Below are 55,158 nucleotides of genomic sequence, written 5' to 3' on the forward strand. Positions count from 1 at the left end.
AACGCGGCCTTGACCACTCATGTTCTGAGACAAGACAAAGCCGCCCGAACCTCGAGGCGGCTTTTTTTGTCTTAAGAGCGCCTTCCAGGTCCGGATCAGAGGATAATGGAGAGGTGTTGCATGGTAACGATTATCGAAGACGATGGCTCCGAGGTTTATGAGACCCGCGGTGGCATCACGGTCAGCCGCAAACGCCGGCCGGCGCCTTATGCCGATGCGATTTCCAGCTATGTCGACAAGCTGGACGAGCGGCGCGGGGCAGTGTTTTCCTCCAATTACGAATATCCGGGCCGTTATACCCGCTGGGATACGGCCATTGTCGATCCGCCGCTCGGGCTCTCCTCCTTCGGCCGCAAGGTGTGGATCGAAGCCTATAACGGGCGCGGCGAAGTTCTCCTCGATTTCATTGCCGAACGGCTGGCGACCGAAAGCGAACTGACGCTGGGTGAGCGTTCCCTTCGCCGGCTGGATCTGACCGTAAACCCGCCGACGCGCGCCTTCACCGAGGAAGAGCGCTCGAAAATGCCGACGGTGTTTACCGTCTTGCGCGCCGTGGTCGATCTTTTCCATTCGGATGCGGATTCGGCCATCGGCCTGTTCGGTGCCTTCGGTTACGATCTTGCCTTCCAGTTCGACAGTATCGACCTGAAGCTTGCCCGCCCGGACGACCAGCGAGACATGGTGCTGTTCCTGCCCGACGAAATCCTTGTTGTGGACCATCATGCCGCCAAGGCCTGGATCGACCGCTACGATTTTTCGCGCGGGGAGGTGACGACCGTCGGCAAGGATCAGGAGATCGCGCCCGATCCCTTCCGCACCACCGATAAAATTCCGCCAAAGGGCGATCACCGTCCCGGCGAATATGCCGAACTGGTGGTGAAGGCCAAGGAAAGCTTTCGCCGCGGCGACCTTTTTGAAGTCGTGCCCGGCCAAAAATTCATGGAGCGCTGCGACAGCAAACCCTCGCAGATTTCCAATCGCCTGAAGGCCATCAATCCGTCGCCCTATTCCTTTTTCATCAATCTTGGCCATCAGGAATATCTGGTTGGCGCCTCGCCGGAAATGTTCGTGCGTGTGTCTGGCCGGCGCATCGAGACCTGCCCGATATCAGGCACCATCCGTCGCGGCGAGGATGCGATCTCCGATTCGGAGCAGATCCTGAAGCTCCTGAATTCCAAGAAGGACGAGAGCGAGCTGACGATGTGCTCGGACGTCGACCGCAATGACAAGAGCCGTGTGTGCGAGCCGGGTTCGGTAAAGGTCATCGGCCGGCGCCAGATCGAGATGTATTCGCGCCTCATCCACACGGTCGACCATATCGAGGGCCGGCTGCGTCCGGATATGGATGCGTTTGACGCGTTCCTCAGCCACGCCTGGGCCGTCACCGTCACCGGTGCGCCAAAACTCTGGGCGATGCGTTTTGTCGAAAGCCACGAAAAAAGCCCGCGCGCCTGGTATGGCGGGGCCATCGGCATGGTCGGTTTCGATGGCAACATGAACACGGGGCTGACGCTGCGCACCATCCGTATCAAGGATGGCATTGCCGAAGTGCGCGCCGGCGCGACGCTTCTGAACGACAGCGACCCGCAGGAAGAAGAAGCCGAAACCGAACTGAAGGCATCCGCCATGATTTCCGCCATCCGCGATGCGCGTGCCGGCAATACGGCCAAGGTCGGACGTGATGTCCAGAAGGTCGGGCAGGGGGTGAAGATCCTTCTGGTCGATCATGAGGACAGTTTTGTCCACACGCTCGCCAACTATTTCCGCCAGACGGGAGCGGAAGTGTCCACCGTGCGCTCGCCGGTGGCAGCCGAAATCTATGACCGCATCAAGCCGGATCTGGTGGTTCTGTCGCCCGGACCGGGAAGCCCGAAGGATTTTGACTGCAAGGCCACCATCAAGGCCGCGCGGGCGAAAAACCTGCCGATCTTCGGTGTGTGCCTTGGCCTTCAGGCGCTCGCCGAAGCCTATGGCGGCGAGTTGCGCCAGCTTGCCGTGCCCATGCACGGAAAACCCTCGCGCATCCGCGTGCTGGAAGCCGGGACCGTGTTTGCGGGGCTTGGCCGTGAGGTCACCGTCGGCCGTTACCACTCGATCTTTGCCGATCCCAAAACGCTGCCGCAGGATTTTATCATCACCGCCGAAAGCGAGGATGGCACAATCATGGGCATCGAACACGCGAAAGAACCGGTGGCGGCGGTGCAGTTTCACCCGGAATCGATCATGACGCTCGGCGGTGACGCCGGCATGCGGATGATCGAGAACGTGGTGGAAAAACTCGCCAAGCGGGTGAAGGAAAAGGCGGCCTGAGTGCCGGTGGCGCGATGTAAAAGCGCGCCACTTTCTCCTAAGCTTTAACTCGGCAATCCGATCAGCTTTTCGAACGCTTCCCAGGTGTCGTCCATGGCGTAGACGCCGGTGAAGGGAATGTTCACGTGGCCGTAAAGCGGCGTCAGCTGCCATTCGGCCGTCTCTTCATCGACGCCGGCTACCTGCTGCAGATACATCACGGAGGCAAGGCCGGTGCGGTCGGCACCGCTCTTGCAGTGAACGAGGAGAGGGCCTTGCGCTGCCCTGAGCGCCGCCACCAGTGCATAACTCTCCTCAGGCGTCAGGCGCTTGCTGGCCGACATCGGAAAATCGACATGCGTCACGCCATGGGCCTCAGCCACGGCCAGTTCATCGTCGTACCAGCGGGTGCCGGGTTTTGCACCGCGCAGGTTGATGATGGTCTTGATGTGATATTTCTCGATATCGGTGGCAAGGGTCGTCGCCGAAAGCTGGGCGGACCGATAATAGCGCCCCGGCAGGACTTCGTGGAAATTGCCGCTCCATTGCAGGCAAAGGAGATAAACCCCAAGCTCTGCACAAAGCCCGAGCAGGGTAAGCCCCGACCGCGTCAACACCCGTTTCATGTTCATCGAATGCCCCCTGATGGCCGTGAGGCCGCGCCCTGCCGTCTTCAAGCAGAACGGCGGACGGATGGCAAATTTAAGGCTGGTTTTGGTGATCCGCCAGCGCGTCTGGCGAGGCAGAAGGGCAGTCCGGGCAAAAGGTGCTTTGACATTCGCTGCAATCTTCGTCATAGACGCCACGAATTCGAAACCGCCGGGCGCTATGTTGCGCTCCGGCGGTTTCGCCGTTTCAGGGCACTTGCAACTCATTCGCAGACGCATGGAAAGACGATGACCGACACGAAGAACGCACTGGTTCAGCGCCTGGCGCTGTGGGGGATCCCGCTCGCTATCGGCGTCATGGGCCTGAAGATGCTGGCCTGGTGGGTCACCGGGTCGGTGGCGCTTTTGTCGGACGGGCTGGAAAGCTCGGTCAATGTCACTGCGGCCTTCATCGCCTATTTCGTCATCCGCTACGCGCAACGCCCGGCCGATGATGATCACCAGTTTGGCCACCACAAGGCAGAATATATTTCAGCGGTCATCGAGGGCGTGCTGATTATCGTTGCCGCCCTTCTGATCGTCAAAGAGGCCTGGGGCGGGCTGGTCGAGCCGCGTCTTCCGGATGCCCCGGTGCTGGGGCTTGCCATCAACGGATTGGCCGGCGTCATCAACGCGGCCTGGGCAACGCTTCTCATCCGCATCGGCACCAGCCACCGATCGCCGGCATTGAAGGCGGATGGCCATCACATCATGTCGGATGTGGTCACTTCCATCGGCGTTCTGATCGGTCTGGTTCTGGCCATCCTCACGGGCTATGCGATCCTTGATCCGCTGCTTGCCATCATCGTCGGCATCAACATTCTCTACCAGGGCGGCAAGGTCATTTCCCATTCGGTCGGCGGGCTGATGGACCGGGCTGTGGAGCCGGAAGAGGAAGCGGCGATCAAGGCGGCCATCACCGCCCATTCGGCCGGCGTGCTCGACGTGCATGACCTGCGCACCCGCCGCGCCGGCGCGGTCGCCTTCATCGATTTCCATCTGGTGGTGCCGGCTGCGATGACGGTCATCGAGGCGCATGCAATCTGCGACCGCTTGGAAGATGCGATCAAAGAGGCTATTCCCGGCGCCTCTCTCGCCATCCACGTGGAGCCCGAAGGCGAGCGGGCACATGGTTTGAAAGTTCAGGTAGAAGGTCACGAACAATGAGCATGACGGATGTCAGCGGGCTGTCGCAGCTCGGCCAGAAGGTGGATGCACCGCAAAGCCCGGAACAGGCTGTTCTGGAAAAAGTGCCCAACAGCAATGCCGGCACCGATTATGTCGTGCGCTTTACGGCGCCGGAATTTACCTCGCTCTGCCCGATGACCGGCCAGCCGGATTTCGCCCATATCGTCATCGATTACATTCCGAATGGCTTTCTGGTCGAATCGAAATCGCTAAAACTGTTCCTGCAGTCCTTCCGCAACCACGGTGCCTTCCATGAGGATTGCTCGGTCTATATCGCGCGCCGCATCGTGGAGCTTCTCGATCCGAAATGGCTGCGCATCGGCGCCTACTGGTATCCGCGCGGCGGCATCCCGATCGATGTGTTCTGGCAGACCGGCGACCTGCCGCAAGGTGTGTGGCTCCCCGATCAGGGCGTCCCCACCTATCGCGGACGTGGGTGAGCTGCGACGGCGAAGCCGGCAAATCGCTCCAGTGGAGCGATTTGAGCAGCGAACGCCCTTAAGCTAAAGCGAAGGGCCGGGGCGACAGCCAGCTGCGACGGGTGTCTAAAAGTTGCCCCCCACCCTGGCTTGCCGGGGGGGAGCCACGCATCTCCGCCCTTCCTTCTCCCCACAGGCGGGGCGAAGGGTCAGAAGGACGCAGCCGGATGAGGGGCTTTTGCTTGGCGCTGTCCGTAGCATCAAAAAATTACGCGAAATCGCTGTCGTCGCTTGTGTCGAAGTCGCTGTCGTCGTTACTCCAACTGCTATCGGCCTGCTGGATGTTGTCGTCGGCGGTAGTGTCCGGCACGTCGCTGGCGTCGATGGGGGCTGACGGGGCATCGCCATAATAGTTGTTGATGACGGTTTCCTCGACCGGGGCGCCGGCCAGACCTTCGGCGGCGGGATTGCCAAGGCCAAGGCCCGACATGTGGTTGCTGAAAATGCCGCTCAGCGAATTGGCAAGCAGCATGCCGCCGGCAACGCCAGCCGCCGTGCCAAGTGCGCCGGTCAAAAACCCGCCTCCCATGCCCGTCCGCGCGCCGGATGACCAGGGGCCGGCCGGCTGCTGCGGTTGATAACCCTGCTGCGGTGCATATCCCTGTTGCGGCTGATTAGCGGGTGCCTGTGCATAACCGCCCTGCTGGCCAAACGGCGTAGGCTGCTGGGCAGGGCCTGCCGACGGGGCGCTGCCCCAGGGGCCGGCAGCCGGCGCTGGACGTGCGGCTTGCTGCGGCGCGCGGCCGGAGCCGAAGATCGAATCGAGAAACCCACCACGGCCCTGTGGCGGCTCCTGCGCAGGTGCAGCTTCAAGCTGGCGAATGCGTACCTCAAGCTCGGTAATATGCGCGGAGGCCGCTTCAAGCCCCTTTTCCTGCACGATGACGGCCTGCGCCAGGTAATAGGGCGCGGCGGGCTCTGCTCTCAGCGCATCAGCAATGAGGCGTTCCGCTTCGGGGTCGCGCGGCGTGGCGGTGGCAGTGCGGATGCGGTCGAACAATGCGCTCAGCAGTTGGCGTTCTTCCGGTGACATGGTCGTCTCCTCGTGTGGCGGGCCAAGCGGCAGCCCATGAGGAGGAAATGGGGCTGGATTCGGGCTTTTTCAGCAGCGGCGATTGTTAAATCGCCGTAAGTTTCGGGGGACTTGTGCTCCCCCGAACGCAGGGAATTGAACGGGCTCTCAGCCAAACACCAGCGACAGGCCGGCAAGGGCGGTGAGGCCGCCGGCAATCCGTGTCAGCACCGGCGCTGCCCGCCCGGCTGCAAGGCCGATGGCAATGCCGGCCGCATGCAGGAAAGCGGTGGAAATGACAAAACCGACGCCGAATTTCCACGCGCCGGCAGCCCCCAGTTCCGCCCCGTGGGCATGGCCGTGGAACAGTGCAAACACGGCAACGATGGCCGCCGACATGGCCACCGGAAGACGCACGGCCATGGCAACAAGCAGGCCAAGCCCGATGACCGAGGCCAAGATGCCCGGCTCGACAAAGGGAAGCTGGACGCCTGCGAGCGCCAGCGCAAAACCGGCCGCCATGGTGGCAACGAAGGTTGCGGGCACGATGGCGAGGGCTGCCTTGCGGCCCGGCAGGGAAGCAATCTGCGCTGCCCACAGACCAACCGCCACCATGGCCAGCACATGGTCTGCGCCAAACAGCGGATGCGACAGCCCGGCGGCAATAGATCCATGCGCCAGCGGATCGAGATGGGCGAAGGCAGGTGCGGCGGCGGCAAAAGCACCTGCGGTCACCGTGAGACGTTTAAACATGACAAGTTCCCCTTGAACGGATTTTGGCAGCGACGACGGTGGGAGCCCGCCGCGATGCCATCGCGACAAGATTAGGCAGTGCCTAAAAATCTGTCCATCCGCAAAATGACGAAGACCGGATTCACCTTACGATGCGCTCCTGGCGTTTGGCGCATTGTTTTGTGACGACGAACGCATTATGTCCGGGGTTAGGAAATCCACACTGGAGACTGCTCGATGCTTGATGAGAACGACGACGACAAGACGAAGGAATTGGCGCTCGGCAAGGAAACGGAGGCGAACCTTTTCAAGTCGCGTTCGATCTTCATCTATGGCGGCATTACCCAGGAACTGGCGCAGAAGGTGTGCACGCAGCTTGTGGCGCTGGCCGCCGCCAGCGACGAGGACATCCGCATCTATGTGAACTCCCCCGGCGGCCACGTCGAATCGGGTGATTCCATCCATGACATGATCAAGTTCATCAAGCCGAAGGTCTGGATCATCGGCACCGGCTGGGTCGCCTCCGCCGGCGCGCTGATCTATGTGTCGGTTCCGAGAGAACGCCGCATCTGCCTGCCCAACACCCGCTTCCTGCTGCACCAACCCTCTGGCGGCACCCGCGGCATGGCGTCCGACATCGAGATCCAGGCGCGCGAAATCATCAAGATGAACCATCGCCTGATCAAGATCTTCTCCAAGGCCACGGGCCAGACGGAAGAAAAGATCGCCAAGGACATCGACCGTGATTACTGGCTGTCTGCCGAAGACGCCGTAAGCTACGGCCTGGTGTCGAAGATCGTCGAAAGCCAGTCGGAAATCGGCTGAGGTTTTCTCGCCGTTGTCTGAAAAACAAAACCCGCCGGTGTGATGCCGGCGGGTTTTGTCGTTCCGGTGCAAGGCCGTGCGGCCCTTGAAGGCTCAGCGCACGATGGGTTCGCCGTGATAGCGACGTCGTGAGGGTTTGGAGATCCCAAAGCCCACTTCCATCATCAGCCGCGGTTTTGTCTTGGCCAGTGTGCCCATGTGAAAGCCGAAGGGATCTTCGACAAAGCCGAAGCCGGCCGGGCCGGTCAGCGTTGTGGCACTGTCTTGACCATAAAAGGACAGCACCTCTTCGGAGGGATGCCCGACCAGGAGGGTCAACTGGTGTTTCAGCCGGCGCCTGCGGTGGCTTGTGCGCACGAAGACATGCGGGCCTGCCTCATCGTCCACATCGGACAGGTAGAAGAAGAATTTCAGCATGCGCCAGTCATCGAGATCGAAATGAAACTTGAAGGAGGCCTTGTTGAGATCCGCCTCCGAGGCCGCCTTGGTGGGAAAACTCCACCAGGTGCGGGTGGTGATCAATTTTGCCTCGCCGCCGAGATAATGGCGCGCAATGGCAATCAGCAGCGGATCCTGCTGCACGGCAAGGGCGGCCGGGCATTGCAGGATACGCTCGAAATGGTGGCCGCTCAGCAGCGAACGGCCAAACCGTGCCTCCGCCTTGTCATGCTCCGGTGCCAGAAACTCAAGCTTTCGGTCGAAATTGCCAAAGCAGGGCGTGGTCGTGGCGAATTGGGCGATCTCGTTGGTCATTTCCGCCGGAAGCGTCAGCCCGGTAAAGATGCCATCGCGCCTGAGTGCCTCGGCTGCCATGCGCGGCGAAATATCGCCGAACATCGATGGCTGGGGGGCGGTATCGGCCACTTTTCTTGCCGTCAGCCAGTGGGCACGCCGGGCCGGCATGGTGCGGGCCAGAAGAAACATCGCAAGCCAGGCGGGATTTTCCCGGAGATCGGCAAGGTAGGTCGGAACGCGCGCCGCCATGCGCCGCCAAACGCCGCCGCTGCGGGCAATGGTTTCAAGATCCTTCGGTTGTTTGCGAGAGGTCGGTGAAGGTCCAAGAGTTGGTGTCTGATCCATCTGCAATCCTCGATCTGGCATGGATGCTCCATGCGCGCCTTGATCCGCAGCCCCGAGGAAAAACTAGGCCATTTCGGCCTTTGCTGCAATGCAGCGTAAAAGCTGCATCGCTTGGTAATGGGTTGTAATGTGAAACGTATTCAAGGACTTGCGCATGTATCGTCGGCGGCAATCGAGGACTATGACCGGCAAACGCGCCGCAGGTCTGCCCAGGACAGGTCCAGCCGAGGCCACTCACCTCTTTCCAATCTGCCCTCCAGATGGCAGAAAACAGCCCGATGCGCGACGCTGTGTACGCCCGGGCTTGCCCACAGAAAAGCGCGTCCTTTTCAGAAATTTGCCGCCGTTTCCCGCCCTTTTTGTCTTGTGGCCGGCGGCATTTCGCGAAACAACCGCATCCATGAGCATCCCGACAGTCCATCCCTTCGCCTTTGATCCCACCTACGGCCTTTCGCTGGAAGAGCTTCTTGCTTTGAAGGCTCCGCAAGCGCCTGCCGGTTTTGATGCCTTCTGGCAGGCCCGGTATGCGCGCGCGCTGGCCGTGCAGGCAGCGCCAAGGCGTCGTCCAAGCCCGCTGTCCCATCCGGACTTTCGTGTGGAAGAACTGTTCTACACCTCGACGGATGGCGTGCGGATCGGCGGCTGGATTTTGACGCCGGCGCGTGAAAAAGTCCGCCGTGGTATCGTCGTCGGCCATGGTTATGGCGGGCGCGAGGCGCCGGATTTCGATTTTCCGGTGCGGGATGCGGTACTGGTCTTTCCCTGCTTTCGTGGTCTGTCGAAAAGCCCGCATCCGCCGATCTCGCCGCAATCGCACTGGCATGTGCTGCACGATATCGACAAGCCGGAAAAATACGTGATCGGCGGCTGCGTCGAGGATTTGTGGATTGCCGTCTCGGCGCTGCTCGCGCTGCATCCGGATCTTGCCGGCCGCCTCGGTTATAGCGGCATCAGTTTTGGCGGCGGCCTTGGTGCGCTTGCCATGCCGTTCGATTCGCGCATCGACCGCGGCTTTCTGGAAGTGCCGACCTTTGGCAACAGGCCGCTTTGGCTGACGCTGCCGACGACGGGCAGCGCGGCGGCCGTGCAGATCTATCGCAAGCGGCATCCGCAGGTGGATGCCACGCTGCGGCTTTTCGATGCCGCAACCGCTGCCACCCGCATCACCGCGCCGGTGCTGGTGGCGGTGGCACGGTTTGATCCGGCCGTTGCCCCGCCGTGCCAGTTCTCCGTCGCCAATGCCCTTCCGCCATCAAAATTTAACGAAACTTTCATTCTCGACGCGGGCCACTTCGATTATCCTGATTCTGCAGCGCAACATGCTCTGCTGTCACAGAAGATCCGGCGGTTTTTCGAGGTTCCATGAACAGGGAATATGTGCGCTGGTACAGTCCAAGGCTCCACCGGGATATGGAGCTTCTCGTTTTCGGCCATGCCGGCGCAAAGGTTCTGATGTTTCCGACCCGCGAGGGTCGGTTTTTCGAATATGAGCAACTGGGCGTGGTCGAAAGCCTGGGGGACAAGGTGAGGGCAGGGCAGTTGCAGCTGTTCTGCATCGAGGGGCTGGCGAGTGAAAGCTTCTACGACCCGCGCCGCCATCCAGCCGAGCGCATTCGCCGCCACGCAGCCTTTGAAGATTATGTGCTGAACGAGGTCATGCCGCTGATGGCGGCGAAAAACCCGCATGATTGCACGATTGCGCACGGCTGCAGTCTTGGCGCCTATCAGGCCACAAGCCTTGCGCTGCGCCACCCGCATCTGTTTCGCAAGCTGGTGGCCTTTTCCGGTCGTTATGACCTGACGCTGAAGGTCGACTGCTTTGGCGATCTCATGGACGGCTATTACGACGAAGACGTGTATTTCCACACGCCGACCCATTTCCTGCCCGGCCTTGGCAGCGACTGGCGCCTGGAGCGGCTGCGCCAGATGGAGATCGTGCTCACCATCGGCGACGCCGACCCCTTCCTCGACAACAATTTTCACCTGAGCCGCCTGCTTGCCGAAAAAGGCATCGACCACCGCCTCCACCTCTGGACCGGCCGCGCCCACCGCGCCGGCGCCTGGCGCCGGATGGCGCCGATTTATATTTGAGGGGAGTGACTTTGCCTTCGGCGCAAGGGTTACGGGTCTGCCTGTTCTTCCGTCATGCTCGGCCTTGTGCCGAGCATCTGCCGTGGCTTGATAACGTGTGACGTCGCTGGCAATCGTGGCGACAGCAGACCCTTGGGACAAGCCCGAGGGTGACGGCTTGTATTGATCCCAAACAAAAACCCGCCGGATCTCTCCAGCGGGTTCATGATTTTCATCGGGCCAAAATTTGGCTTAAAACTCCACAGCCCGATCGCCGTCTTCGTCCTGGATGCGCGTCGGCAGGCCGATCTTGTTCAACAGGTTGATGAACGGCTTCGGTGGCAGTTCTTCGACGTTGGCCATCTTCTTCACGTCCCATTCGCCTGTTGCGACCAGCATGGCGGCAGCAACCGGGGGAACGCCGGCGGTGTAGGAAATACCCTGCGAGCCCACTTCGTTATAGGCTTCCTTGTGGTCGGCGACGTTATAGATGAAGACGGTCTTTTCCTTGCCGTCCTTAAAACCCTTCACGTAATCGCCGATGCAGGTCTTGCCTTCGTATTCGGGGGCAAGCGAAGAGGGGTCGGGCAGGCAGGCTTTGACGACCTTCAGCGGCACGACTTCGGAGCCATCGGCAAGCTTGACCGGCTGTTCGGAGAGAAGGCCGATCGATTTGAGCACGGTGAACACGTTGATGTAGTGATCGCCAAAGCCCATCCAGAAGCGCACGTCGGCGCCGTCCATGTTTTTCGCCAGCGAATGCACCTCATCATGGCCGCAGAGATAGGCGCGGCGCGTGCCGACGACCGGCAGGTCATAGTCCTTGCCGATCTCGAACATCTTGTTGACCTTCCATTCGCCACCCTGCCAGGAATAGACGACGCCGGTGAACTCGCGGAAATTGATTTCCGGGTCAAAATTCGTGGCGAAATATTTGCCATGGCTGCCGGCATTGATGTCGACGATATCGACGTCGGTGACCTTGTCGAGATATTCATCCTTGGCAAGGCGCGCATAGGCGTTGACGACGCCCGGATCGAAACCGGCGCCGAGGATGGCGGTAATGCCCTTTTCCGCGCATTCTTCGGCGCGCTTCCACTCGTAGTTTCCGTACCACGGTGGTGTTTCGCAGATCTTGTTCGGCTCTTCATGGATGGCCGTATCGATATAGGCGACGCCCGTATCCATGCAGGCGCGCAGCACCGACATGTTCAAAAAGGCGGTGCCGACATTGATGACGATTTCCACGCCGAGCTTTTCGATCAGTGCCTTGGTAGCCTCGATGTCGAGCGCGTCGAGCGCGTGTGCTTCCAGCACGCCCGCCTGCTTCATCGCCTTCTTTTCGTGAACCGAAGCGATGATGGCGTCGCATTTGGATTTGGTGCGCGAGGCGATGTGGATATCGCTCAGCACGTCGTTATTCTGCGCGCATTTATGCGCAACGACCTGGGCGACGCCACCGGCGCCGATGATGAGAACGTTCTTTTTCATGATGAGGACTAACTCCTTCGTGTCCAATCGTCAGAAGCCTTAGGAAAGGCTGTGTTCGTAGTCCGTGTAGTCAAACTCACGGACCGTCCTGATGCTGCCATCCAGTTCGCGGATGGCGATTGACGGCATTTGCACGCCGTTAAACCAGTTCTTCTTGACCATGGTATAACCGGCGGCGTCCTGGATCGAAATCCGGTCGCCAACCTTCAGGTCATGGTCGAAATTGAATTCGCCAAAGATATCTCCGGCGAGGCACGACTTGCCGCAGATCATGATGCGGTGCGGGCCGTCATTGGGGCTCATCTTGGCGCTTTCGCGGTAGATGAGGAGGTCGAGCATATGAGCCTCGACGGATGAATCGACGATGGCCAGCTTCTTGCCGTTATAGAGCGTGTCGAGCACGGAGACTTCGAGCGTCGTCGATTTGGTGATCGAGGCCTCGCCCGGCTCCAGATAGACCTGCACGCCATATTCGCCCGAAAAGCGCTTCAGCCGCTCGGCAAATTTTGCGAGCGGATATTCCTCGCCGGTGAAGTGAATGCCTCCGCCGAGGCTCACCCATTCGGCCTTCTTCAGAAGCGGGGAAAATTTTTCCTCGATCTCACCCAGCATGCGGTCAAACAGATCGAAATCGCCATTTTCGCAATTGTTGTGGATCATGAAGCCCGAGACGAGATCCATCACCGGCTCGACCTGCTTCAGGTCCCATTCGCCAAGCCGTGAGAAGGGGCGGGCGGGATCGGCAAGATCGAAGGTGGAGGAAGAAACGCCGGGATTGAGGCGCAGGCCGCGCGTGATGCCCGCCGCCTTGTCCGCATACCGCGTCAACTGGCCTATCGAGTTGAAGATGATCTTGTCGGCATGCGAAATCACGTCGTCGATCTCGTAATCGGCATAGGCGACGGAATAGGCGTGCGTTTCCTTGCCAAAACGCTCATGGCCAAGGCGCACTTCGTTGAGCGAGGAGGACGTCGTGCCATCCATGTGTTCGCGCATGAAATCGAACACGCCCCAGGTGGCAAAGCACTTGAGCGCAAGCAGCGCCTTGGCGCCGGACAGTTCGCGCAGGGTCGCGATCTTCTCCATGTTGCGCAGAAGCTTCGACTTGTCGATCAGATAATAAGGCGTCTGGATCACGGCCTGTTCCTCACGCGTTCATAAAACCAAGGTCCGCGAGGTAGGCAAAACCGTTGTCATAGGCAAGCGGCAAGGGGAAAACTCCGCCACAATTTACCGTTTTTCCGCAGCAGGAAGGTAAGACTGGCGGCAATTCGGTCCCGTCGAGCGCATGGCGGGTGGTCCGCGGAGGTTTTGCCGGGGCAGGGCAAGAACCGATTTGCCGGCGTTTCGGCTTGCCAAGCCAGCGTCATTCTGGTTCTCAAACGGCAGGCATTTTCGCCTCCTATCCGGGTTTCCAGCATGCTGAAAGATTTTTCCGTCCAGGCTCTGATCATGGGGCTTCTGGTCGCATTTGTCGGTTTCATCAGTTCCTTTGCCGTCATCATGCAGGGGCTGACGGCCATGGGGGCCACGCCGCCGGAAGTGGCGTCTGCCCTTCTGGCGCTGTCGCTGCTGATGGGCTTGCTCGGCATCATCCTGCCAATCTGGAAACGCATGCCGATCAGCATTGCCTGGTCGACGCCGGGGGCTGCCCTTCTGACCGGCATCGGCGTCATCGAGGGCGGGTTTCCGGCAGCCGTCGGCGCCTTTGTCATGGCAGCGGGCCTCATCGTGCTCTCAGGGCTGTTTTCGCCGCTCGGCAAGGCCGTGCGGATGATCCCGGCGCCGCTTGCCAATGCCATGCTTGCCGGAATTCTCGTCAATCTCTGTCTTGCCCCGGTCAAGGCCATCGCCTTTAACCCGCTGCTCGGCCTGCCGATCGTGGCGGCCTGGATGATCGTGGTGATCTGGAAACGTCTCTGGGCGGTGCCGGCGGCGCTTGCGGCCTTCGTCGGCGTGCTGGTTTTTGGCGTGGACCTTCCGCCGGATGTGTTTGCACGGCTCGGCGGCGCCATTCATCCGGACCTGATCTTGGTGGCACCGGTGTTTGGCCTGCATGCCTTCATCTCCGTCGCTGTGCCGCTGTTCATCGTCACCATGGCCTCGCAGAACATTCCGGGCATCGCCATCCTGAAGGTCAATGGCTATGAGCCTGCGCCGAGCCATCTGTTTGTCTCCACCGGCCTGTTTTCGGCCGTGGCAGCGCTGTTCGGTGCGGTGCCGGTCAACCTTGCTGCCATCACGGCGGCCATGTGCGCTGGCGAAGAATCGCATGCCGATCCGAAGCGGCGTTACTGGTCGGCGCTGATCGGCGGTGTCGGTTATATCCTTCTCGGGCTTCTGGCGTCTGCCATCATCGCCTTCGTTGCGCTGTCGCCGCCAATCCTGTTGCAGGCAGTGGCCGGCCTTGCCCTCATCGGCGCCTTTTCCAATTCCGCCCAGGCCGCCTTTCGCGATGCCGAAACCCGCGAGGCCGCCGCCATCACCTTCCTCGTCACCGCCTCCGGCCTTGCCTTCGCCGGCGTCTCCGGCGCTTTCTGGGGGCTGATCGCCGGGGCTGTGATGCTGGGGTTGAAGCGGGTAGCGACCAAGGGGTAACGCGCTCGATTTCTTCGCCAGGTTGTGATCTCATGGCCAGATGGAGTTCGAATTCGATCCGGCAAAGAGTGCAGCAAACAAGGCCAAGCACGGAATCGATTTCGTGGAGGCGCAATCTTTGTGGTATGATGATTTTCGTGTTGATGCCGATGCAAGCCGTGATCTTGAGTTGCGGCGGATCACCGTTGGCCGCATCGGCGAGAAACTTTGGACCGGTGTCTACACGATGCGCGGGGATGCCGTCCGGATCATATCGGTGAGGCGCGCCAGATTGGCGGAAAGGCTTCGTTATGCAGAAAATAACCGCTGAGGAATTTGACCGGAAGTTCGACGATGGCGAGGATGTCAGTGCCTATGTCGACTGGAGCAAGGCGACGCGCCCCAATCTGGAGCCGGTGGAGATGACGGTTGCCGTGAAGCGCGGAACACTGCTGCGGCTGGAGAGGCGTGCCAAAGAGCTTGGGCTTTCGCGCGACGCTCTTGTGGAAAGCTGGCTGACGGAAAAGCTGGAAGACCAGCGGAAAGATGCCGCCGAATAACCCGCTTGCACTCCCCTAATTCCCGCGCTATCAAGTTCCCATGACGAACAACGGCACATCCATTGCTGCGACTGAAATGACGGCCCGCGCTGCGGCCGGCTTTGTCGCGTCGGTGCCAAACTCGCTTCTTCTCCTCGGCCTTATCCGCGGTTGCCGGGTCCGTTGAGGAGCGCCCGGCGGCCGTAAGCGCCCGTCGGCTCAAAGCTCCTCGCAGAAATTCCCCGATTTGTAGACCAAAAGCCTCTGAGGAGGCCTTGATCCATCGTCACGGCGCTGTAACAGCCTTGAGGCACAAGCGCCGACGCTGGACGCGAAGGAGAAGAACCATGGACGCCAAGAATTCCGCCGCCACTGTCACCGCTTCCGGCATCAAGGGCATGCCCGACGCATCGCGCAAATACCGCGCCTATCCGCAGATCCAGATCCCCGATCGTACCTGGCCGTCGAAGGTCATCGACAAGGCGCCGATCTGGTGTTCGGTGGATCTGCGCGACGGCAACCAGTCGCTGGTCAACCCGATGGGCCATGATCGCAAGGCCCGCATGTTCAAGCTGCTCCTGGACATGGGCTTCAAGGAAATCGAGATCGGCTTTCCGTCGGCGTCGCAGACCGATTTCGACTTTGCCCGCTGGTGCGTGGAAGAAGGCGGCGTGCCTGAGGACGTGTCTTTGCAGGTGTTGGTGCAGTGCCGCCCCGAACTGATCACCCGCACGTTCGAGGCGCTGGACGGCGCCCATAAGCCGATCATCCATTTCTACAACTCCACCTCCGAATTGCAGCGCCGCGTGGTGTTTGCGAAAGACGTGCCCGGCATCAAGCAGATCGCGGTGGATGCGGCCAAGATGATCATGGACATGGCTGAAAAGGCCGGCGGCGGTTATCGCTTTGAATATTCGCCGGAGAGCTTCACCGGCACGGAACTCGAGGTTGCGCTGGAAATCTGCAATGCCGTGACGGCCGAAATCCGCCCGACGGCCGAAAACAAGCTGATCCTCAACCTGCCCTCCACCGTCGAAATGGCAACGCCGAACGTCTATGCCGACCAGATCGAGTGGATGTGCCGCAACCTCGACAACCGCGAAAACATCATCGTATCGCTGCATCCGCACAACGACCGCGGCACCGGCATCGCCGCGACCGAACTCGGCCTGATGGCCGGCGCTGACCGTGTCGAAGGCACGCTGTTTGGCAATGGCGAGCGCACCGGCAATGTCGATGTCGTCACGCTGGCGCTCAACATGTTCACGCAAGGGGTCGATCCGGAACTGGATTGCTCGGATATCGAGCGCATCAAGGCCGTCTACGAATATTCCAACGAGATGGTCATTCCCGAGCGCCATCCTTACGTTGGCGAACTGGTCTACACCGCCTTTTCCGGCTCGCATCAGGATGCCATCAACAAGGGCATGAAGTCGATCAAGACGGCCAATTCGCCGGTCTGGGAAGTGCCTTACCTGCCGATTGATCCGCAGGATGTGGGCCGCACCTATGAGGCGATCATCCGCATCAACTCGCAGTCCGGCAAGGGTGGCATCGCTTATATCCTGTCCCAGGATTACGGCATCAACCTGCCGCGCAACCTGCAGGTGGAGTTCCGCGAGGAAATCCAGCGCATCACCGACGAAGAGGGTGTGGAGCTGCCGTCAAAGCGCATCCACGAACGTTTCCTCCAGCATTATGTCGAGCAGCCGGCTGCCCGCATCAAGTTCGTTGACCACCAGACATACCCGGCCGGCATGGAGCACAAGGGCGTGCGGGTCGTCTCCGCCGAGATCACTGACAATGGTGAGATAAAGCGTATCGAGGGCAAGGGGACAGGCCCGATCGATGGCTTCATCAATGCGCTCTCCACTTATCTCGGCGTCGACCTGTCCGTTGCCGATTATTCCGAGCATTCGCTGCAGCACGGCTCGAATGCATCCGCCATCGCCTATGTCGAGGTGGAGCATGCCGGCGGAAAGCTGTTCGGTGTCGGCATCAACACCAATATCGTTGCAGCCTCGCTGGAGGCCATCGTGTCTGCGGCAAATCGGGTGATTGCCAGCCGGTAATCGCGGTCATCATTTCCGATAACAGAACGCCCGGTGCGCAAGCCCGGGCGTTTTTGCGTGGCGCGGGCAGGCGGCATCCTTCGAAAAGCGCCTTCAGCAAGCCTGTGCCAAGGCCTCCGCCAGCACCTGGTCGATGCGCGGGTCCTGCATCTGCGCCACATTAAAGCGCATCCTATCGCCTGCCGCCTGGCTGAGGCTGAACACATTGCCCGGGGCCAGAACGACGCCTGACGCCAGCGCCTTTTGCGCAAGGCTTGCAGAGTCTGCGCCATCCGGCAAACGGCACCAGAGGTAAAAACCGCCGCGTGGGGTCAGAACAGGTTCGATACCGAGCCGCGCCAGACGTTCGCTCACATCGCGCCGCGCATGGGAAAGCTTTCGGCGCAATTCCTCCATGTGCTTGCGGTAGCTGCCGCCGGATAGAACATGAGCGACGATCTCTGCCGAAACCGGGCTTGGTCCACCGAAATTGGTGGCAACCTGAAGATCGGCCAGCCCCTCGATCCAGTCGGGCCGGGCAAAGATATAACCGCAGCGGATGGAGGCCGAGAGCGTCTTTGAAAAGCTGCCGATGCGGATGACCTGTTTCAAGCCATCCAGCGCTGCAAGCGTGGCACCGGCCTCCGGCTGGAAATCGCCAAAGATATCGTCTTCGATGACAGTGATGCCATGCTGGCCGGCAAGGTTCAGCAGGCGGTGGGCTGTCTGTGGGGAAACGGTCGCGCCTGTCGGGTTGTGAAGCCCGGAATTGGTGATGTAGAGGCGCGGCTTTTCCGCAGAAAGCACCGCCTCGAAGGCCGCAAGATCCGGCCCGTCGGCAAGGTAAGGCACGCTCGCCACTTTGACCTGATGCACCTGCAACAGGGCGCGGAAATTGAAATAACAGGGATCGTCGATCAGCACCGTATCGCCGGGGCGCAGCAGGAAACGGCAGACCAGATCTAGCGCCTGCGTGCCGGTTGCCGTGAGCAGAACCTGATCAAGGCCGGCGGCAATGCCCTGGTCGGCCAGCCGCGACAACAGCAGGCGGCGCAGCGTGGCGGAGCCGCGCGTCTCGCCATAGTCGAACAGCAGGGCAGGATCGGCGCGGGCAAGATGGCGCATGGCGCGGGAAATGGCCTCCTGCGGCATCCAATGGGCGGGAAGCCAGCCGCAGCCGGGCTTTGCCACGTCGCCCGCTGCATCGAGCGATTGCCGCGACACCCAGAACGGATCGATGGCGCGTGCCTGCGGCGTTGCGGTGCGGGAAAGCGCAAGCGGCAGCGTGGTGTTTTCCGCCACGAAAAACCCTGCGCCACGCCGAGCCCGGATCAGGCCTTCGGCCACCAGCCGGTCATAGGCTTCCACCACCGTGGTTGCCGACACCTTCATCGTCTCCGCAAGCGCGCGCACCGAAGGCAGGCGGTCGCCGGGCAGAAGCGCCCGGCTGCCGATCCGCGAGCGGATGGACGTCATGACGTCCTTTGTGCGTGTGCCGGCGGGGTTTCGGGTCATTGATGTCTCGCCTGTATTTCCATTGTCATCAGTACAGTTTGGATAAATTGTATGCCTCTGTTGCTGTCTCTGGCAAGTGCAGTGGCGTAAAGCGGCTCTGGCATATGGTAGCCGTGGAAACGGGAAACGACCTGCTTTGCAAAGTCAGACAAGCGAGGGACAATGAAAGCGTCAGTGGATGGATGGATGTGCGGCCTTGCCGGGGTGGTGATCTTCAGCGGATCGCTTCCGGCAACGCGCGTTGCGGTGGCGGATATGTCTCCTTTGTTTCTCACCTCGGCGCGCGCCGTCATTGCCGCTGTTTTGGCAGCACTCCTCTTGAAGGGCCTGCGCGAGGCACGCCCAGCGCGCGCCGATCTTCTTTCGCTTGCCGTGATTGCCGCCGGCGTTGTGGTGGGGTTTCCGCTCCTGACGGCGCTTGCGCTGAAAACCATCACGTCTGCCCACTCGATCGTCTTCATCGGTCTTCTGCCGCTGGCAACCGCGCTATTTGGCGTGCTGCGCGGGGGTGAGCGGCCAAAACCGCTGTTCTGGCTGTTTTCAGGGCTCGGAAGTGCCGCCGTTGCCGGCTTTGCGCTGGTGTCAGGCGGGGCCGGCACACTTGCCGGCGACCTGCTGATGCTGGCGGCCATCCTCGTTTGCGGGCTTGGTTATGCGGAAGGCGCGCGGCTCTCGCGGCGGCTCGGCGGCTGGCAGGTCATTTCCTGGGCGCTGGTGCTTGCACTGCCGCTGATGCTGGCAATCACGCTGACGAGCCTTCCGGCGGACTGGTCTGCCGTGAGCGCCAGTGCCTGGGCCGGACTTGCCTATGTTTCGGTGTTCAGCATGCTGATCGGTTTTGTCTTCTGGTATCGCGGACTGGCACTTGGCGGCATTGCCGCTGTCGGTCAGCTGCAGCTTCTGCAGCCATTCTTCGGCCTGCTTCTCGCCGGCCTGCTGCTGCATGAGCCGGTGAGCCCGATGATGCTGGTCGTGACACTCGGTGTCGTGCTCTGCGTGGCCGGCGCCCGGCGTTTTGCCCGGTAGATTCTGGGCACGTCGAGTGCGTGAGCGTCTCAGATGATCCCGGCGATCTTCGCCGCAAGCGTGTCGAGTTCGGCGTCGGAGGAGGGGCCGGTCACGACGTAGCTTGCCTGCAGGCCCTGCCAGGTGACGAGGCCGATGTCGTCGCGGATGGTCTGGTGAAGCGGTGGGGCATCTGGCTGCTGGCTCTGCGGCGCAATCAGCTTGGTAAAGGACACCGCAATGACCTCGCCCTCGCGGTTGCGATAGACCAATTGCCCAACCGGACGGCCGCCGGCTGAAAACAGGCGGGCACCGACGAATTCCAGATTATCCGAGGCAAGGTTCGGGATACGGAAGGAGACGCCGGTCGTTGCCATCAGCCAATCAACGATATGAGCCGATTCGCTTGCCGGCACTTCCACCAGATGCCGGGTCTGGCGGGAATAGAGCCGGTAATAGGAGGCGACATCGTCCAGCCATGCGCGCACGGGATCGCCGGCCATGTCGCCATAGGTCACCATATGCGGGCGCCCGGCCACCATGTATCCGGCAGCGGTGCCAAAGCCGAACATCAGCATCGAGGCGGCGCAGACGAGGCTGAAGGAGGGGCGCAGGTGCCAGCGGGGGCGGCGCGCCTGCGGCAGGCGCACGGCACGTCGCGGCGGTGTTGCAGTCTTGATGGAGCGCACCAGATCAAGCGACACCGGTTCCTTCAGCATGGTTTTGAATGCAAGGCGGGCTTCGTCATCGGCTTTGCGCAGCATGTCGTTCAGCGCGCGGGCCTGCGGATCGGCGGCCAATAGCGCCTCCAGTTCAATCCGTTCGGGCTCGCTGATCTCGTTGTCGAGAAGGGCGGAAATGCGCATGTCGAGTGGGGCGTTGCGAAGGCTTTCCATCCATCAGGCCCTGCGTTCGCTGGCATGGGATTTCTGTGCCGCCAGCTCCCGGCGGGATAACAGCATGCGCACGGCGACCGCATCCGGCGTGATACCCATGACGGCGGCCGTCTCTGCGTAACTCAAACCTTCTACCGCGCAGAGCAGGTAAACAGGCGCGCTGGTGTGCGGCAGGCTGTCGAGCACGGGATGGCTGGAAAAACCCACTTCGGGAAGACCTTCGGCCTGCGGCTTGTCGCCATTGCCGGGCCCTTGCGCAAAGGCGCCGTTGTTCCACAGCACGCGCATCAGTGTGAATACCCAGAGATCCAGCCGCTGGTCGCCGCGCCAGAGATGCGATTTGGCCACCGCCTCTTCACAGGCCTTCACCACCAGCTGGTCGATGCCGGAGGCATCCCCGGTCAGCGCCATGGCAAAGCGACGGATCTGCGGGAGAAAGCCCACCAGGTCGCGTCTGATATCCGTCTTTGGGTTTTTATCGCTCATGAGAACCGCTGGCTTGAATGCTGGATGGTAAGATCTTTCATTAGGCGACTGGAACAAATCAGATCGGGCTTTCCCCAGGCTGTCTCAGAATTGTGCCTCAATTGCGGGAGACTGCGAAAGGTCCGGCGGATTTCCGTAGAAAATATGGCGCTTTTCCAGCGCAATGGCATCGGCGGCCTGGTTAAGGCCATAGCGATCGCAGGAAAGATTCCACGCACCGGGCTCGCCGGAGAGCGAAAACAGGTTATAGGCGGCCGGCGGTTTGTGGCCGCCCGGCCCCTGCGATGCCGACGCGATGCCGACCACAGGCACAGAACCATGATGCGTTTTCAGCTGGTAGACCGTGTTGAGATGGGTGTGGCCATGCAACACCAGTTCTGCCCCGCCAACGGACAGCGCTGCGGCAAACCGGCGGATGCCGATCATGCGCTTGTGCGAGGGAGCGGCCCCCCGCACCGGCGGGTGATGGATCATCACGACGCGAAACAGGCCTTCATCCTTGGCGCGGTTCAGAAGGTTTGCCGTCTCGCGGGCCTGACGCGCACTGAAAAAGCCGCCGGCCGAAAACGGCAGCGTGGCATTGGAGGTGGAGCAGCCGATGATGGCGATGGGGCCGCGCTGGCGATAGGTCGGAAACACATGCTCCTCGTCCGGCCAGTCTTCCGGCGCGCCATCACCGGCAATGAACGGATACCATTCACGCACCGAACGATCATGGGCGCCGGGCACATAGGCATCGTGATTGCCGGGCACCACGGTGGTTTCCAGCGGCTCGCCGATACTGCGCAGCCATTCGCCGGCCAGCCGGATTTCGATGGATGTCGCAAGATTGACCAGATCGCCGGTGATCATCAGGTGATCGGGCTGCTTCAGGCGCATATCGGACAGCAGCAGATCCAGTGTGTTGACCAGAAGGTGCTTGCGACGATTGCGGTGCCAGTTCACAAAGCCGGTGATGCGTTTCGATGCCAGTTCACGCAGCGTCAGACGCGGAAGCGGTCCCAGATGAATGTCGGAGATATGCGCAAACTTGAACATGGGTCGAGACATAGAGCCAAGGACCCCTGCGGGCAAGGCATGTCGGCAGGAAGGTGGCAATGAGCGGTAAAGGCATTCCGGAAATTTCAAATTTCGGCACCAGGATGATGGTGTTCATGATGCACAAGGTGTTTGCCGTGACGCGCGGCATGACGCTTGGCGTCAGAGCCGCCTGTTTCGATGAAGAGGGCCGCGTTTTTCTGGTGCGCCATTCCTATGTGCCCGGCTGGTATATGCCGGGTGGCGGCGTGGAGCGGGGCGAAACGGTGCCGGCAGCACTTGCCAAGGAATTGCGCGAGGAAGGCAACCTGGAAATTCTGGGGGCGCCGGAGCTTTTCCACGTCTACCAGAACCGTGGCGCAAGCCGGCGCGACCATGTGGTGTTCTACCGGGTCAATGTGCGCCAGACGGCGCCGCGCCCGGCGGACCGGGAAATTGTCGAATGCGGTTTCTTCGCGCTCGACGCGCTCCCGGACAAGGTGACGACGGCGACGCTTGCGCGGCTTCGTGAACTCAGCGGCGAGGCGCAGAAGGCGGACATCTGGTAGGATGCCGCCTCCCATTCGGGTGATCAGCCTGCAACGCCGAGCGTTTCGCGCCCGTGCGGTGCATCCAGATCAAGCTCCGGGCCAACGGGCACGATGCCGGTCGGGTTGATCGTCGCGTGGCTGCGGTAATAGTGGTTCTTGATGTGCGAGAAATTCACCGTCTCGCGCACGCCCTTGTGCTGGTAGAGGTCGCGCAGGTAAGCCGACAGGTTCGGGTAATCGGCAATGCGGCGGATGTTGCACTTGAAGTGGCCGGCATAGACGGCATCGAAGCGCACGAGCGTGGTGAAGAGCCTGACATCGGCCTCCGTCAGCCGATTGCCGACGAGATACCGTTGCGTTGACAGCCGTGTTTCCAGCTCGTCCAGCGTGGCAAACAGCGCCGTTACCGCGCCTTCGTAAGCCTCCTGCGTGGTGGCAAAACCGGCCTTGTAGACGCCGTTGTTGACGGTGTCGTAGACGACGGCATTGAGCGCATCGATCTCTTGGCGAAGCTCTTGCGGATAAAAATCGTCCGTGGAGCCGGTGAGGCCGTCGAAGGCTGAGTTCATCATGCGGATGATGTCGGCGGATTCGTTGGAGACCACCGTCTGCTGCGCTTTGTCGAAGAGCACCGGCACCGTGACGCGACCGCTGTAATGCGGATCGGCCTTCAGATAGACCTGATACAGCGCGTCCGAGCCGAAGAGGTGGTCTGGCGTTGCCGCCGCATCGTCGTCAGGGTTGAATTCCCAGCCCTTGGACAGCATCAGCGGATGGACAACGGAGACGGATATCAGATCCTCCAGCTTTTTCAGCCGGCGAAAGATCAGCGTGCGGTGCGCCCAGGGACAGGCGAGCGACACATAGAGGTGATAACGCCCGGCTTCAGCCTTGAAACCGGCCTTGCCGGTCGGTCCTGCCGCGCCATCGGCGGTCACGAAATTGCGGAATTGCGATTCGGAGCGCTTGAACTGGCCTCCTGTGGATTTGGTATCGTACCAGACGTCCTTCCAGACGCCGTCCACGAGCATGCCCATGATGTTTCCTTCCAGATCTTTTGACCGGGCTTCCCGGTTTTGTTGCATTCTGGCAGCCAATGCCCGCAAATGCGAGGCCGCAGAGGGTGACAGTGTGTTTCACCGGCAGATTTTCCATGGACGATCGAAAAAAATGCTGATAATGCCCTTTGCCGAACGAGGAAAAAATCATCTCATGATCCAGGTCCGGACACTTCGACGACGCTGAAAAGCCTGCATTGCGCCCAAGGGTGCTGCCGCTCTTCCTTTGTCCTGTCCGTTATCCGGTTTTAGCTGATCATGAACAAGCATGACCTCGTCTACCTCACTGAAGACGCCTCCCACGATGCCATCATCGACCTGATCAATGCCGAAGCCTTTGGCCCCGGCCGGTTTACCAAGGCTGCCGCCCGCATCCGCGAGCAGGGGCCGCATGACCGGTCGCTGTCCTTCATCTGCGCCGACGATGGCGAAACCATCGGTTCCGTGCGCATGACGGCGGTGAAGGCCGGAGACGTGGATGCCCATCTGCTCGGGCCGCTGGCCGTGCGCCCCTCGCACAAGAACCGGGGCATCGGGCGCGAACTGGTGCGCATCGCCATCGAGGCGGCACGGCGTAAGGGTTCGCAGGCGGTGATCCTCGTCGGTGATCCCCCTTATTACATGCCGCTGGGGTTCGAAAAAGTGTCCTACGGCGCGCTGACCTTTCCCGGCCCGGTCGATCCCGGCCGGGTTCTGGTGGTGCCGATGGGCGATGACGTGCATAAGCGCCTGAAGGGCATCATCGCCTGGCACGACTGGCAGCCGATGGCGCTTGCGGCCGCTGCCGAATAGGCGTCAGGGCTTCTTCCATTCCATCAGATGCGCATAGGGCACGCGGTTATAAGAATCGCGTGCCTCCTGCGGCCCGCCGATGGCCGGCGGTTCCTCATAGGATACCAGGTGCAGCCCGGCTGCGAGCAGCAGCGTCATGTAGCGGGCCATTGGCCGGTGATAATTCAGGATGCGGATGCCGCGCCATTCCTGCCAGTCGGCATGGTCTTCCAGGTATCGATCCACCTTCACATGCAGCTTGCGACCATTGCCATCGCGCATCCAGGCGGCCCCGCCGCAGGCGGTGATGAACGGGTTGAGATTGGCAATCAACACGCGGCCTCCCGGCATCGTGACGCGGGCGATCTCCGCGATTGCCCTCTCGATTTCGGCAATATCGATCAGGGTGAGATAACTGACGACCAGATCGAAACTGTCATCCTCGAAGGGCAGGGCCTCAGCCATCGCCTGCCGATAATCGCCATCGGGATCGCGCATCCGCGCGGTTTTGAGCAGCGGCAGCGTCGGATCGATGCCGGTCACGTCTGGAATGCCCTGCTTTTCCTTGAGCCGCCGGCAAAACCGGCCTTCGCCGCAGCCGACATCCAGCGCGCGCTGAAAACGTCGGCCCGCAAGCAGCGCGTCGATGGCGGGATCGAGCACGAATTGGCGGCTGAAATCACCGTCACCGCCCTGCGATGTCGTCCAGGCGGCGGCGGATTGAGACCAGCCATTGTCAGTCTGCGGCATCGACAGTCTCCGAAGGCTTAAAAGCGCTTGCATAGCCAGGTGATCATATGGCCACCGTCAAGATGCTCCAACATACCGAGCGGGTGATATCCGGCTTTTTCATACACCGTGCGGGCATCCGGGTTCATGGTGTCGAGATAGGCGCCAATGCAGCCGCGTGTCTGCGCCTCGGTTTCCGCCATCGCAAGCAGGCGTTGCGAGAGCCCCTGTCCGCGAAGATCTTCGGGAATGAACAGCATCTGCACGTAAAGCCAGCCGCGGGCCGTATAACCGGTGAGCCCACCTTCGATGGCGCCTGACGTATTGCGCAGCAGAATAGCAAGATCGCGTCGGTCGCTCTTGCCGAAACGTGCGATATTGTAGGCGACGAGCGGGTCTCGCACTGCCTTTTCGTCATCCGACGAAAGGCTGTCCGTCACCTCGAGAACAGTCAGCATGTAAGGTCCTTTTTGTCTCCGCCGGGATGCCGAGGGCGGCTGTAACCGAAAACAGCCAGCCTGTCGTCGTCCCTTAGCGTCCCTCGCGCCACCACATGGCAGACACCGCCAGAAGCAGGGCGGCAAGGCCGGCAAAGCCGGCAAACAGCGGCGTCGTATCGATACCGCGCAGCACGGTTTCATCGGTGAGCCGGATCACCATCCGGTCCGGATCGTTGATGCGCACGGCACCGCGCACCGGCAGGATGCCGGGCAGCGTGACGCCCGATCCGTTCTCCACCCGCGCCACCAGCCCGCGTGTGGCCTGCGCATAGGGCGCAAGCGTATCGGTGGTGGAGACCATCGCCTTGAACTCAGGCGCATCGACGCTGCCGATATGCACGAGCGTCGAGAACGCACCATTGCTCACCTCGAACAGGCCGATCTCGTTCATCCGTTGTTCGATCCGGTAAAGGCCGGGGCCGGCGGCGGTGAAGGGCACGGTTTCGGTGCGGCCCGACGGATATTTGATCGTGGCAGGGCCCGGATCGTCGCCGATGGTCTGGCGTGTCGCCTCCAGCGTGCGGCCGATGGCGCGCGATGTCAGCGCCTCTTCCTCCAGTTCCGGTTCCTTCATCAGCCAGTGGGCAATGCGCCGATAGAGCGCCACATGCGGCCCGCCGCCTTCAAACCCCCGCGCCCAGAGCCAGCCCTGATCGGAGAGCAGCATGGCAACGCGGCCTTCGCCCTCGCGGTTCAGCACAAGCAGCGGGCGGTTTCCATCGCCCTGCATGACCGTCTCGCCTTGCGGCTGCGTCACGTCGATGGAGCGGAACCAGCGACCCCAGGCCGGCGGCTCGGTACTTGCGCCATCGAGGCCACGGGTCACGGGATGTTTTTTGCCAAGCTCCGACAGGCGCGGGAAAAACGGCGCGCTGTGGATCTCGCCCGTCGGTGCTGCCGGAAGGACGGTAGAAAGCGGCGTCGAGGCGATGGAATCCGGCCCGGCATGTTCGGGGCCGGCGGCAATCAGCAGAGCGCCGCCCTTTTCCACATATTGCGCGATGTAATCGTAATAGAGGATCGGCAACACGTTGCGGTGCTGGTAGCGATCAAAGATGATCAGGTCGAAATCGTTGATCTTTTCGACAAACAGCTCGCGCGTCGGAAAGGCGATCAGCGACAGCTCGTTGATCGGCGTGCCATCCTGCTTTTCCGGCGGGCGCAGAATCGTGAAGTGGACGAGATCGACCGAGGCGTCGGATTTCAAAAGATTGCGCCAGGCCCGTTCGCCCGCATGCGGCTCACCGGAAACGAGAAGCACGCGCAGGTTCTGGCGAATGCCGTCGATCACATGGACGGCGCGGTTGTTGGCGGTGGTGACTTCGCCGGGAAGTTCGGCGACGGAAAATTCCATCACATTGTTGCCGCCGCGCGGCACGGTGAAGCGGAAGGGGATGGGCGTACCGGGCGTCGCCTGAAGCGTGGCGATCACCTCGCCGTTCATGCGCACCGTCACCGGGGCGACACCGCCTTGCGTGCGCCCGTCATCGAAGACGCGCAGCGTCATGTCCTGCTCTTCACCGACGATGCCGAAACGCGGTGCCCTGACCACCTCGACACGCCGGTCGAATTCATCGGCGCGGCCGGTGATCAGGCCGTGGACCGGCGCATTGAAGCCGAGATCGGTATTGGCGCCCGGCAGGTCATGGATCTGCCCGTCGGTTAAGAAAACGGCTGCCCCGATGCGGGCCGGCGGCACGTCGGAAATGGCGGAGGACAGAGCGGTAAACAGGCGCGTCGAAGGCGTGTCGGAGGTCTCGTCGTCTTTTACCTCGACGATACGCGTCTCGATCTGCGGAAAGCGTGAAAAACGGTCGCGCAACTGGGCCAGCGCCTCGTCGGTCTGCGTGCGGCGCTCGGCCGTGTCCTGGCTCTGCGAGCGGTCAACGACGATCGGAACCACGGTCGATAGCGGTTGGCGGTCTTCCTGCGTCAGTGTCGGGTTGGAGAGCGCCAGCAGAAGGGCGGCAAGCGCAAGGCCACGCAGCAGCGATCCGCGAAGACCACGCCACAACGAGAGAACAACGAGGATCGCGGCAAACAAACCAAGGGCTGCAAGCACCGCCGTCGGCAGGAAGGGGGCGAACTCAATATTCATGGGCGCGCGCTCCTATTGGCCAAGCCGTTCGAGGAGTGCCGGCACATGCACCTGGTCGGCCTTGTAGTTGCCTGTCAGCATATACATCATGATGTTCACGCCGGCGCGGTAGGCATATTCGCGCTGCATATCGTCAGGCGGCACGGTCGGCAGAACCGGCGCGCCATTGCCATCGATCGCCCAGGCGCCGGCAAAATCATTGCCGGTGATCAGGAGCGGCGTCACGCCATCGCCGGACGAGGACAACTGGCTGCCGGAATTTCGCGCATCCTGACGCGCTTCCACCCAGAGCGGACTTCCGGCATAACGACCGGGAAAATTTGTCAGGAGATAGAAGGCGCGCGTCAGCACATGGTCTTCCGGCGTCGGTTCGAGCGGCGGAATGTCGATATTGGCCAGGATCTCCTGCAACCGCTGGCCATTGGCACTGGTGCCACCGCTATCGAGCGAGGTGAACTGGTCGCGTGTATCGAACAGCACCGTGCCGCCATTGCGCATATAGGCGTCGATGCGAGAGATGGCGGCAGCGGTCGGCATCGGCGCAGAGGCGGAAATCGGCCAGTAGATGATCGGGTAGAAGGATAGCTCGTCCTTGGTGATGTCGAGCCCGACAGGCGCGCCGGGTTCCAGCGTCGTGCGGTAGGTGAGGAATTGGCTGAGGCCCTCAAGCCCCTGTTCGGAGATCCTGTCGACATCGCTTTCGCCTGTGATGACATAGGCAAGATGCGTTGTGTCCAGCCGCTCCAGCGCCTGTGCGTCGCCGGGTTTGGCATCCTGTGCCCGGCTTTCGGTTGGCAGGGTGGCAAACGGCAGGAGCGCCAGAAGCAGAAGGGCAGCCGTGCTGCGCCCGGCGCGCGCGACTCTCTGCGAAAAGCCACCGTTCATCACCAGCACGATCACGCCATCGAGAAGGAGAAGCAGGAGGGCGAGCGTGAAGAGGGCGGGGCGCAGAGACACCGCCTCGCGCCCGATCAGGCTGTCGCGGGTGACCGTCAATCCCTCGGCGGCGGAGACATTCACCGGATCGAGGCGTGCGCCGGGGGGAAGAAGGTTGACGGCGGTAAAGCCGTCTTCCGAGCCGTAAAGTCCCGGCGGATGGTCAAGGCTTGCGACCGGCGTCTGACCCGGTGTCGGCGTGATCGGTTTTGCAGCGCCGGTTTCGGCGGTCATGATGCCATCGGCGGTGAGAAGGCGGTACGGCGGCAGCGCCACGGCATCGGCGCCCGCCTGCGTTGCCGTTTGTGCGCCCCCGGCACGGGCCGTCTGCACGAGGCGGCGCAGCATTTCAACGAAATTGCCTGACAGCGGCAGGTTCGACCAAGTCGCTTCGGCGCTCACGTGAAAGAGCACGATGCGGCCGGCTTCCACCTGTCGTGTCGTCACAAGCGGCGTGCCATCGGCAAGGCTTGCCCAGGTGCGTTCGGCCAGATCCGGTGTCGGCTCGGCCAGAACCTGACGGTTCACCCGTACATCGTCCGCGCGCGGCATGCCGGCAAACGGGCCGAAACTGGGGAAATCCGCCAGCGGCTGCGGTTCTGCCCAGGAGAGCGCGCCGCCGAGTGCCCGTTCGCCACGGCGCAGCATGACAGGCACCAAGGGATCGTCGGTAGGGGCGGCCGCAAGACGGGGCCCTGCAAAGCGGATCAGAACGCCACCGCGCGCGATCCACCGTTGCAGCGGCTCATAGGTATCGGCCGGCAGACGGCCGATATCGGCCATGATGATGGCAGAGGGGTTTCCGGCGAGGATCTCCGGCAGCGAGACGGAAAGATCGGCGCTGCGCGGCTCGATGATATCGGCATAAGGCTGAAGCGCCCGGCTGATGTAATAAAGCGGCAGCAGCAGCGGCTGCATGTCATTGCCGCTGTCGCCGGACAGAAGCGCCACGCGCCGGCGTTTGAAGCCATCATCCAGCAGATGCGTCGCCCCGGCATTTGCTTTGCCTTCGATGGCGATGCGGGCAAAATCATTGCGCAGTTCGAAGGGAGCGGACAATTCGGTGCTTGCAGTTGTAGAACCTGCCGCAAAATCGATATTTGCCGTGGCAAGCGAGCGCCCCTGCGGATCGAGCGCATTGACGGTGTAGCGTGCGGGGGCGTCGCGGCTGAGGCGGGCGGCGGTGATGGCCATGGCGTTTGCGGTGTTGGTCGCACCCGTCAGGGCCACCGCGCCTTCGCCATTGCCCTCGATCAGCCTGATGTCAGCGGGCGAAAGGCTTGCCAGATCAGCCATCATGTCTCCATCATCAGGTGCAGACACACCATCCGACAGAAATGCGACGGTACCGGGGCGTGAGCCGTTGAAGGCTTCCACCACCGCTTCAGCCGCTGCCGCCCGCTGCGGCACCTGTGGCTTCGGCTGCGCCGCGCCGAGTTTTTCGCGTGCGGCGGCCGCACTTCCAGGCACGGCGTCATGCGTCGCATCGGCGGTAAAGACGATGGAAACGGGAATATCCGCCGTGTCGGCATCGCCGATCAGCATGTCGGCGGTTTCCACGCGCCGCTCCCAGTCTTCCGCCGTCGACCAGCTGTTATCGACGAAGAGCACCAGCGGGCCTGCGCTGGAGAGCGTGCCGTTGCGCGGATTGAGCACGGGATTGGCAATGGCAAGAATGATGGCGGCCGCCATCAGCATGCGCAGAAGCGTCAGCCACCACGGGCTTTTCGAGGGTGTTTCCTGCCGCTTCAGAACCGTTGCGAGAATGGCAAGCGGCGGAAAAACTTCTGCCTTCGGGCGTGGGGGCGTCAGCCGCAGCAGCCACCAGATGGCGGGAAGCACGATGAGTGCGGTGAGGATGACAGGCGTTGCAAAGGCAAAGGCTCCCATCAGCGGGCTCCACCCACGCGCGGCGGATTGCCGGAGAGATAACCATGCACGGCCACCAGAGCCTCCGATGCGAGATGATCGGTGCGGTGGAAGGAAAAGCTCCAGCCGAGCCGGCGCAGCGACTGGCCAAGGTTTTCCCGCCGCGCCAGATAAGCGCGCTGGTAATCCTCACGCAGCGTTTCCGCCCGGCCCGAGGTCAGCTTCTCGCCGGTTTCCGGATCGGTGAATTCGGTGCGGCCGCTATAGGGAAAGGTCTCTTCCGCGGGATCGGCGATCTCCACCACATGGCCGCGCAGGTTGCGGCGCGACAAGGGTGTGATGCGTTCCATGATGCGGTCGGCATCGTCGAGAAAATCACCGATCAGCACGATGTCGCTCGCACCGCGGATCATGCCCGTATCGGGCAGGCCTTCGGCAAGCGGGGCATGCATGATGGCGGTCGCCAGCCGTTCTGCGGCATTGCGGGCCGAAATCGGCCCCATCACGCCGGGGCAACCGATGCGCTCGCCGGAGCGGGCAAGAATTTCGGCCAGCGCCAGCATCAGCACCAGCGCGCGGCTTTCCTTCGAGACCGAACCGAGCGTCGATTTGTACATCATCGACGGTGACATGTCGGCCCAGAGCCAGACGGTGTGGGCGGCCTCCCATTCGAGATCGCGCACATAGGTATGGTCGTCGCGGGCGGAGCGGCGCCAGTCGATGCGGGCGAGACTTTCGCCTTCGCTATAGGGGCGGAACTGCCAGAAATTTTCGCCGATGCCGCGTTTGCGCCGGCCATGCCAGCCGGCAATCACCGTGTTGGCGATGCGGCGGGCCTCGACCATGCAATCCGGCACGAGGGCGGCGCGCTGTCTTGCGCGTGCCAGCACGTCATTGCCGGGGGTCTGCGGAACGATCTGGCCAATGGATGCCACGCCTGGTCCTTGCTTCTGTTTCGCCTTGGCGGCAGCGGCCGGTTAGCCGCGTGCCTGCTTGACCAGCCCGTCGATCACGTCGCGAACCGACATGCCTTCGGCGCGGGCGGAAAATGTCAGCGCCATGCGGTGCTGGAGAATGGGTTCGGCCAGCGCATGGATATCATCGATGGACGGTGCCAGCCGTCCCTCGTAAAGCGCGCGGGCGCGGGCACACAGCATCAGCGCCTGGCCGGCACGCGGGCCGGGGCCCCAGGCGACATGGCGGTCGGTCATGGTATTGCCCTGACCGGGACGCGCCGAGCGCACGAGCGACAGGATTGCATCCACCACCGTATCGCTGACCGGCATCTGGCGGATGAGTGACTGGATTTCCATCAGGCGCGGCGCATCGATGACGGCGCGGGCCTTGGCTTCCGAGGTGCCTGTCGTGTCGAGCAGGATCTGCCGTTCGGCGGCCAGTTCCGGGTAAAGCACATCCACCTGAAGCAGGAACCGGTCGAGCTGGGCTTCCGGCAGCGGATAGGTGCCTTCCTGTTCCAGCGGGTTCTGGGTGGCGAGCACATGGAAGGGGGCGGGCAGGTCATAACGCTGGCCGGCCACGGTGATGTGGTATTCCTGCATGGACTGCAGCAGCGCCGATTGCGTGCGCGGGCTTGCGCGGTTGATCTCATCGGCCATCAGCAGCTGCCCGAAGACGGGGCCCTTGACGAAGCGGAAGGAGCGACGGCCGTTTTCGTCCTGGTCCATCACTTCGGTGCCGAGAATATCCGAGGGCATCAGGTCCGGCGTGAACTGGATGCGGTTGGCATCGAGGCCCAGCACCGTGCCGAGCGTCGTCACCAGCTTGGTCTTTGCAAGGCCCGGCACGCCGACCAGCAGCGCATGGCCGCCGGAGAGCACGGCGACAAGTGTGTTTTCCACCACCTGTTCCTGACCAAAAATGACCTTGGAGACTTCTGCGCGCACAGCGGCAATATCGGACAATGCCCTTTCGGCGGCAGCGACCATTGCCTTCTCATCGAGGGGAGTGTCGGTGGAAGTCATCACGCCCATGTCGGTCTCCATCAGGCTTTGGCCCGGCGTCCTGCCGGCTTTGTCGAATCGCGTCTGGTTTAGCGAGCGGTCCGTTCCATCCAACTTATTCGCGTGGCGGCGGCTGACAAGAACGTTATGAATGACTATCTCGTGACACGACCCTTAAACCGGAACCATGACTGAAATTATGGCAGGTGAAACGATTAATACCGCAGAGGATGCGGACGGGCTGGCCGCGATGATTGCGCGCGCCGCAGACGAGGTGGGAAGCCGCAGCGACGGCTCCGTGCGCGGCCTGCCGCCGGTGGAGCGCTGGAACCCGCCGTTCTGTGGGGATCTCGACATGGAAATCCGCGCCGATGGCACCTGGTTCTACATGGGAACGCCCATCGGCCGGCCGGCGCTGGTGCGGCTGTTTTCCACCGTTTTGCGCAAGGACGACGACGGCCGCACCTATCTCGTCACGCCTGTGGAAAAGGTTGGCATCCGCGTCGAAGATGCGCATTTCATTGCCGTGGAAATGACGGCGACCGAGCGGGACGGCGAACCGCTGCTGACCTTTCGCACGCAAGTTGGCGATGTGGTGGAGGCGGGGGCAGAGCATCCGCTGGGCTTTGTCATCGAAGGCGAAAAACGCCAGTTGAAGCCTTATCTGCTGGTGCGCGGGCGGCTGGAAGCGCTTTTATCGCGCGCCGTCATGTATGAGCTGGTGGCGCGGGGGGAGGTGATCGACGTCGAGGGCGTACCGATGTTTGCCCTGCGCTCCGGCGGAAAAACCTTTCCCGTGATGCCCGCCGACGAACTGGACCAGCTGTCGCAATGAGCCAGACCCTGATCAATCCGGCCTTTTATTCGGCGGCTGAATTTCGAAGGCGCGCGCAAAACCAAAGCGGTAGCCCCATCGCAGACGCCGCGCGCGAGCATGGCGACCACCTGCTCAACCCTGATATCGTCACGCATCTGGAAGGCATCACGCTGAAGGATGCCGCCGTGCTGGTGCCTGTCGTGAATGATGCCGATGGCGCGAAGGTGATCCTGACGAAACGCACGGCGACGCTGCGCAAACATTCCGGCCAGATCGCCTTTCCAGGCGGTGCGGTCGATCCGGAAGATGGCAGCGTCGAGGTGGCAGCGCTTCGCGAGGCGGAAGAGGAGATCGGCCTGTCGCGTTCCTTCGTGGAGCCCGTCGGCCGCCTGCCGGATTATTTTGCGGCGACCGGTTTTCGCATCACGCCGGTGCTGTCGGTGGTGGAGCGCGGCTTTCAACTGACGCCCAACCCGACAGAAGTGGACCGCGTGTTCGAGGTGCCGCTTTCCTTCCTCATGGACCCGGCCAACCACAATCGCGGCAGCCGCGAATGGAACGGCACGCTTCGCCACTTCTATGAAATGCCCTATGGCGAGTGGAATATCTGGGGCATTACCGCGGGCATTCTGCGCACGCTGTACGAAAGGTTATACGCATGACGAACCTTACCGGAGCAAACCCGGGTGCTGCGTCCCTCAAGGGCGCGCCGTGGCTGACCGATCCCGTCGTGCAGCGGGTGTTTTCCCTGTTGAATGCCGATGGCGGCGAAGGCCGGGTGGTCGGTGGTGCCGTGCGCAACGCCTTGATGGGCGCGCCGATCAGCGATCTCGATTTCGCCACCACGCTTCTGCCGCAGGCGGTGATGGAGCGTGCCAAGACAGACGGCATCAAGGCGGTGCCGACAGGCCTTGCGCATGGCACGGTGACGCTCGTCATCGAGGGCCGGCCCTTCGAGGTGACGACGCTGCGCCGCGACATCGAAACCGATGGCCGCCACGCCGAAGTTTCCTTCGGCACCGACTGGCAGGCCGACGCCGAGCGGCGCGATTTCACCATCAATGCGCTCTATGTGACGGCAGACGGCACTGTCATCGACCTCATCGACGGCCTGAAGGATATTCCGACGCGCACGCTGCGTTTCATCGGCGATGCCGAAACCCGCATTGCCGAGGATTACCTGCGCGTGCTGCGCTTCTTCCGCTTCTTTGCGTATTACGGGTCCGGCCGGCCGGATGCGGATGGCCTGCGCGCGTCTGCCAAGGCCAAGGATCGTTTGGGTGGGCTTTCGGCGGAGCGTATCTGGGCGGAGATGAAAAAGCTGTTGTCGGCGCCCGATCCGTCGCGTGCGCTGTTGTGGATGCGTACCACCGGCGTACTCGCGGCCGTGCTTCCGGAAAGCGAAAAATGGGGCATCGATGCCATCCACGGTCTGGTCACAGCCGAGCAGTCGCTCGGCTGGACGCCGGATGCCCTGCTGCGCCTTGCCGCCATCGTGCCACCCGATCCCGAGCGGCTGGAGGTTTTGGCCAAGCGTTGGAGACTGTCGAATGCCGAGGCCGAACGACTGGTTCAGTGGGGCCGCTCGCCGGTGCCGGCCGGCGATCTCGCGGAAACCGCGCTCGACCGTCTTCTGTACCGCTACGGCAAGGCAGGGCTTCTGATGCGGCTTAAACTGTCGCTTGCCAGCGCCCGCCACGCGGCCCAGGCGAATGACGACGAGCTATTGAAGGCCGCCCGCTGGTCGGCGCTTTTGAAGCGGGCCGAAAAGTTTGAGAAGCCGAAATTTCCGCTGAATGGTGCGGATGCGATGGCGCTGGGCGTGCCAGCCGGCCCGCGCATCGGGCAATTGCTGTCCGAGCTTGAAACCCTGTGGGTTGAGCGCAATTTCACGCTGGACCGGGCAGCCCTTGCAGCCCGGCTGAAGGAAAAGGTCGACGCCGGATCCTGACCCCCTTTCAAGCAGGGTTATCGCATTTGTAACAAGACCCTCACTGCCCTGCCGGGCCGACCGGTGTCACAGGTCTCGCCCCGTCCTTCGGTCCCTCCACAAGCGGGGAGATACGACACGGCAAACATCCCGTTCCTGCGTAAAAGCGCGCCGCCGGATTAAGCCCTCCCCCCTTGTGGGGAGGGGACTTGTCTCATAGGCGATGTCCCGCCCTTTCAAGAGAGACACATCGCTGCTCCCACAGGATGCGCCCTCCCGAAGGTCGGACATATTACTCCGGCGACATGGCGGCGGAGGCCTCCACAGGATTATCGCTGCGGATGCGCGTCTTGATATTGTCGACCATGTTTTCGCGGATCACCGTTTCACCGTGGATGGTGCGAAGATGATCGACGGCGCGGCGTACGACTTCCGCATCTTCGTCGGCCCGGGTATGCCAATCACAACCCGGAACCAGCGTGCCGCATTCAAACAGTCTCATGATGTCCTCCTTGGGTTCCCGGCGGGCGCAGCGTGCCGCGACCGTCCTTTGGACCCAACGGAGAAATCAGCCCGACGTTCCATCCGCGTGGCCAGTATGGCCTTGCACCCGAGTTGCCGGTTTGGCCGCTGCTTCCGCAGGCAAGACGAGGACGACAAGCCGGCTGGGTCGTTGACAGGACCCAGCCGGCAGGCTGCCGGCCTTCAACCCTATTCGGAAAACGCCCAGGAATGGAAAACGGACGCATGGGCCTGGCCGGGGCGTGTGCTCGCCGGCCCGTGCGTCTTGTCGGTTTTTGTGTCCGTTTGCGTGTTGGCAGCACTGCGTCCGGCCAGTTGTCGACGAACCTGCTCCACATAGAACGAATGCGGCAGATCCGTATCGCTGCGGGCCCGCAAATCTGCAGCTATGCGATCGATCATTTCGGGGGTATCGATGGGGCGGGCCTGTTCGGCTTTCCGCGGTGTGACGACGCTGTGCAATCCAGGCATGCGATCCTCCTCCGATGCAGTCCAGCAAAAGCTAGCACCTGCAGGATGAAGGACCCGTCGGATTTGTCAATTCACGATTCCTTAATTAATCGGCAAATGTTGCCGCGAATCAGGCATTTGGCTGGGGCCTGGGCAATCGCTCAAGGGTTTGCGTGTCCGCTCCCATCAAGGCCAGCGCACCATCGGTGGCATCGAGGACAAGATGGATTCCACATTGCCGCCGGTCTTCAGCCCGAAGATCGTTCCGCGGTCGTAGAGCAGGTTGAACTCCACATAACGGCCGCGGCGCACCAGTTGCTCCTCGCGGTCGGCCTCTGTCCACTCCCGGTTGAAATTGGCGCGCACGAGGTGGGGATAGATGGCGGCAAAGGCGCGCCCGACATCCTGCACGAAAGCGAAATTGGCCTGCCAGCCGCCTTTTTGCTCCTCAGGGTACAGGTAGTCGAAGAAGATGCCGCCGATGCCGCGGGCCTCGTTGCGGTGTTTCAGGAAGAAATATTCCTCGCACCAGGCCTTGTAGCGCTCGTAATCGGCAACGCCGTCATGGGCTTGGCAGGCCTGTTCCATGGCCTTGTGAAAGGCGAGGGTATCGGGATCTTCCTGGGTGCGGCGCCGGTCGAGCACCGGCGTCAGGTCCGCACCGCCGCCGAACCACTGGCTGGTGGTCACCACCATGCGGGTATTCATGTGAACGGCCGGCACATTGGGATTGACCGGATGAGCAATCAGCGAAATGCCAGAAGCCCAGAAGCGCGGATCTTCGGCCGCACCCGGCATCTGCTTGCGGAATTCCTCGGAAAATTCGCCATACACGGTCGACGTGTGGACGCCGACTTTTTCGAACACGCGGCCTTCCATCATCGACATGCGACCACCGCCGCCTTCGCCCGCCTCGCGCAGCCAGTCTTTGGGCCGGAATCGGCCAGGGGCGCGATCGCTCAACGGGCCGGACAGTTCGTCTTCCAGAGCCTCGAAACTCCGGCAGATCGTGTCGCGCAACTGCTCGAACCAGGCGCGTGCCTCGGCCTTTTTGCCCTCGATATCGTCAGGCAGGCCGAGCGGAATGTGCGGTCTTTCCATGGCGGTTTTTCCTTCTTGCCGTGCGGCCGAACGTGCGGCTGTCCGCAGCGCGTGATGACGCCGGACTTAACCCGGCGCCTTGCCCGAAAGCAACCGCGCAAGTTTGGCCGCATCAAGGAGAGCCGCCCTTGCGATTGAGTTGCTGGGAGAATCGACTCGCAAAGCCTGCTCTCCCGCGCTATCTTAAGTGGCAACCCAAGGTATGGCTCGTGAAAGCCCCGAGGTGACGCGCATGGCGAAATCCCCGCCGCTTGACGGCTTGAAGCGCAGGATCAACCGGCACCGGCAGGAAATGGCCGGCCAGCAGCAGGGCCATTTCGTGCGGGAAACCTATCGTCTCTCCCGCGAGGAAGCGCGCCGGAAAGCCCGCGAGTGGTTCGACAGTTTCCCAAAGGCTGCCTATTGGACCGAGGTGGAAAGCTGGCGCCAGTTGGAAGGCGATTGCATCGAGTTTACCATGCGCCGGCTGCCAACTGCTGATTGATGTTCTTGCGTATTCCCGAAAACGCTAAAATTATAACGGCTGGTTAAACAGAACCGCAAAACTTTCGCTGCTAGATGTGTCGACATGCCTGATCCTGACCGGTCGGCGGTAGACCTGACACAGCGGAGAAACGATGTATTCGTCGTCCATCAATGCCACAGCCTCATCGGCGCTTTCCCTGCTCGGCGGCACCAGCCGGGCCGTGACCGAGACGACGACCCGTGTGGCCTCCGGCCGCGATGTCAATCGCGCCGCAGACAACGCCGCCTACTGGTCAATCGCGACCACGATGAAATCCAGCAACCTGTCGCTGTCGAGCGCCGAGGATGCGCAGGCCTTTTCCGCAGCGATTGCCGATACGGCAGCCGTTGGCATGGCGGCCGCAACCGACATCATGTCGCAGATCCAGTCGAAGCTGATCCTTGCCAAGAGCCCGGGCGTCGACAAGGATGCGGTCAATTCCGAGATCAGCCAGCTGAAAGAGCAACTGACCACCGTGATCGACAGCAGTTCCTTCAACGGCCAGAACTGGCTGAAGACCGCAGCCGGCGAGCGGCCGAAGGTGGAAAGCATGGTCGGTTCGGTCACCAGCGATGGCAATGGCGATGTCTCGGTCAACGTCCTCGATTTCGACAAGGCAAGCTCGACGCTTGTGGCCAAGGGCGATGCGACCGACGGCCTCCTGACCCGCGCCTATTCGGGGATTTCCCAGTCGGGTGCGGCCTATGATTATTATCTGCTCGATGCCGGCTCCGTCGCGCCGAATGCTGCCGGTGCCCGCGAGATCGGCGTGTCGAAGGACACCACGTCTGACGAGATCGACGGCATGATATCGGCGGTCAACAGCATGATGGCCAGCATGATCGATGGCGGCTCCGAGATCGGCGCGACCAGCAGCCGCATCTCCTCCAATGTCGATTTTCTGAAGAGCCTGCAGGATATCACGCAGATCGGCATCGGCCGCATGGTGGATACCGACATGGAAGAGCAGGCGGCGCGACTGTCCGCGCAGGGCGTGCAGCAGCAGCTGCAGACGATAGGGCTCAACATCACCAATGCATCGATGGCGAAAACCATGATGCTGTTTGCCTGATCAAGCCGGCGGCCACGCCGCCGTGCTGTCGAACTTCAGGCCGTGGCCCTCGACTGCTTCCCTTGTCTGTCGAGGCGCCGCGCCAGGATGAAAGTGCCGACGGGGTCCGCCGTCGGCACTTTCATTTTGAGGCAGAGTGTTTTCAAGCAGCGGCCGTGAGCATCCTGTTGACAAGCTGATCACCAAGAGAGGTGCGCCGGATGAAGTCATCTCCGCCCGCGTCCGACTGTCCCGGACGCGCGTGGCGATCAGATCCGGCCGAGATCGGTTAGCGCCGGCGACGCGGTTTTGCCTTGGCGACAACCGTTGGTTTCGGACCCTTGGGGGAGGGCGGCGCAGGTGGTGCGGGGGCAGCGGCAACAATGGTCTCGGCCTCCAGTTCCGGCGCCGCGTTCAGGGCCGGCACGGGTTCCGCGGCGGAGTCTGCAGGCGCCACAGCGATGTCTGCGGATGCGGTGACAGGAGCCGTATCCTCTTCCGGGTCCGGTAGTTGTGCGGCCGCGGGCTCTTCGATGGTCTCCGGCAGATCCACCAGCGCAAGCTCCGGCGGCATTTCCTCGATCTCCGCCACGGCTTCCAGCGGCTCGGCCGAACTTTCCGGCAATTGCGCCGGCTGCGGGCTTGCGGTTTCTTCGGCAGGGACGGGGGCAGCAAGAAGATCCGTCAGGGATGTCGGCAGTGGTTCGGCTTCAGCTGCGTCCTGAGGGATCGTTTCGGCCTTGGTTTCCGGTTCCGGCAACTGTTCCGGCAAGGGTTCGGGCAAAGGCTCCGGCATGGTGGCCGGAGCGACGGCCAGGACAGGCAAGGTCAGGATCGTCGCATCCGCCAGAAGCGGTGCAATCTGGTCCTTTGCTTTGGCTTTCGTGTGTTCCGCGGCGCCGGCCAGGACCTTGCGCAGGATTTCCGTCACCGGCAGGTGGTTCGGCAATTCCGTATTGGTGTGGTGGCCGGCCTGCGGCACCACTTCATCCACCGGGATGGCGTGTCGCGAATTGATTTCGCCGAACCAGTCCCATTCGCCCATCACGTCGATGACGTCGCGGAAGGGGCGCGGCATGGCGATGCGCGCACTGATGGTGACGATGCGTGCCCGTGCGGCAAGCACATTTGCGGCGGCTGCATCCGCGTGAGCCAACCGGTAAAGCGCTTCCGAAATGACGAGATTGCCCTTGGAATGGCCAAGGATCAGGTTGAAGGACAGGCGCGGATGGGCCAGCAGCGCACCGACCGTCTGCGTGTCGAGGCTCGCCTCCGCCAGCTTTTCGAGGCTGAGCTTGGGCGCCACGCCAAATTGCGGCCTCCCGAAGAACTCGTCCAGCTGCTCGAACCTGTGGCGAAAGCCGTTGAGATAACCAAAGAGGAAATAGCCCCCGAGCGCTTCGGTCATCACATCGGCAATCCCGTAGCCGGAGACAACCACGGCCACCGGCTTTTCGATGGCATCGGCAATGTTGCGGGCAAAGGCGGCAGAACCGAGCGCCGACGAGCCGACGCCGGCCACCGCCAGCGTATCGATCGCCTCGCCGCCACCCAGAAGGTAGTCGTCAATCGTGTCGCAGAGCTTGAGCGGAGCACCGCCGGTCGGCGGCACGATGAGGATGGCGCCTTCGGCTGCAAGACAACTGCTGATATAAAAGGCTTCTTCGGCCGTCACCGTTTTGACGTCGTAGAACAGCGCGTCCAGCGTGGTGTTGCGCCGGCGCAGGCTTTCCAGCGACAGATTGCGCAGCGGCGAATGCTGTATTCGTTCCGGAAGGCTGAGTGTGCGGGCAAACTGGGTGATGGAATGGGTGAATGCGGATGGGAACATGCGGTCTCTCCGAGGCTGGCGAGTGTTCTGAATATGCATTCTCGAACATAAGCTTCGCACAGATACCGGACTTCGCCAATACTACTTCGAGCTGTATCAGCCGTTCCAGCCAATTTGCCGCATGGCCTCGCCGGTGATCATCGCAGCCGAGATCGCCACATTGATCGACCGCTGGCCCTCGATCATCGGAATGATCAGCCGTGCATCGCAAAGATCATGGACCGTGTCAGGCACGCCGGCACTTTCGCGGCCAAACAGCAGCACGTCGTTGTCGGCAAAAAGAAAATCGGTGTAACGCGTGGCAGCCTTGGTGGAGGCGAGCACCAGCCTGCGGTTTTCAGACAGTCGCCAGGCATTGAAGGCCGACCAGTTGACATGGCGCGTCATCGTCACGCTTGCCAGATAATCCATGCCCGCGCGACGCAGGTTCTTGTCCGAGAGCACAAAGCCCGCTGGCTCGATGATATCGACGCCAAGGCCAAGACAGGCGGCAAGACGCAGGATGGTGCCGGTATTGCCGGGAATATCCGGCTGGTAGAGCGCGATGCGAAGCAAGGTCATGAGACGGCCTGTGGTGCGGTTGGACAGCCAAGGCTATTTCATCCCCGGGCCTGTCACGCAACCGTCACGCCATCCACTTGTGGCCGGCCTGTGCAGATTCCGGCTTTTCAAATTTTTTCTTTACTGGTAAGTGCTGATCATCTTCAACGCCAGCCAAAGGAGGCCTCCATGGAAATGACCGTGTTTTTGCGCTTCCGACCGCAGACCTTTCTGCTTCTGGCCTAGGCGTCCGCGGTTCTCGCAAGCCATCTTTTCCCACCTGTCGTTTTCAAGGCCATAGTTGGTCTTGCCATTTGAACTTTGCCGTGTGCCGGCCCTTTTGACCTCCCGCGTATCGACGTTGCGCGGTCGCCGCGGCAGTCCGATTGACGGAGCCTATCATGTTTGCCTGGTTCGAAAGTCGCGTTAACCCTTATCCCGCCGGCGAACCCGGCCTGCCGCCCAAGGGGCTTTTTGCCTTCTGCTGGCACTATACAAAGCCCGTCTGGCCGTGGCTTTTGCTGCTTGGCACCTGCTCGATGGTGATTGCGGTGGCCGAAGTGCTGCTCTACCAGTTCCTCGGCAATATCGTCGACTGGCTGAGCAATGCCGACCGCACCACATTTTTGGCGCAGGAGGGCGGGCGGCTTGCCATGATGGCAGCACTTCTTCTGGTCGGCCTGCCGCTCGCGGGCCTGATGCACACGGTCACCATGCATCAGGTGCTGGCTGGCAATTTTCCGATGATCGCACGCTGGCAGATGCACCGCTTCCTGCTGCGTCATTCGATGACCTTTTTTGCCAACGAATTTGCCGGCCGTGTCTCAACGAAGGTCATGCAGACCTCGCTTGCCGTGCGCGATGCAGCGATCAAGATCATCGACGTCTTCGTTTATGCGGTGAGCTTCTTCGTCTCGATGCTGGCGCTGGTCGCCTCCGTTGACTGGCGCCTCGGCGTGCCGCTGGTGCTGTGGATCGTCATCTACGGCCTCATCCTGCGCACCTTCATTCCCAAGCTGCGCAAGCTTTCCAGCGAACAGGCCGATGCCCGCTCGATGATGACCGGCCGCATCGTCGACAGCTATACCAATATCGCCACAGTCAAGCTGTTCTCCCATGCGGGGCGCGAGGAAACCTATGCCAAGGAGGGCATGGACGCCTTCCTCGTTTCCGTTCATCGGCAGATGCGCCAGATTTCGCTTTTGAATATCTGCGTCGATATCAACAATGCCTTCGTGCAGTTCTTCGTCGCCTCGCTCGGCATCTGGTTCTGGCTGGAGGGCAGCGTCAGCGTCGGGGCGATTGCCGTTGCCATCGGCCTTGCCATGCGTATCAACGGCATGTCGCAGTGGATCATGTGGGAAGTCGCCGCGCTGTTTGAAAACATCGGCACGGTTTATGACGGCCTTGGCATGATGACGAAGCCGCACGAGATCATCGACCGTCCCGCGGCAAAGCCCTTGTCGGCGCAAAAGGGCGCCATCGTTTATGACGGCGTGCGCTTCCATTACGGCAAGCAGAAGGGTGTTATCGAGAACTTTTCGCTCTCCATCCATGCGGGCGAGAAGGTGGGCCTTGTCGGGCGCTCCGGCGCCGGCAAAACGACGCTGATGAACCTTCTTCTGCGCTTCTACGAGCTGGAGAAGGGCCACATCCTCATCGATGGGCAGGACATCTCGCATGTGGCGCAGGACAGTCTGCGCGCGCTGGTGGGCGTGGTGACGCAGGATACCTCGCTGCTGCACCGCTCGATCCGCGACAACATCGCCTATGGTCGCCCGGATGCGACCGATGCGGAGATCATCGAGGCTGCCAAACGCGCCAATGCCTGGGATTTCATCTTGGGCCTTGCCGACCAGCAGGGGCGCGCAGGCCTTGATGCGCATGTCGGCGAACGCGGCGTCAAGCTCTCCGGCGGCCAGCGCCAGCGTATCGCGATTGCCCGCGTCTTCCTGAAGGACGCGCCGATCCTGGTGCTGGACGAGGCAACCTCCGCACTCGATTCGGAAGTGGAAGCTGCCATCCAGGAAAGCCTGTTCAAGCTGATCGAGGACAAGACGGTGATTGCCATTGCCCATCGTCTTTCGACGTTGACGCAGATGGATCGGCTGATCGTGCTCGACGCCGGCCAGATCGTTGAAATGGGGACGCATATGGAACTGGTCGAAAAGGGCGGCATCTACGCCGACCTGTGGAACCGCCAGTCGGGCGGCTTTCTGGGCGACGATGCCGATGACAAGGCGGAAGCGGCGGCCGAGTAATCGCAGCCGGTCATCCCGCTGCAGAAACCGGGCCGGTTGCGCCGGCCCGGCACGCGCCCGATTTTCTTTGCCGATGCGTTTACCACGCCGCTTAAAGGCTTGGATTGGCTTTTGGTTTAGGATGATCTCCTGTTGATCCGGGAGAATGCGCGATGTCTATCATCACCAGCATGCAGCCTGATCCGAACGCCAATGGTCGCCAGGCCGTTGCTCTTCTTTTGCGCCTCGGGCTGGACCTCAGCCCTGTCAATTTCGAGTTGATGACGCTCCTCATCGAGGGGGAGCGACCCGAGATCAAGCGCCGTTTCGCATTGCTTCCCCGCCCGATCGATCCGCAGGAATGGGCCGCCATGGCGCGTGATTTCCTGCCGCAACATTTTCAGACCGGCCAGCGCCTGACTGCTGCCCTGTCGCTGTTCGATGCCGCAACGGAGCTGCGCGCCATCCTTTCGGCTGTCGACGAGACGGTGAGCGGCAGCCTGCAGAAAATCGAAAAGGCGGCGACATTGCTGCAGGCCTCTCCCGCACTGTCGCCAGCGCAGCTTGCCCATGTGCTGAAGGCGGTGACAGATGCGTGCGCCGCAGAACTCGAGGCCACAAGGCAGGTGATGCAGGCGCTGGACGACTGGGCCGGACCTCTCTCCACAAGGCCGGCTCCGGCTTTGTCGCTTTCATCCACCGCCACCCCGTCTCTGGCCGGCGCTCTGGATTTTGCCGGGGCCGGGGTAGGGGCAGGGACAGCGTCAGGGGCAGGAGGTACTGCAGGATCAGCTGCCGGCGCCTCAGACGTGTCCCGCCCGGTTGCGGCGGCCCCTCTGGTCCACGGTCTGGTCGGCCGCGCCGCTCTGATGGGCCGGATGAAGGCGATGACGACGGATGGCAACCAGCTTGATGGGTCAAGCCTGCTGCTCTGTCGCCTCAAGGGCCTTGAAGCCTATCAGCGGCCGGCCATGACCGGTGCGCGTGATTTTCTCCTCGATACGCTTGGCCAGCAGGCCGGCCGGTTGATGAGCAAGGAGGAACTGGCCTCCTGGATCCAGATGGACGAGCTGGGCATGCTCGTCACCTTCACCGACGACCTGTCCCTGACGGATCTTGGCCGACGGATCGGGCGCATTCTGGAAACCACCGTGCGCCTTGCGCGCAAGCGCATCCCCGACCTGCCGAATGTCCAGTGTCGGCTTGGTGCCGCCAGCGCCTTTGGAGCGGTGACCCCGGCGCAATTGTACGACAACGCCCGTCTGGCCCTCCAGCGCGCGGAATTTCGCGGCGACGATACGCTGATGACCACTACGGTCTCCGGGCGCCTGCCGACAGACCGTCATTACGAGGCGCTTTACGGCCGCCAGACGCGGTAGCGGGCCGGCACCATTGCCAATATTTAACCCGGTATGCGTCTTGCTGCGGGCGCGAAACGGCCTATACCCAAGGGCATGATCGACGCCCTGTTCCGTTTTTTCGAGACCCGCATCCGGCCCTTCGCTCAAAGGGCGGATCTGCAGCCGCCGCGAGCGACCTTCGCCTTCATCTGGTTCTATGTGCGCCAGGCAAGGACGCCGTTCCTGATGATGCTGGTGCTGGGCGGCCTGACGGCGGCCATCGAGGCAGCACTCTTCTGGTTCGTCGGCCGGCTGGTCGATATTCTCTCGAGCATCGACCGCGCCGCTGGCTGGGCGGGGCTTTTGTCGGCCCATGGCAGTGAACTGGCCGGCATGCTGGTGCTGATTGCCGGCGTGCGCTTTCTGGTGACCATGCTGACGGCACTGGTCGATCAGCAAGTGATCACGCCGGGCTTCTACAACATGGTGCGCTGGCAGGCCTACCAGCATGTGGCGCGCCAGTCGCTATCGTTCTTCCAGAATGATTTTGCCGGCCGCATCGTGACAAAGGTCTGGTCCGGCGGGCAGGCGACGGGCGATCTCGTCACCTCGCTCATGGAGAGCGTCTGGTTCGTCGGTATCTATTCGGTGTCCATGCTGGCGCTGATCGGCGGTCTCGACTGGCGGCTTGCCGTCATCGTGCTGGTCTGGGTCGGAATCTTCTCGTTTCTGGCGCGTTATTTCGTGCCGCGCATTCGCTTTCACTCGCGCGAAACGGCGGAAGCCGCCTCCATGCTGTCGGGGCGCATGGTGGATGCCTATAGCAATATCCAGACGCTGCGGCTGTTCGGCCGCGACGAGGTGAACGACCGTTACATGCGCGAAGGTTTTGACACGTTCCAGGCCTCCACCATGATGTTCACCCGCTTCATCACCGGTGTGCGCGCATCGATGGCGCTTTTGTCCGGCGTGATGATCACCAGCATGGCAGCGCTCTGCATCCATCTCTGGCTGGATGGGCGCATCAGCTCAGGTGCCGTGGCGTTCACGCTGGCGCTGGTGCTGAGGCTGAATTTCCTGCTCGGCCGCCTGATGACGCAGTTCAACGGCATCATGCGCAATTTCGGCACCGTGCAGAATGCCGCCGAGCTGATCTCGCAGCCGGTGTCCTTGACCGATGTGCCGGATGCGCCGGCGCTGGTCGTGCGCCAGCCGGAAATCCGTTTCGACAATGTCAGCTTTCATTATGGCCGTGCCTCCGGCGTTATAGACCGGATGAACCTTGTCATCCGGCCGGGCGAAAAGGTCGGTATTGTCGGCCGTTCAGGGGCTGGCAAATCGACGCTCGTCAACCTTCTCCTGCGCTTCTACGACGTGGAGGCCGGGCGCATCCTGATCGACGGGCAGGATATCGCCAAGGTGCGGCAGGAGACGCTGCGCCAGCAGATCGGCATGGTGACACAGGATACCTCGCTTCTCCATCGCTCCATCCGCGACAACATTATGTTCGGGCGCCCGGGCGCGACGGATGAGCAGTTGCTGGCCGCCGCGCGCCGGGCCGAAGCGGACGACTTTATTCTCTCACTCGAGGATCAGCGCGGCCGCAAGGGGTTTGACGCCCATGTCGGCGAGCGCGGCGTCAAACTGTCCGGCGGTCAGCGCCAGCGCATCGCCATTGCCCGCGTCATGCTGAAGGATGCGCCGATCCTGGTGCTGGACGAGGCGACGTCAGCGCTTGATTCGGAAGTGGAGGCGGCCATCCAGTCCAACCTCGACGAGCTGATGAAGGGCAAGACGGTGCTTGCCATCGCCCATCGCCTGTCCACGATCGCCGCGCTCGACCGGCTGATCGTCATGGACAAGGGCCGCATCGTGGAAGAGGGAACGCACGCCGAGCTCGTCGCCTCCGGCGGGCTTTATTCGGAGCTTTGGGCGCGCCAGTCCGGCGGTTTCATCGATAGGGACGCCTGAACTACAGGCGTCGTTCAGGGGGCTGGAACCCCGAGATCTGCGACGAGCCCGTAATGGTTGGAACCGTGATTGTCGGCGATGCGCTGGATATGGCGAAAGACCAGCGGCGCGCGGATATAGATGTGATCAATCGGCACGCCCCAGGAGCCGGCAATGATCGGCCATGTCGCCGGCTGGCGCGTTGCAGCCTTCAGGCCGGTCTGCTTGAGAAACTCCAGCATGTCGGGCGAAATGCTCGAGGCATTGAAATCGCCCGACAGGATCAGCGGGCCGGTCAGTCTTGAAAACATCCGAACCGCACCCTGAAGCTCTTCTTCATGGTAGTCATCGAAATAAGGTTTGGTGAGGTGGATCGCCGCAACATTGACATCGCCGCCCGGAAGCTGAACGCGAGCCGTGATGAAACGGTGATAGGCGAATGAACTGAGGCTCTGGATCGTGCCGTTCTTCATCGGAAACCGCGACAGCATCATCAGGTCGCAGCTTTTGGTCTGCTCGCCGCAGCCGATCCGGTAGGGATAGACAGCAAACAAGCGCGGCAGATCTGACGTCAGCCCGCGTGCTTCCATGATGTTGACCACGTCCGCCTTCGACGCGATGATTTCATCCACGATGTCTGCAGCGTGCTCGAAATTTGTGCCGAGCACATTGAACGACAGAAGCCGGAATGTCTGGCCCGGCGCTTGCGAGAGATCCACTGCATAACGCTGCGACAGCATGTAGCCATGTACACTCATGCCGATTGCGGCGAAAAGCACGATCACGCCAAAGATGTTGAAGCGGATGAGCAGTGCAACCGAGACCGAAAGGACTGCAATGATGGCCAGATGCAGATGCAGGTTATGGAAAATCGTAACAAGAAAGATATCAGTGACAAATCGCGTCGTGATCAGCAGCAGAACAAGCGCTGTAATCAATGAAATACTGAAAGACAGGTGATGGCGCATGGGTTTCCATTGCGTACCGGCAGGATAAGCTGCCATATCACGTGCCTTTGTGCGCTGCAACAAACGGCGCAACGCTGCGCACATCTGTTTTCGGCGGGCTTCAGGGGTGGCGGGGGAAAGACGCAACGCGCGGGTGTGGCACGGATGCACGCATGGCTTTATTGGCGGATGTCATGCCCGCGACAATGTGCCCATATCCTGTTGCCGACACTGGACTTATTGTGAGATCACGCATAGAAATCGCACGGGGAGAATAGAGTCCAATTGTGTCCGAATTGGATTCCGACGGGGCGAGGGGCCATGCAATTTTACGAAATTTCTGCGCAGAGGATGGTTTGACCGTGAGCGAGCACGACACGAATAGCGGAAGCGTGGGCGAGCCCACTCGCCGCGATTTCCTTTATCTGACGACCGGCATGGCGGGTGCCGTGGGTGCCGCGGCTGTGGCCTGGCCATTCATCGACCAGATGCGCCCGGACGCATCGACACTGGCGCTTGCCTCCATCGAGGTGGACGTGTCGAGCGTCGAGCCTGGCATGTCGCTCACCGTCAAGTGGCGCGGCAAGCCGGTCTTCATCCGCAACCGCACCGAACAGGAAATTGCCGAAGGCAAGGCTGTGGCGCTGGGGGACCTCAAGGACCCGGTTGCACGCAACGCCAATATCGCACCTGACGCGCAGGCGACCGATGTCGACCGCTCCGCCGGTGAAGGCAAGGAAAACTGGATCGTGATGATTGGTTCCTGCACCCATCTCGGCTGTGTTCCGCTCGGCCAGTCCGGGGATTTCGGCGGGTGGTTCTGTCCCTGCCATGGCTCGCATTACGATACTGCGGGCCGCATTCGTAAAGGCCCGGCACCTCAGAACCTGGCCATTCCGACGTTTACATTTGCGACCGATACCGTGATCCGGATCGGGTGAGGGGACACAGCATGAGTGGGCATTCCAGTTACCAGCCTTCCACGGGCATCGAAAAGTGGATCGATTCGCGGCTACCCCTGCCGCGCATGATGTATGACAGCTTCGTCGCCTATCCGGTGCCGCGCAATCTCAACTACGCCTATACGTTTGGCGCGATGCTTTCCGTGATGCTGATCGTGCAGATCCTCACGGGCGTGGTTCTGGCCATGCATTACGCCGCCGAAACGACGGTTGCCTTCAACTCCGTCGAAAAGATCATGCGTGACGTGAACCACGGCTGGCTGTTGCGCTACATGCATGCCAACGGCGCTTCGTTCTTCTTCATCGCCGTTTACCTGCACATCGCCCGCGGCCTCTATTACGGCTCCTACAAGGCACCGCGCGAAATCCTCTGGATTCTCGGCGTCGTCATCTACCTCCTGATGATGGCAACCGGCTTCATGGGCTACGTGCTTCCCTGGGGCCAGATGTCCTTCTGGGGCGCCACCGTCATCACCGGCTTCTTCTCGGCCTTTCCGCTGGTCGGCGAATGGATCCAGCAGTTCCTGCTCGGCGGCTTTGCCGTTGACCAGCCGACGCTGAACCGCTTCTTCTCGCTGCATTACCTCCTGCCGTTCATGATCGCCGGCGTGGTGGTCCTGCATATCTGGGCGCTGCACGTAACCGGCCAGACGAACCCGACCGGCATCGAGGTGAAGACCAAGACCGATACGGTTCCCTTCACGCCCTACGCGACCCTGAAGGATGCCTTTGGCGTTGCGCTCTTCCTGATGGCCTATGCCTGGTTCGTCTTCTACATGCCGAATTATCTGGGTCACCCGGATAACTACATCATGGCAAACCCGTTGAAGACACCGGCCCATATCGTGCCCGAATGGTATTACCTGCCGTTCTACGCCATGCTGCGCGCCATCACCTTTAATATCGGCCCGATCGATTCCAAGCTGGGTGGCGTTCTCGTCATGTTCGGCGCCATCATCGTGCTGTTCTTCCTGCCCTGGCTCGATACGTCCAAGGTTCGCTCGGCCGTTTATCGTCCCTGGTACAAGCTGTTCTTCTGGCTCTTCGTCGTAAACGCCATCCTGCTCGGCTGGCTGGGTGCGATGCCGGCGGAAGGCATCTATGTCGCGCTGTCGCAGGCCGGCACCGTGTATTATTTCGGCTTCTTCCTCGTCATCATGCCGCTTCTCGGGCTTTTCGAGACGCCGCGGCGCATCCCCAACTCGATCACGGAGGCAGTTCTGCAGAAGAACGGCACCGTGACCGCCGACATGCGCGCCTGACGCCTGTGACCGAGAGGACGAATACGATGAAAATGCTTGTCAAAAGCCTCCTGTCCCTGGCTCTGGTCGCCGGTCTTGCATCCGGTGCGGCCGCTGCGGAGGAAGGTGCACATGCCGAAGGCGGCACGCCGCATTACCCGATCCACAAGCCGCAGGAGATGGATTGGAGTTTTGCCGGTCCCTTCGGCCATTATGACAAGGGCCAGCTGCAGCGCGGCCTGAAGGTCTATACCGAAGTCTGTTCCGCCTGCCATTCGATGAACCTTGTCTCCTTCCGCACGCTGGAGAACCTTGGTTATTCGGACGCGCAGGTGAAGGCGTTTGCCGCCACGCACGAAGTGCAGGACGGGCCGAACGATGCCGGCGAGATGTTCACCCGCAAGGCTGTGCCTTCGGACCATTTCCCGTCGCCCTTCCCCAATGAGCAGGCGGCAGCCGCCGCCAATGGCGGGGCGGCACCGCCCGACATGTCGCTGCTGGCCAAGGCGCGTGGCGTCACCCGCGGTTTCCCGCAGTTCGTCTTCGATATCTTCACCCAGTATCAGGAAGGCGGGCCGGACTATATCCACGCCCTGCTGACCGGTTACCAGGAACCGCCGGCCGGCGTCGAAGTGGCTCCGGGCACGCATTACAACCCATATTTCATCGCGTCCGCAGCGCTTGCCATGGCGCCGCCGCTGTCGGATGGCCAGGTGACCTATGACGATGGCGCACCGCAGACGTTGGATCAGTATTCGCGGGATGTGGCCGCCTTCCTGATGTTTGCCGCAGAGCCGCATCTGGAAGAACGCAAGCGCACCGGCTTCATAGTCATGGTGTTCCTGGCGATCTTCTCCATCCTCATCTATCTCACGAAGAAGTCGGTTTACGCCCGCAAGGAACATTGAGCTTATCGCTCCGGATGACTAGAAAGGCGGCTTCGGCCGCCTTTTTCATGAAGTCCCGGCATATGTTTTACCCATAGACACTCAGCGGAAGATCCGATGTCCGATATTGCAACGACGCTCGCCACCGCCATCCGCGCCATTCATGATTATCCGAAGCCGGGGATCATCTTTCGCGACATCACGACGCTGCTCGGCAATGCCACGGCTTTCCGTCAGGCGGTGGATGAGTTGGTGCGGCCCTATGCCGGGCTTGCCGTCGATCAGGTCGCCGGCATCGAGGCGCGGGGCTTTATCCTGGGCGGCGCCATGGCGCACCAGCTGTCCTCTGGCTTCGTGCCGATCCGCAAGAAGGGCAAGCTGCCGCACCAGACGGTGCGCATGGCCTATAGCCTGGAATACGGCACGGACGAGATGGAAATGCATGTGGATGCGGTCAAACCCGGCGACAAGGTGATCCTCTGCGACGACCTGATTGCCACCGGGGGCACCGCCGAAGGCGCCGTCAAGCTGCTGCGCCAGCTCGGTGCCGATGTCGTCTCCGCCTGCTTCGTCATCGATTTGCCGGAACTGGGCGGTCGCCAGAAGCTGGAGGCGCTCGGCGTCGAGGTTCGTACGCTGGTCTCCTTCGAGGGGCATTGAACGTCCATTGTCGGGTCTTGTGCGGTTGTGATGTCAGGCGTAGCCTGATGACAGAACAAGCCGGGGAACGACGATGGATCTTCATACGCTGATCGCCTTCGGGGCGACGTTTTTTGTGTTTGCCGCCAGTCCTGGCCCGGACAATATGACGATCCTGGCGCGTACCGTGCATAGTGGTGCTGCCTCCGGCATCGCCTATGGGCTGGGCACGGTCACCGGCATTTTGATTTTTCTGTTTCTCGCCGCCTTCGGCCTCTCTGCCGCAGCTGGCGAGATGGGCTTTGGCATGACGGTGTTGCGTTATGCCGGCGCTGCTTACCTCATCTGGATGGGCATCCGCATGTGGACCTCGCCGGCGGAAGTGCCAACGGAAAAGGCCGTTGCCCATGCCGGTGATCTCCGGCGCGGCTTTTTCGCCGGGATCGTGCTCAACCTCGGCAATCCCAAAATGCCGCTGTTTTATATTGCGCTTCTGCCGAATGTCGTTGGCCCCAACCTGACGTTTTCTCAGGCGGCAAGTCTGGCGCTGGTCATCCTGCTCGTCGAGGCGGTTGTGATCGGCGGCCATGTGATGCTCGCCCGGCGGGCGCGCACGCTGATGCGCAGCCCGCGTGTGGTGCAGCGGATCAACCGGGGGGCAGGAGCCGCCATGGTCGGCGCCGGTGTCGCCGTCATCGCAACCCGCTGAGAGGCAGAACGCGGTCTGCCCGAAGTCCCCCATCTTTTCCGAAGTCCCGGAGCGAAGCCTCTCAGGCGAAGTCGAGCACGCTGCTTTCAAACCGCAGCACCGTTTCGCCGTTCTGGTTCACGCCCTCGTTGAGGGTCGAGTTCAGCCAGGTGCCGGGGCGCGAGGCAAGCTCGCGTGTGTCCGTCAACGTCACCGAATAGGTGATGCGGTCTCCGGCATAAACCGGGCGCAGCCATTGCAGCTTGCGAAAGCCGGGCGAGGGGCCAAGTTTCGGCGGCTGCAGGCCCTGTTGCGCGAGGCGCGGAAACTCTTCGGCAAAATGGGCGAGAAGCATTTTCATCCAGCCGGCGCATGTATGCCAGCCGGAGGCGCAGAGCGCGCCGAACACGTAGGATTTCGCCGCTTCCGCATCCATGTGAAACGGCTGCGGATCGAATTTTTCGGCATAACGGATGATGTCTTCGGCCAAAAATTCCAGCGTGCCGGTTTCGACGCGGGTGCCGACAGGATAAAGTTCTGCAAGCCTCATGCGGCATCCTCCCCCTTCTCGCGCATGGCAAACATGATGACCTGCTCGGCAACACAGACCGTTTCGCCGCGCTGGTTTTCCAGTTCCGTGCGCATGCGCACCAGTCCGATACCGGGACGGGATTTCAGCGGCCGCGCCTCCAGAACAAGGCCTTTGCCGCTTAGCGTATCCTCAGCCAATACCGGCTTTTTCCAGTCCATCACATCGACGCCGGGCGCGCCCTGGCAGGTGGAATGGCCGATATAGCTATCGACGATCATGCGCATCTGAAGGGCCGCGGTGTGCCAGCCGGAGGCGGCAAGCCCGCCGAGGATGCTCGCCTTTCCGGCTTTTTCGGAAAGATGCATCGGCTGCGGATCGAATTCGCGGGCGAACTCGATGATTTCTCCGGCAGACACCGTGCGTGGCCCGAGCGGAAAGACCCGCCCCTCATGAAAATCCTCAAAATGCAGCATTTCTCTTCCCATTCACGCTGATGCGGTAACCATAACCGATGCAACTGCAATTCCAAGCAGTTTACGTCAACGGCAGGTCCAAACGAAAACTGCCGCCCGGGCGAGGGGCGGCAGTGGTGTTGAGAAAATTAAGAACGCCTTTAGGTGTTGAAGCGGAAGTGGATGACGTCGCCGTCCTGCACCACATATTCCTTGCCTTCGTCGCGGCCCTTGCCGGCTTCCTTGGCGCCCACTTCGCCCTTGTAGGCGATGTAATCGTCATAGGCGATGGTGAAGGCGCGGATGAAGCCGCGTTCGAAATCCGTATGGATGACGCCGGCGGCGGCCGGTGCCTTCGTGCCGCGCACGATGGTCCAGGCGCGGGTTTCCTTGGGGCCAACGGTAAAGTACGTGATGAGGTGAAGCAGGTTGTAGCCGGCACGGATCAGACGGTCGAGACCGGCTTCCTCAAGGCCGAGAGCCGAGAGGAATTCCTTGGACTCTTCCTCCGGCAGCTGCGCCACTTCCGATTCGATGGCCGCCGAAATGATGACGCATTCGGCGCCTTGCGACTTGGCCATTTCGGCCACAGCCTTGGTGTGGGCATTGCCATCGACCGCATCGGCTTCCGCCACGTTGCAGACGTAGAGAACCGGGTGCGAGGTCAAGAGATTGAGGCCCTTCAGGATCTCGATCTCGTCGGCCGCCAGCGTCTGCAGCAGCAGGCGGGCAGGCTTGCCCTCGTTCAAGAGCTTGACGACCGCTTCCATGATCGGCAACTGGGCAACCGAATCCTTGTCCTTCGACGCGGCGCGCTTGCGGGTCTGCTCGACGCGGCGCTCGAGGCTTTCGAGGTCGGCGAGCATCAGCTCGGTCTCGATCGTCTCGGCATCGCCGACCGGGTTGATACGGCCTTCGACATGGGTGATGTCATCATCTTCGAAGCAGCGCAGCACATGCACCACGGCATCCACTTCGCGGATGTTGGCCAAAAACTTGTTGCCGAGACCTTCGCCCTTGGAGGCGCCGCGCACCAGGCCCGCAATATCCACGAAGGAGATGCGGGTGGGGATGATTTCCTTGGAGCCCGCAACGGATGCAAGCTTCTGCATGCGCGGATCCGGAACCGCCACTTCGCCGGTGTTCGGCTCGATGGTGCAGAAGGGATAGTTTGCCGCCTGCGCTGCCGCCGTTTTGGTCAGCGCGTTGAAAAGGGTGGATTTGCCGACATTCGGCAGGCCCACGATACCGCACTTGAAGCCCATAAGGGTTCCACCTGTCCTTGATTTCGATTTAGTCTGGCTATGGGGGAAACGCGGCATGGGGTCAAGGGCGCCTTGCCATTCCGCCGTGTTTCCGGCCATTGAAAGCACTTGGCCACTTGCTGCGGGCCAAGACTCTTCCTATTTTGAAGAGAGAAACGCTGCGATACCGTTGCACGCACGCGAATGATCCTTCACATCAAATCCCGGCTGCACCACCTCAGGTGACACAGGAGGCCCGCCGCCATGGCGAACGGAACCACACTCAAGCCGAAGAGCACAACGAAGCTGGAGCGCCCCAAGCTCTACAAGGTCATTCTCTTCAACGACGATTATACGCCGCGCGAATTCGTCACGCTGGTGCTGAAGGTTGTTTTCCGTATCGGGGAAGATGCCGGCCACCGGGTGATGATGACAGCGCACAAGCTCGGCTCCTGCGTTGTCGTCGTCTGCGCCAAGGATATTGCCGAGACAAAAGTCTCCGAGGCGATGGATCTGGCCAAGGAGGCGGGTTTTCCGCTGATGTTCAAGGCCGAGCCGGAAGAGTGATCCGGAGAGCCGTCGCAAGCGGGAAAATCGTTTCCGCCTGCGACAACCAACCGAAACACAGCCGTCACATCGTCTGTGCCGGGATCTCGTCGGTGATCACTTCGAAATGCCGGAGGATGGCCGGGCCAAAGGCCGTCGTCAGCGCTACGTCGGTCGCGTCACGGCCGGTTGCCATCAGGATGCGGCCGATGCGCGGCTTGTTATGGCGCGCATCCACCGTGTGCCAGCTTCCGCCGAGATAGACCTGGAACCAGGCGCTGAAATCCATCGGGTTCACATCCGTGGGCACGCCGATATCGCCGAGATAGCCGGTGCAATAGCGCGCCGGAATGTTCATGCAGCGGCACAGT

General features: G+C 61.7%; 54 protein-coding genes (1 of these 54 only partly in view). 27 read left to right on the forward strand and 27 right to left on the reverse strand.

The annotated features are described in order from the left end of the window. The first annotated feature begins 120 nt into the window (after nt 1-120). Nucleotides 121-2,310, forward strand: a complete 2,190-nt coding sequence (locus AC4CWH_RS03220) for an anthranilate synthase (RefSeq protein WP_491320358.1) — start codon at nt 121-123, stop codon at nt 2,308-2,310. Between the two features lie 44 nt (nt 2,311-2,354). Here AC4CWH_RS03220 and AC4CWH_RS03225 read toward each other — a convergent pair whose 3' ends face one another. Continuing rightward, a complete protein-coding gene (locus AC4CWH_RS03225) occupies nt 2,355-2,921 on the reverse strand; it encodes a dual specificity protein phosphatase family protein (protein WP_491320359.1) in 567 nt (188 codons plus the stop codon). Nucleotides 2,922-3,185: 264 nt separating this feature from the next. Between AC4CWH_RS03225 and AC4CWH_RS03230 the strand changes: the two genes are divergently transcribed. Beyond that, nucleotides 3,186-4,103, forward strand: a complete 918-nt coding sequence (locus AC4CWH_RS03230) for a cation diffusion facilitator family transporter (protein ID WP_491320360.1) — start codon at nt 3,186-3,188, stop codon at nt 4,101-4,103. After that, the gene (queF, locus tag AC4CWH_RS03235; protein WP_491320361.1) at nt 4,100-4,564 is read left to right on the forward strand and encodes a preQ(1) synthase; all 465 of its coding nucleotides are present in this window, start codon (nt 4,100-4,102) and stop codon (nt 4,562-4,564) included. The genes AC4CWH_RS03230 and queF overlap by 4 nt, the downstream gene beginning before the upstream one ends. A 247-nt stretch (nt 4,565-4,811) precedes the next feature. On the opposite strand, the gene AC4CWH_RS03240 is transcribed toward queF, so the two are convergent. Next, the gene (locus AC4CWH_RS03240; RefSeq protein WP_491320362.1) at nt 4,812-5,636 is read right to left on the reverse strand and encodes a DUF2076 domain-containing protein; all 825 of its coding nucleotides are present in this window, start codon (nt 5,634-5,636) and stop codon (nt 4,812-4,814) included. Nucleotides 5,637-5,783: 147 nt separating this feature from the next. Then, nucleotides 5,784-6,368, reverse strand: coding sequence for a HupE/UreJ family protein (locus AC4CWH_RS03245; protein WP_491320363.1), 585 nt, complete (start codon nt 6,366-6,368; stop codon nt 5,784-5,786). 216 nt (nt 6,369-6,584) lie between these two features. On the opposite strand from AC4CWH_RS03245, the gene AC4CWH_RS03250 reads away from it, so the two are divergent. Next, nucleotides 6,585-7,172 (forward strand): ATP-dependent Clp protease proteolytic subunit, encoded by a 588-nt coding sequence (locus tag AC4CWH_RS03250; protein ID WP_491320364.1) that lies wholly within the window; start codon nt 6,585-6,587, stop codon nt 7,170-7,172. A gap of 93 nt (nt 7,173-7,265) precedes the next feature. Here AC4CWH_RS03250 and AC4CWH_RS03255 read toward each other — a convergent pair whose 3' ends face one another. Beyond that, nucleotides 7,266-8,252, reverse strand: coding sequence for a phytanoyl-CoA dioxygenase family protein (locus AC4CWH_RS03255; RefSeq protein ID WP_491320365.1), 987 nt, complete (start codon nt 8,250-8,252; stop codon nt 7,266-7,268). 400 nt (nt 8,253-8,652) lie between these two features. On the opposite strand from AC4CWH_RS03255, the gene AC4CWH_RS03260 reads away from it, so the two are divergent. Both AC4CWH_RS03260 and AC4CWH_RS03265 read left to right on the forward strand, forming a co-directional pair. After that, a complete protein-coding gene (locus AC4CWH_RS03260) occupies nt 8,653-9,618 on the forward strand; it encodes an acetylxylan esterase (RefSeq protein WP_491320366.1) in 966 nt (321 codons plus the stop codon). Continuing rightward, nucleotides 9,615-10,343, forward strand: coding sequence for an esterase family protein (locus tag AC4CWH_RS03265; RefSeq protein WP_491320367.1), 729 nt, complete (start codon nt 9,615-9,617; stop codon nt 10,341-10,343). Before AC4CWH_RS03260 ends, AC4CWH_RS03265 begins: the two co-directional genes overlap by 4 nt. Before the next feature lie 231 nt (nt 10,344-10,574). On the opposite strand, the gene AC4CWH_RS03270 is transcribed toward AC4CWH_RS03265, so the two are convergent. After that, nucleotides 10,575-11,813 carry a saccharopine dehydrogenase family protein gene (locus AC4CWH_RS03270; protein WP_491320368.1) on the reverse strand — a complete coding sequence of 413 codons (1,239 nt, stop codon included), beginning with the start codon at nt 11,811-11,813 and terminating at the stop codon, nt 10,575-10,577. Between the two features lie 39 nt (nt 11,814-11,852). Continuing rightward, a complete protein-coding gene (locus tag AC4CWH_RS03275; protein WP_491320369.1) occupies nt 11,853-12,950 on the reverse strand; it encodes a carboxynorspermidine decarboxylase in 1,098 nt (365 codons plus the stop codon). A 282-nt stretch (nt 12,951-13,232) separates the two neighbouring features. Between AC4CWH_RS03275 and AC4CWH_RS03280 the strand changes: the two genes are divergently transcribed. The 4 genes from AC4CWH_RS03280 (at nt 13,233) to leuA (ending at nt 17,001) form a co-directional block, all read left to right on the forward strand. Then, entirely contained in the window at nt 13,233-14,411 is a 1,179-nt protein-coding gene (locus AC4CWH_RS03280) for a benzoate/H(+) symporter BenE family transporter (RefSeq protein ID WP_491320370.1), read from the forward strand. A 40-nt stretch (nt 14,412-14,451) separates the two neighbouring features. After that, a complete protein-coding gene (locus AC4CWH_RS03285) occupies nt 14,452-14,721 on the forward strand; it encodes a BrnT family toxin (RefSeq protein WP_491320371.1) in 270 nt (89 codons plus the stop codon). Beyond that, the gene (gene brnA, locus AC4CWH_RS03290; protein ID WP_491284198.1) at nt 14,702-14,950 is read left to right on the forward strand and encodes a type II toxin-antitoxin system BrnA family antitoxin; all 249 of its coding nucleotides are present in this window, start codon (nt 14,702-14,704) and stop codon (nt 14,948-14,950) included. The genes AC4CWH_RS03285 and brnA overlap by 20 nt, the downstream gene beginning before the upstream one ends. Nucleotides 14,951-15,276: 326 nt before the next feature. Next, nucleotides 15,277-17,001 (forward strand): 2-isopropylmalate synthase, encoded by a 1,725-nt coding sequence (gene leuA / locus AC4CWH_RS03295; protein WP_491320372.1) that lies wholly within the window; start codon nt 15,277-15,279, stop codon nt 16,999-17,001. A gap of 93 nt (nt 17,002-17,094) precedes the next feature. On the opposite strand, the gene AC4CWH_RS03300 is transcribed toward leuA, so the two are convergent. Further along, nucleotides 17,095-18,495, reverse strand: coding sequence for an aminotransferase-like domain-containing protein (locus AC4CWH_RS03300; protein WP_491320373.1), 1,401 nt, complete (start codon nt 18,493-18,495; stop codon nt 17,095-17,097). 162 nt (nt 18,496-18,657) lie between these two features. On the opposite strand from AC4CWH_RS03300, the gene AC4CWH_RS03305 reads away from it, so the two are divergent. After that, on the forward strand, nt 18,658-19,521 hold the full coding sequence (locus tag AC4CWH_RS03305) for a DMT family transporter (RefSeq protein ID WP_491320374.1): 864 nt from the start codon (nt 18,658-18,660) through the stop codon (nt 19,519-19,521). A gap of 29 nt (nt 19,522-19,550) precedes the next feature. Here AC4CWH_RS03305 and AC4CWH_RS03310 read toward each other — a convergent pair whose 3' ends face one another. The 3 genes from AC4CWH_RS03310 to AC4CWH_RS03320 all read right to left on the reverse strand — a co-directional run bounded on the left by AC4CWH_RS03310 (nt 19,551) and on the right by AC4CWH_RS03320 (nt 21,920). Further along, complete coding sequence (locus AC4CWH_RS03310) at nt 19,551-20,396, reverse strand: anti-sigma factor family protein (RefSeq protein ID WP_491320375.1); 846 nt, start codon at nt 20,394-20,396, stop codon at nt 19,551-19,553. Between the two features lie 3 nt (nt 20,397-20,399). After that, nucleotides 20,400-20,882 (reverse strand): sigma factor-like helix-turn-helix DNA-binding protein, encoded by a 483-nt coding sequence (locus AC4CWH_RS03315; protein WP_491320376.1) that lies wholly within the window; start codon nt 20,880-20,882, stop codon nt 20,400-20,402. Nucleotides 20,883-20,966: 84 nt separating this feature from the next. Then, the gene (locus AC4CWH_RS03320; RefSeq protein WP_491321341.1) at nt 20,967-21,920 is read right to left on the reverse strand and encodes a metallophosphoesterase family protein; all 954 of its coding nucleotides are present in this window, start codon (nt 21,918-21,920) and stop codon (nt 20,967-20,969) included. Nucleotides 21,921-21,979: 59 nt separating this feature from the next. Here AC4CWH_RS03320 and AC4CWH_RS03325 point away from each other — a divergent pair, with 59 nt between their 5' ends. Then, the gene (locus AC4CWH_RS03325) at nt 21,980-22,468 is read left to right on the forward strand and encodes an NUDIX domain-containing protein (protein ID WP_491320377.1); all 489 of its coding nucleotides are present in this window, start codon (nt 21,980-21,982) and stop codon (nt 22,466-22,468) included. A 23-nt stretch (nt 22,469-22,491) separates the two neighbouring features. On the opposite strand, the gene AC4CWH_RS03330 is transcribed toward AC4CWH_RS03325, so the two are convergent. After that, nucleotides 22,492-23,487, reverse strand: coding sequence for a glutathione S-transferase family protein (locus tag AC4CWH_RS03330; RefSeq protein WP_491320378.1), 996 nt, complete (start codon nt 23,485-23,487; stop codon nt 22,492-22,494). 279 nt (nt 23,488-23,766) lie between these two features. Between AC4CWH_RS03330 and AC4CWH_RS03335 the strand changes: the two genes are divergently transcribed. Next, nucleotides 23,767-24,300 carry a GNAT family N-acetyltransferase gene (locus AC4CWH_RS03335; RefSeq protein WP_491320379.1) on the forward strand — a complete coding sequence of 178 codons (534 nt, stop codon included), beginning with the start codon at nt 23,767-23,769 and terminating at the stop codon, nt 24,298-24,300. A 3-nt stretch (nt 24,301-24,303) separates the two neighbouring features. Here the strand turns inward: AC4CWH_RS03335 and AC4CWH_RS03340 are convergent, their stop codons facing one another. The 6 genes from AC4CWH_RS03340 to AC4CWH_RS03365 form a co-directional block, all read right to left on the reverse strand. Further along, nucleotides 24,304-25,029, reverse strand: a complete 726-nt coding sequence (locus AC4CWH_RS03340) for a class I SAM-dependent methyltransferase (RefSeq protein WP_491320380.1) — start codon at nt 25,027-25,029, stop codon at nt 24,304-24,306. 17 nt (nt 25,030-25,046) lie between these two features. After that, nucleotides 25,047-25,466, reverse strand: coding sequence for a GNAT family N-acetyltransferase (locus AC4CWH_RS03345; protein ID WP_491320381.1), 420 nt, complete (start codon nt 25,464-25,466; stop codon nt 25,047-25,049). A gap of 73 nt (nt 25,467-25,539) precedes the next feature. Beyond that, entirely contained in the window at nt 25,540-27,606 is a 2,067-nt protein-coding gene (locus AC4CWH_RS03350) for a hypothetical protein (protein WP_491320382.1), read from the reverse strand. 12 nt (nt 27,607-27,618) lie between these two features. Then, entirely contained in the window at nt 27,619-30,432 is a 2,814-nt protein-coding gene (locus tag AC4CWH_RS03355; RefSeq protein ID WP_491320383.1) for a DUF4159 domain-containing protein, read from the reverse strand. Continuing rightward, nucleotides 30,432-31,346: a DUF58 domain-containing protein gene (locus AC4CWH_RS03360; RefSeq protein WP_491320384.1), complete on the reverse strand. Its 915-nt coding sequence runs from the start codon at nt 31,344-31,346 to the stop codon at nt 30,432-30,434. Before AC4CWH_RS03360 ends, AC4CWH_RS03355 begins: the two co-directional genes overlap by 1 nt. A 42-nt stretch (nt 31,347-31,388) precedes the next feature. Beyond that, nucleotides 31,389-32,402 (reverse strand): AAA family ATPase, encoded by a 1,014-nt coding sequence (locus AC4CWH_RS03365; protein ID WP_491284212.1) that lies wholly within the window; start codon nt 32,400-32,402, stop codon nt 31,389-31,391. A 169-nt stretch (nt 32,403-32,571) separates the two neighbouring features. On the opposite strand from AC4CWH_RS03365, the gene AC4CWH_RS03370 reads away from it, so the two are divergent. The 3 genes from AC4CWH_RS03370 to AC4CWH_RS03380 are packed head-to-tail and all read left to right on the forward strand — an operon-like array spanning nt 32,572 to nt 35,140. After that, the gene (locus AC4CWH_RS03370; protein WP_491321342.1) at nt 32,572-33,207 is read left to right on the forward strand and encodes a DUF1285 domain-containing protein; all 636 of its coding nucleotides are present in this window, start codon (nt 32,572-32,574) and stop codon (nt 33,205-33,207) included. Further along, the gene (locus AC4CWH_RS03375) at nt 33,204-33,851 is read left to right on the forward strand and encodes a CoA pyrophosphatase (protein ID WP_491320385.1); all 648 of its coding nucleotides are present in this window, start codon (nt 33,204-33,206) and stop codon (nt 33,849-33,851) included. The genes AC4CWH_RS03370 and AC4CWH_RS03375 overlap by 4 nt, the downstream gene beginning before the upstream one ends. Next, a complete protein-coding gene (locus tag AC4CWH_RS03380) occupies nt 33,848-35,140 on the forward strand; it encodes a CCA tRNA nucleotidyltransferase (RefSeq protein ID WP_491320386.1) in 1,293 nt (430 codons plus the stop codon). The genes AC4CWH_RS03375 and AC4CWH_RS03380 overlap by 4 nt, the downstream gene beginning before the upstream one ends. 271 nt (nt 35,141-35,411) lie before the next feature. On the opposite strand, the gene AC4CWH_RS03385 is transcribed toward AC4CWH_RS03380, so the two are convergent. From AC4CWH_RS03385 to hemF, 3 genes are all read right to left on the reverse strand, one after another. After that, nucleotides 35,412-35,621 (reverse strand): DUF1059 domain-containing protein, encoded by a 210-nt coding sequence (locus AC4CWH_RS03385; protein WP_491320387.1) that lies wholly within the window; start codon nt 35,619-35,621, stop codon nt 35,412-35,414. A 209-nt stretch (nt 35,622-35,830) separates the two neighbouring features. Further along, entirely contained in the window at nt 35,831-36,112 is a 282-nt protein-coding gene (locus AC4CWH_RS03390) for a hypothetical protein (protein WP_491320388.1), read from the reverse strand. 165 nt (nt 36,113-36,277) lie between these two features. Beyond that, nucleotides 36,278-37,192: an oxygen-dependent coproporphyrinogen oxidase gene (gene hemF, locus AC4CWH_RS03395; RefSeq protein WP_491320389.1), complete on the reverse strand. Its 915-nt coding sequence runs from the start codon at nt 37,190-37,192 to the stop codon at nt 36,278-36,280. A 232-nt stretch (nt 37,193-37,424) separates the two neighbouring features. Here hemF and AC4CWH_RS03400 point away from each other — a divergent pair, with 232 nt between their 5' ends. Then, nucleotides 37,425-37,676 carry a hypothetical protein gene (locus tag AC4CWH_RS03400; protein WP_491284218.1) on the forward strand — a complete coding sequence of 84 codons (252 nt, stop codon included), beginning with the start codon at nt 37,425-37,427 and terminating at the stop codon, nt 37,674-37,676. Between the two features lie 133 nt (nt 37,677-37,809). Then, nucleotides 37,810-38,769: a flagellin N-terminal helical domain-containing protein gene (locus AC4CWH_RS03405; RefSeq protein WP_491320390.1), complete on the forward strand. Its 960-nt coding sequence runs from the start codon at nt 37,810-37,812 to the stop codon at nt 38,767-38,769. A 268-nt stretch (nt 38,770-39,037) separates the two neighbouring features. Here the strand turns inward: AC4CWH_RS03405 and AC4CWH_RS03410 are convergent, their stop codons facing one another. Continuing rightward, nucleotides 39,038-40,579, reverse strand: coding sequence for a hypothetical protein (locus AC4CWH_RS03410; protein ID WP_491320391.1), 1,542 nt, complete (start codon nt 40,577-40,579; stop codon nt 39,038-39,040). A gap of 96 nt (nt 40,580-40,675) precedes the next feature. Continuing rightward, nucleotides 40,676-41,140, reverse strand: coding sequence for a tRNA (cytidine(34)-2'-O)-methyltransferase (locus tag AC4CWH_RS03415; protein ID WP_491320392.1), 465 nt, complete (start codon nt 41,138-41,140; stop codon nt 40,676-40,678). Nucleotides 41,141-41,520: 380 nt separating this feature from the next. On the opposite strand from AC4CWH_RS03415, the gene AC4CWH_RS03420 reads away from it, so the two are divergent. From AC4CWH_RS03420 to AC4CWH_RS03430, 3 genes are all read left to right on the forward strand, one after another. Further along, nucleotides 41,521-43,380 carry an ABC transporter ATP-binding protein gene (locus AC4CWH_RS03420; protein ID WP_491320393.1) on the forward strand — a complete coding sequence of 620 codons (1,860 nt, stop codon included), beginning with the start codon at nt 41,521-41,523 and terminating at the stop codon, nt 43,378-43,380. A 152-nt stretch (nt 43,381-43,532) separates the two neighbouring features. Continuing rightward, nucleotides 43,533-44,738, forward strand: a complete 1,206-nt coding sequence (locus AC4CWH_RS03425) for a hypothetical protein (RefSeq protein ID WP_491320394.1) — start codon at nt 43,533-43,535, stop codon at nt 44,736-44,738. A 75-nt stretch (nt 44,739-44,813) separates the two neighbouring features. Beyond that, a complete protein-coding gene (locus AC4CWH_RS03430; protein WP_491320395.1) occupies nt 44,814-46,670 on the forward strand; it encodes an ABC transporter ATP-binding protein in 1,857 nt (618 codons plus the stop codon). 14 nt (nt 46,671-46,684) lie between these two features. Here AC4CWH_RS03430 and AC4CWH_RS03435 read toward each other — a convergent pair whose 3' ends face one another. After that, entirely contained in the window at nt 46,685-47,653 is a 969-nt protein-coding gene (locus tag AC4CWH_RS03435; RefSeq protein WP_491320396.1) for an endonuclease/exonuclease/phosphatase family protein, read from the reverse strand. Nucleotides 47,654-47,958: 305 nt separating this feature from the next. Here AC4CWH_RS03435 and petA point away from each other — a divergent pair, with 305 nt between their 5' ends. From petA to AC4CWH_RS03460, 5 genes are all read left to right on the forward strand, one after another. Continuing rightward, nucleotides 47,959-48,537 carry a ubiquinol-cytochrome c reductase iron-sulfur subunit gene (petA, locus tag AC4CWH_RS03440; RefSeq protein ID WP_491284226.1) on the forward strand — a complete coding sequence of 193 codons (579 nt, stop codon included), beginning with the start codon at nt 47,959-47,961 and terminating at the stop codon, nt 48,535-48,537. Nucleotides 48,538-48,548: 11 nt separating this feature from the next. Then, nucleotides 48,549-49,820, forward strand: coding sequence for a cytochrome b (locus tag AC4CWH_RS03445; protein ID WP_491320397.1), 1,272 nt, complete (start codon nt 48,549-48,551; stop codon nt 49,818-49,820). Between the two features lie 26 nt (nt 49,821-49,846). After that, nucleotides 49,847-50,707 (forward strand): cytochrome c1, encoded by an 861-nt coding sequence (locus AC4CWH_RS03450; protein WP_491320398.1) that lies wholly within the window; start codon nt 49,847-49,849, stop codon nt 50,705-50,707. A gap of 96 nt (nt 50,708-50,803) precedes the next feature. Then, on the forward strand, nt 50,804-51,346 hold the full coding sequence (locus AC4CWH_RS03455) for an adenine phosphoribosyltransferase (RefSeq protein ID WP_491320399.1): 543 nt from the start codon (nt 50,804-50,806) through the stop codon (nt 51,344-51,346). A gap of 73 nt (nt 51,347-51,419) precedes the next feature. Next, entirely contained in the window at nt 51,420-52,034 is a 615-nt protein-coding gene (locus AC4CWH_RS03460) for a LysE family translocator (RefSeq protein ID WP_491320400.1), read from the forward strand. Between the two features lie 61 nt (nt 52,035-52,095). Here AC4CWH_RS03460 and AC4CWH_RS03465 read toward each other — a convergent pair whose 3' ends face one another. From AC4CWH_RS03465 to ychF, 3 genes are all read right to left on the reverse strand, one after another. Next, nucleotides 52,096-52,563, reverse strand: coding sequence for a MaoC family dehydratase (locus tag AC4CWH_RS03465; protein WP_491284231.1), 468 nt, complete (start codon nt 52,561-52,563; stop codon nt 52,096-52,098). Further along, the gene (locus AC4CWH_RS03470) at nt 52,560-53,030 is read right to left on the reverse strand and encodes a MaoC family dehydratase (RefSeq protein WP_491320401.1); all 471 of its coding nucleotides are present in this window, start codon (nt 53,028-53,030) and stop codon (nt 52,560-52,562) included. Before AC4CWH_RS03470 ends, AC4CWH_RS03465 begins: the two co-directional genes overlap by 4 nt. 128 nt (nt 53,031-53,158) lie before the next feature. Then, nucleotides 53,159-54,262, reverse strand: a complete 1,104-nt coding sequence (gene ychF, locus AC4CWH_RS03475; RefSeq protein ID WP_491320402.1) for a redox-regulated ATPase YchF — start codon at nt 54,260-54,262, stop codon at nt 53,159-53,161. A gap of 243 nt (nt 54,263-54,505) precedes the next feature. Between ychF and clpS the strand changes: the two genes are divergently transcribed. After that, a complete protein-coding gene (gene clpS / locus AC4CWH_RS03480; RefSeq protein WP_491284234.1) occupies nt 54,506-54,808 on the forward strand; it encodes an ATP-dependent Clp protease adapter ClpS in 303 nt (100 codons plus the stop codon). Between the two features lie 64 nt (nt 54,809-54,872). Here the strand turns inward: clpS and AC4CWH_RS03485 are convergent, their stop codons facing one another. After that, nucleotides 54,873-55,158, reverse strand: the 3' end of a protein-coding gene (locus tag AC4CWH_RS03485; RefSeq protein ID WP_491320403.1) for a transglutaminase-like domain-containing protein. The gene runs 533 nt beyond the window's last position; the window shows 286 of its 819 coding nt (coding positions 534-819); its start codon lies off the right edge, out of view; the stop codon is at nt 54,873-54,875.

Source organism: Neorhizobium sp. PAMB6716, from assembly GCF_058242805.1.

Bases quoted from the DNA above. Each gene is read 5' to 3' on its own strand.
- AC4CWH_RS03380 (WP_491320386.1), top strand. From the start codon at position 33,848: ATGACGAACCTTACCGGAGCAAACCCGGGTGCTGCGTCCCTCAAGGGC.
- AC4CWH_RS03305 (WP_491320374.1), top strand. From the start codon at position 18,658: ATGAAAGCGTCAGTGGATGGATGGATGTGCGGCCTTGCCGGGGTGGTG.
- AC4CWH_RS03470 (WP_491320401.1), bottom strand. From the start codon at position 53,030: ATGGGAAGAGAAATGCTGCATTTTGAGGATTTTCATGAGGGGCGGGTC.
- AC4CWH_RS03370 (WP_491321342.1), top strand. From the start codon at position 32,572: ATGGCAGGTGAAACGATTAATACCGCAGAGGATGCGGACGGGCTGGCC.
- hemF (WP_491320389.1), bottom strand. From the start codon at position 37,192: ATGGAAAGACCGCACATTCCGCTCGGCCTGCCTGACGATATCGAGGGC.
- AC4CWH_RS03225 (WP_491320359.1), bottom strand. From the start codon at position 2,921: ATGAACATGAAACGGGTGTTGACGCGGTCGGGGCTTACCCTGCTCGGG.
- AC4CWH_RS03450 (WP_491320398.1), top strand. From the start codon at position 49,847: ATGAAAATGCTTGTCAAAAGCCTCCTGTCCCTGGCTCTGGTCGCCGGT.
- AC4CWH_RS03265 (WP_491320367.1), top strand. From the start codon at position 9,615: ATGAACAGGGAATATGTGCGCTGGTACAGTCCAAGGCTCCACCGGGAT.
- AC4CWH_RS03385 (WP_491320387.1), bottom strand. From the start codon at position 35,621: ATGAGACTGTTTGAATGCGGCACGCTGGTTCCGGGTTGTGATTGGCAT.
- AC4CWH_RS03365 (WP_491284212.1), bottom strand. From the start codon at position 32,402: ATGGGCGTGATGACTTCCACCGACACTCCCCTCGATGAGAAGGCAATG.
- AC4CWH_RS03455 (WP_491320399.1), top strand. From the start codon at position 50,804: ATGTCCGATATTGCAACGACGCTCGCCACCGCCATCCGCGCCATTCAT.
- AC4CWH_RS03320 (WP_491321341.1), bottom strand. From the start codon at position 21,920: ATGTTCAAGTTTGCGCATATCTCCGACATTCATCTGGGACCGCTTCCG.
- AC4CWH_RS03220 (WP_491320358.1), top strand. From the start codon at position 121: ATGGTAACGATTATCGAAGACGATGGCTCCGAGGTTTATGAGACCCGC.
- AC4CWH_RS03345 (WP_491320381.1), bottom strand. From the start codon at position 25,466: ATGCTGACTGTTCTCGAGGTGACGGACAGCCTTTCGTCGGATGACGAA.
- AC4CWH_RS03230 (WP_491320360.1), top strand. From the start codon at position 3,186: ATGACCGACACGAAGAACGCACTGGTTCAGCGCCTGGCGCTGTGGGGG.
- AC4CWH_RS03425 (WP_491320394.1), top strand. From the start codon at position 43,533: ATGTCTATCATCACCAGCATGCAGCCTGATCCGAACGCCAATGGTCGC.
- AC4CWH_RS03300 (WP_491320373.1), bottom strand. From the start codon at position 18,495: ATGACCCGAAACCCCGCCGGCACACGCACAAAGGACGTCATGACGTCC.
- AC4CWH_RS03310 (WP_491320375.1), bottom strand. From the start codon at position 20,396: ATGGAAAGCCTTCGCAACGCCCCACTCGACATGCGCATTTCCGCCCTT.
- AC4CWH_RS03340 (WP_491320380.1), bottom strand. From the start codon at position 25,029: ATGCCGCAGACTGACAATGGCTGGTCTCAATCCGCCGCCGCCTGGACG.
- AC4CWH_RS03415 (WP_491320392.1), bottom strand. From the start codon at position 41,140: ATGACCTTGCTTCGCATCGCGCTCTACCAGCCGGATATTCCCGGCAAT.
- AC4CWH_RS03430 (WP_491320395.1), top strand. From the start codon at position 44,814: ATGATCGACGCCCTGTTCCGTTTTTTCGAGACCCGCATCCGGCCCTTC.
- leuA (WP_491320372.1), top strand. From the start codon at position 15,277: ATGGACGCCAAGAATTCCGCCGCCACTGTCACCGCTTCCGGCATCAAG.
- ychF (WP_491320402.1), bottom strand. From the start codon at position 54,262: ATGGGCTTCAAGTGCGGTATCGTGGGCCTGCCGAATGTCGGCAAATCC.
- AC4CWH_RS03255 (WP_491320365.1), bottom strand. From the start codon at position 8,252: ATGGATCAGACACCAACTCTTGGACCTTCACCGACCTCTCGCAAACAA.
- AC4CWH_RS03315 (WP_491320376.1), bottom strand. From the start codon at position 20,882: ATGAGCGATAAAAACCCAAAGACGGATATCAGACGCGACCTGGTGGGC.
- AC4CWH_RS03285 (WP_491320371.1), top strand. From the start codon at position 14,452: ATGGAGTTCGAATTCGATCCGGCAAAGAGTGCAGCAAACAAGGCCAAG.
- queF (WP_491320361.1), top strand. From the start codon at position 4,100: ATGAGCATGACGGATGTCAGCGGGCTGTCGCAGCTCGGCCAGAAGGTG.
- AC4CWH_RS03270 (WP_491320368.1), bottom strand. From the start codon at position 11,813: ATGAAAAAGAACGTTCTCATCATCGGCGCCGGTGGCGTCGCCCAGGTC.
- clpS (WP_491284234.1), top strand. From the start codon at position 54,506: ATGGCGAACGGAACCACACTCAAGCCGAAGAGCACAACGAAGCTGGAG.
- AC4CWH_RS03240 (WP_491320362.1), bottom strand. From the start codon at position 5,636: ATGTCACCGGAAGAACGCCAACTGCTGAGCGCATTGTTCGACCGCATC.
- AC4CWH_RS03375 (WP_491320385.1), top strand. From the start codon at position 33,204: ATGAGCCAGACCCTGATCAATCCGGCCTTTTATTCGGCGGCTGAATTT.
- AC4CWH_RS03465 (WP_491284231.1), bottom strand. From the start codon at position 52,563: ATGAGGCTTGCAGAACTTTATCCTGTCGGCACCCGCGTCGAAACCGGC.
- AC4CWH_RS03335 (WP_491320379.1), top strand. From the start codon at position 23,767: ATGAACAAGCATGACCTCGTCTACCTCACTGAAGACGCCTCCCACGAT.
- AC4CWH_RS03260 (WP_491320366.1), top strand. From the start codon at position 8,653: ATGAGCATCCCGACAGTCCATCCCTTCGCCTTTGATCCCACCTACGGC.
- AC4CWH_RS03435 (WP_491320396.1), bottom strand. From the start codon at position 47,653: ATGGCAGCTTATCCTGCCGGTACGCAATGGAAACCCATGCGCCATCAC.
- AC4CWH_RS03325 (WP_491320377.1), top strand. From the start codon at position 21,980: ATGAGCGGTAAAGGCATTCCGGAAATTTCAAATTTCGGCACCAGGATG.
- AC4CWH_RS03400 (WP_491284218.1), top strand. From the start codon at position 37,425: ATGGCGAAATCCCCGCCGCTTGACGGCTTGAAGCGCAGGATCAACCGG.
- AC4CWH_RS03330 (WP_491320378.1), bottom strand. From the start codon at position 23,487: ATGGGCATGCTCGTGGACGGCGTCTGGAAGGACGTCTGGTACGATACC.
- AC4CWH_RS03445 (WP_491320397.1), top strand. From the start codon at position 48,549: ATGAGTGGGCATTCCAGTTACCAGCCTTCCACGGGCATCGAAAAGTGG.
- AC4CWH_RS03460 (WP_491320400.1), top strand. From the start codon at position 51,420: ATGGATCTTCATACGCTGATCGCCTTCGGGGCGACGTTTTTTGTGTTT.
- AC4CWH_RS03390 (WP_491320388.1), bottom strand. From the start codon at position 36,112: ATGCCTGGATTGCACAGCGTCGTCACACCGCGGAAAGCCGAACAGGCC.
- AC4CWH_RS03355 (WP_491320383.1), bottom strand. From the start codon at position 30,432: ATGGGAGCCTTTGCCTTTGCAACGCCTGTCATCCTCACCGCACTCATC.
- brnA (WP_491284198.1), top strand. From the start codon at position 14,702: ATGCAGAAAATAACCGCTGAGGAATTTGACCGGAAGTTCGACGATGGC.
- AC4CWH_RS03280 (WP_491320370.1), top strand. From the start codon at position 13,233: ATGCTGAAAGATTTTTCCGTCCAGGCTCTGATCATGGGGCTTCTGGTC.
- AC4CWH_RS03420 (WP_491320393.1), top strand. From the start codon at position 41,521: ATGTTTGCCTGGTTCGAAAGTCGCGTTAACCCTTATCCCGCCGGCGAA.
- AC4CWH_RS03350 (WP_491320382.1), bottom strand. From the start codon at position 27,606: ATGAATATTGAGTTCGCCCCCTTCCTGCCGACGGCGGTGCTTGCAGCC.
- AC4CWH_RS03250 (WP_491320364.1), top strand. From the start codon at position 6,585: ATGCTTGATGAGAACGACGACGACAAGACGAAGGAATTGGCGCTCGGC.
- AC4CWH_RS03405 (WP_491320390.1), top strand. From the start codon at position 37,810: ATGTATTCGTCGTCCATCAATGCCACAGCCTCATCGGCGCTTTCCCTG.
- AC4CWH_RS03410 (WP_491320391.1), bottom strand. From the start codon at position 40,579: ATGTTCCCATCCGCATTCACCCATTCCATCACCCAGTTTGCCCGCACA.
- AC4CWH_RS03245 (WP_491320363.1), bottom strand. From the start codon at position 6,368: ATGTTTAAACGTCTCACGGTGACCGCAGGTGCTTTTGCCGCCGCCGCA.